The organism is Paenibacillus xylanilyticus (assembly GCF_009664365.1).
In the GTDB taxonomy this organism is placed as follows: domain Bacteria; phylum Bacillota; class Bacilli; order Paenibacillales; family Paenibacillaceae; genus Paenibacillus; species Paenibacillus xylanilyticus_A.
Genome location: NZ_CP044310.1, coordinates 4,210,343 through 4,268,013, shown reverse-complemented (window position 1 = coordinate 4,268,013; position 57,671 = coordinate 4,210,343). Strand labels below are relative to the sequence as shown.

Here is a 57,671-nt window from a genome sequence, read left to right as displayed (position 1 = left end):
GGCCTATAATTTAAGATTCTAACCGTGGGGTGACCGGACTTGGAAATGATCAATGATGAATTTTATATGGGGCTTGCGTTGGATATGGCAGAACGTGCACAGGGGCAAACGGGGATTAACCCTGTCGTCGGATGTGTTGTTGTAAAAGAAGGCCGGGTTGTAGGTCTGGGAAGTCATCTCAAGCGGGGTACGGGCCATGCGGAGGTACACGCGTTGAATATGGCTGGCAGCGATGCTGAGGGCAGTACGGTCTATGTTACGCTGGAGCCTTGCAGCCACTATGGCAAGACGCCGCCATGCAGCGAACGTTTGATTCACGAGAAAGTGAAGCGTGTCGTGGTGTGTTGTGAGGATCCAAATCCGCAGGTATCCGGCAGAGGAATCAGTATGCTGCGTCAACAAGGCATTGAGGTTGAAGTTGGCATTCTGCGTGAGCGCGGAAGACGTCTGAATGAAAAATTCATTAAGTACATTACCACCGGTTTGCCGTTTGTCACCTTAAAAACGGCATCCACGCTGGATGGTAAAATTGCAACCCGCAGTGGAGACAGCAAATGGATCTCCAACGAACCCGCACGGGAAATCGTACATGCACTCCGCCATCGTCATCAGGGCATCATGGTTGGTGTGGATACGGTTATTGCAGACAATCCGGAGCTTACCACCCGCCTTCAAGTGGAAGGGATCAGTCCTGTGCGAATTGTTGTCGATTCGAAGCTGCGTCTCCCGGTTGGAGCCAAGATGGTCAAGGATGGACTCGCACCGACATGGGTACTTACAACCGATGAGGCGAGCCCTGAGGCGGCCGAACGTCTGGAAGCCTACGGTGTAGAAATTATCCGCTGTGGTCCCGGGCCACGTGTGGATCTGCTGAGTGCGCTTAGCAAGCTGGGAGAACGGGAAATCGGCTCCATCCTGCTTGAAGGCGGAGGTACGTTGAATGGTGCCATGCTGGAAGCCAAGTTGGTCGATCGGCTGTTGATGTTTATCGCTCCAAAGATTGTGGGCGGATACGACACACCGGGAAGCTTCCGATTTGAAGGAGTGGAGCGCATGAGTCAGGCCATTCAATTGAATCAGCTGGAAATTGAGCAAGTTGGAGATAATATCAGTATTGGTGGAATCCCTGTCTGGCCTGAATAACGGACCGAATGAGCAAGGCAAGATATAAGCATAAGGAGGCGGCAGCATGTTTACCGGTTTGGTGGAAGAGGTCGGTCAGATTCGGCGTATCGGTCGAAAAGGCGAAGCATTGGTCCTGAATATCGGAGCTTCCGCCATCATGGACGATCTGAAGATTGGTGACAGTGTATCTGTAAACGGAGTATGTCTTACGGCAACGACGCTGGAAAGCGGAGGATTTACCGCAGATGTCATGCCTGAAACCTACCGTCATACTAATCTGAGTCAGCTGCAATCAGGCAGTAAAGTGAACCTGGAACGGGCGATGCAGTCGGGTGGGCGTTTTGGTGGACACATCGTACAAGGACACGTGGATGGTACGGGAGTCATTGGCGGGATCACACGTGATCAGAATGCGGTTGTTTTTGAGATCAAACCTGACGACCACGAACTGTTCAAATATTTGATTCCAAAGGGCTCGGTAACCCTCGATGGCATTAGTCTCACTGTGGTGAAGACAACAGAAGCCTCGTTTACCGTATCCATTATTCCTCATACTATTGGAGAAACGGTGCTTCAGGTGAAAAAGCCGGGGGATACCATCAACATTGAATGTGACATTTTGGGGAAATATGTGGACCACCTGCTCCATTACGGCAAAGGGCATCCCGAAACGGGGGCTGGCAAACCGAAAAGCATCAGTGAAGAGTTTTTGGCCAACCATGGCTTTGCATAAGGAACATAACCATTACAAAGAGAGACTGGAGGGGAACTTATGTCAGATCAATCCATACTAGATCCCATAGAGGAAGCGATATACGATTTGATGCGCGGCAAACCCGTCATTGTTGTGGATGATGAGGATCGGGAGAATGAAGGGGACTTTATCGCGCTGGCAGAGAAGGCTACTCCTGAAGTCATCAACTTCATGATTACCGAGGGCAGAGGCCTGGTCTGTGTTCCCATTACGCAGCAGCGTGCGGATGAGCTCAACCTGAAGCCGATGGTTCAGCAAAATACGGACTTCCATGGAACGGCATTTACAGTTTCCGTGGATCACAAGGATACAACAACAGGCATATCTGCACATGAACGATCCATTACGGTGAAGGGTCTAATTGATCCGGAAGCCAAAAGTAGTGATTTCCGTAAACCGGGGCATATGTTCCCGCTCATTGCCAAAGACGGAGGCGTGCTCCGCCGCGCCGGCCACACGGAAGCTGCTGTTGATCTGGCCATCATGTGCGGTTCCTATCCGGCTGGTGTGATCTGTGAGGTCATCAAAGAAGATGGCACGATGGCGAGACTGCCTGATCTGCAGGAGATTGCCCGCAAGCATGACCTGAAGCTGATTAGTATTCAGGACATGATTCGTTACCGTAATGAGAAGGAACAGCTGGTTCAACGCGAAGTGGCTGTCCGCATGCCTACGGATTTTGGCGAGTTTCAAGCAGTAGCCTATACGAATGCAGTGGACAATAAAGAGCATGTAGCATTGGTAAAAGGTGAAATCGACTCTTCCAAGCCCGTATTGGTTCGTGTTCACTCCGAATGTCTTACAGGCGACGTATTCCACTCTCATCGCTGTGACTGTGGACCACAATTCGATGCAGCACTCAAACAGATTAATGATGAAGGCAACGGCGTTCTGCTGTATATGAGACAGGAAGGCAGAGGCATTGGACTGATTAACAAGCTCAAAGCCTACAAGCTGCAGGAGGAAGGGCTGGACACCGTAGATGCCAACCTGAAACTCGGGTTTGCCGCTGATCTGCGTGATTATGGTATTGGTGCACAGATTCTGAAGGATCTCGGCGTTCGCCAAATTCGTCTGTTAACGAATAATCCCCGCAAAATCAAAGGCCTTGAAGGTTATGGTCTTGAAGTGGTGGAGCGTGTTCCGATCCAGATGGAAGAGAACGAGGATAATACGCTTTATCTGCATACCAAGCAGGCGAAGCTTGGGCATATGTTGAAGTTCGATGATATCGAACAGAACGAAGAGAAAAACTAATCTTTTTGATCATGTAATTTATGGAAAAATAAATGCTCACAATCGGTTAATTACATTACATTATACATTAGAGGAGATGACTTAAATGCCGAACTATTTTGAAGGACATTTGGTATCGGAAGGTTTAAAATATGGAGTGGTTGTAGGACGTTTTAATGAATTTATCACAAGCAAATTGCTCAGCGGAGCACTCGATGCGTTCAAACGTCACGGCGTGCAGGACAGTGAAGTCGACGTAGCCTGGGTTCCAGGAGCTTTCGAAATCCCGCTGATTGCACAAAAAATGGCGGAGAGCGGTAAATATGACGCTGTCATTACACTGGGTACGGTTATCCGTGGCTCAACGACACATTATGATTATGTGTGCAACGAAATGGCAAAAGGAGTGGCAGCCATTAACCTCAAAACGGGCGTGCCTACGATCTTTGGTCTGGTTACAACGGAGAATATTGAACAAGCGATTGAACGTGCTGGTACGAAGGCTGGTAACAAAGGTTGGGATGCTGCCACGGCTGCAATTGAAATGGCGAACTTGACGAAACAGCTAAAATAGTGCTTATTTAATGTAGTGCCCTGCTCTGCGCAGACGAATTCGGGAGATCGGATTCGGCGGCTTAGCGGGGTTTTGTATTTTTCTGGCGGGAGGATTCGTCTAGTGACGGTAGTTACATATAAACTGGAAACTTTTGAAGGGCCTTTGGATCTGCTGCTTCATCTGATCGATAAGGCAGAAATTCATATCCAGGATATTCCCATCAGCGATATTACCGATCAATATATGGCGTATCTGCATTCGATGCAGGAATTGGAGCTGGATATTACGAGTGAGTTTTTGGTAATGGCAGCAACGCTTCTGTCCATCAAGAGCAAACTTTTACTGCCCAAACCACCGGTGATTGAAGACTTTGAGGATTATGATTATATGGAAGAAGAAGATTATGATCCACGTGCGGAGCTGATTGCACGTCTGATAGAATATCGCAAATACAAAGGAATAGCCCGTCATCTACATGAGCGGGAATGGGAACGGAGCCTTATTTTCTCCAAAGAGCCTGAGGACCTCAGGCCGTATATGCCTGTGGAGACCCAATCCAATCCTGTAGAGGGTTTGCATACTTCGGATCTGATTGCCGCTTTTCAGAAGGCACTGCGTAAGGCAGAGAAGCGTACAACGGTTACACGAATTCAGCGTGATGAGATCTCGGTGAAGGATCGTATACGTGATGTCCTTGGAGCTCTGGAGAGTATGGGACCGGGAGGAAGGCTGTTATTTTCCAAACTGCTGGATGATCAGATTTACCGGCATGAAATTGTAGTCACATTTTTGGCTGTACTGGAACTGATGAAGATGAAACAGATTGTCTGTTATCAGGAGCGGATGTTTGAGGATATCGTTATGGAGTGGAGAGGGGAAGCAAGGAATCATGGATTTTCCGAAATTGAAGTCGATTATTGAGGGGCTGCTCTTTTTGTCCGGAGAGGAAGGTCTAAGCATCAAACAAATTGCCGAGATCGTGGATCAGCGGGTGGAGCTGGTATCAGATGCCGTAGAGGAAATGATCGCCGACTTCATGAACCAGGGGCGAGGCGTTCAAATTCTCAAAATTGCGGGAGTGGTCCAGTTGGGAACGCTTCCGGAGCATGCTGCGTATTTTGAAAAGCTGGCATACTCTCCTGCACGGACTTCGTTATCTCAGGCTGCACTTGAAACACTTGCCATTGTGGCGTATCGTCAGCCGATTACACGGATTGAGATCGAAGAGATTCGCGGTGTGAAATCCGAACGGGCCATCCATACACTGGTCAATAAGGATTTGATTGAAGAAGTAGGACGAGCCGAGGCGATTGGACGACCTATATTGTACGGAACAACCAAATCGTTCCTCGACTATTTTGGACTTGCTTCACTTAAAGATCTTCCGGAGCCAGGTTTGTTTGAAGACTCTGAGAATCTGGAAGAAGAGACACAGCTGCTGTTTAACAAGCTGGATGGACAACAGGTGGACTCGGGAAGCACGGATCTCAATGATCTCAATGAGTTTGACCATGAAAATATGGATAACCATGATGAGGTACATGACGAGGATCTGGATTCGTAAGATCGAATGGTTCTAGGAAACAGTAATAAACAGTAAAAAACCGGTGCCTGATAAGGTAGCGGTTTTTTGCATGCCATGAATCCTTAGCAAACGCGGGAATTTCAACTCCTGAATGGAATTTTCAGGTCAGCCGTGAATTATTTCCTATATAGAGTGTCATACTAGACGTGTAAAGAATTGAGGGCTTGGAGGTAAGGCCTGTGTGGATTTGGCTTGGAGGAATCGGCTTGTTCGCCGCACTGCTGCTTGCCGCTGTTCTCATCTCGAATGTTCATGTGCATTTTACGTTCCGTAAACATAAAAGCGATGATTTCGCGCGGATCAACGTCCGCCTCTTCTACGGAATTGTACGTATTAACTATGAAATACCAAGTATCGTCTTTCGTAACATGAAAGAAGGTTTCCTGGTGAAAACCGAACAGCATGTCAATCATACGTACGGAGAAGCAGAAGGGCATGAGCGTATCAACAAACGTAAAGTCAAAAAGTGGGCAAAAGACGTAAAGATCATGATGAGGGCTACGGATGCACTCAAAATCTGGGCAAGGCAGACGCTGAACCGTCTACATATAACCCAGCTGTCCTGGTCGACCCGAATAGGTATCGGAGATGCAGCACACACCGCTATTCTTACGGGCTGGGTATGGAGCATCAAGTCGATTATCATTGGTTTTTTGTCGTATCAGATACAATTTAAACGTCCGCCCATGCTTGAAGTGGTTCCTGTTTGGGAAGATGAGTTGGAGTTTCAAACAGAACTGAACTGCAAAATGAAAATTCGTATTACGGCGGTTATGCTCGCTGGAGTGAGGCTAATGACACGGGTACTAGAAGTGGATGGCGGATGGCGGATGTGGCTGAAAATACTACGGGAACAACGACGCAGACACAAGCAGAAATTGAAGGAGCAACAAGGCTAATTGGGATACGTGCAGCTCGTTACTGTATCTTGGTTGCAATTGGTTCTGAAATCGTGAAAGTGTCTCCATAAATGTTGGGTGCTGTTTCCTTGCTTGTTCTGCTCTGAGACTTACATAGTCTGTTCAGGTTTGGGGATGATATGGTTAGATCAAACCTAGTTCAAATTGAAACTGGAGGGAATTCAAATGTCAGATCATCCAATTCAAGGCTTAATGGAAACCGCAATGGAGAATATCAAGGCCATGGTGGATGTTAATACCATTGTTGGCGATGCGGTAGAAACACCAGACGGCACGGTTATTCTGCCGATCAGTAAAGTCGGTTTTGGATTCGCCGCTGGAGGCAGCGATTTTCATGTGAATGATGGAAAGAGCAAAGAAGGCAGCTCGGTCCCTGGTGCAAAGACTGAAAGTGCTCATTCAGCCAACGTTGCTTCACCATTCGGTGGAGGTAGTGGTGGTGGCGTATCCATTCGCCCGATAGCCTTCCTTGTTGTTGGAAAACAAGGCGTGCACATCGTGCCACTGGACAACTCCACTCATCTGTTTGAGAAACTCATTGATTCTACACCTTATGTTCTTGACAGATTACAGGGGATGTTCCAGCGTAATACCTCTCAAAATGATGACTCTGGCGTACGCGTTACACCGGATCATACCACTTACAGCTAAGCCGCTTTATCTGGATCCCTTATCACAGATCTTTGTGAGAGGGATTTTTGCTGTTTGGAAAGATGGGACATACTTTAGGTTGTCCGAACATAAGTTAGTACAAGATTCCAGTGACCCGGAGGAATGAATTGATGCGAATGTTTAAGAAAGTAATGATTGGTTTGCTTGTACCGCTGCTGCTGCTGCCTTTCATACAGGTGGCTGGAGCTCAAGGAACGATCCCTAGCCCATCAACCCATGCGCAGAGTGCAGCGCTTATTGACGTGACTTCTGGAAGAATCCTGTACAGCAAGGACGGAGATAAGGAACTGCGTATTGCCAGTCTGACCAAAATCATGACAGCCATTGTTGCCATTGAACAAGGGAAACTTGATGACAAAGTAAAAGTATCCTCAACCGCTTTTGCCAAGGAAGGGTCATCCCTTTATCTCAAATTGGGAGAAGAAATGACACTGGAAAACATGTTATACGGTTTAATGCTGAGGTCTGGCAATGATGCCGCTTCTGCTATTGCAGAGCATGTTGGTGGATCAGAAGAAGGCTTCGTCCTGTTAATGAACCAAAAGGCAGAGGAAATTGGACTTAAGCATTCGCATTTTATGAATCCACACGGTCTTGATGCAGATGGACATTATTCCACAGCCAATGACTTGGCCCGTTTAACGGCTTATGCACTGCACAATCCTGTTTTCAAACGAATCGTTGCTACTGAGGACAAATCAGCGCCTAATCCGAATGAGAGTTGGGAGTACTCTTGGCACAACAAAAATAAAATGCTGCGATTGTATGAAGGCGCTGACGGGGTGAAAACCGGATATACCAAAAAGGCGTTTAGGTGCCTGGTTAGCTCCGCAACCCGGAATGGTCAGCAGCTGGCTGCCGTCACGTTAAATGATGTAGATGATTGGAATGATCATGCACGCATGCTTGATTTTGGATTTGAGAATTTCCCTTTGGTGGAGATTGCTCAAAAAGAGCAGCCAGTGGCTAACACGGATGTTATTACGGGACGTGGATTTACTTATCCGCTTGCAGAGAGCGAGAAGTCGGGCGTAACCAAAAAGCTGGTGCTAACGACCAATTCATCAGAGACCAGAAGCGAAAAGAATGAGGAGCAGCTGGATCCGTCCTTCGGCCTCGCTGGGCGCATTGATCTGGAGCTCAAAGGGGAGTTCATTGGTTCAATCCCGGTGTATCGCAAAGGCAGCTATATCCCACCTGAGCCGAAGTCAGAAGAAGCAGCACTTGGCGAGATTGGTGAAGTTTCAACATGGGCAACGGCATGGCGGGCGGTGCTAGGTCACTTGTTATCTCCATAATCATCAGGAAGCATGAGTATGTCATTCATGTGGTACAACACGATGTACTGTGCTTCCAGAGGAGGTTTTAACGTCTTGATTAACGTAATCTGGCTTATGATGATTGTTGTCGGGTTTGGCTTTGCAGCCGCGAAAGGAAATATTGAAGTTGTTACCCAGGCTGCTTTTGATGGGGCGGCAACGGGTGTAACCGTATGTTTTGGATTAATTAGTGTGCTTGTCTTCTGGATGGGGATGATGAAAATGGCAGAAGATGCAGGATTGCTTGGCAAAATAGCCAAACTGCTGGGTCCGGTTGTTGCCTTTTTGTTTCCTGATGTGCCCCGGAATCATCCGGCTATGGGTTATATTTTGTCCAACATGAGCGCTAATCTGCTTGGTCTCGGCAATGCGGCAACGCCAATGGGAATCAAGGCCATGCAGCAGCTGCAGGAGCTGAATCCCGATAAACAAACGGCTTCCCCTGCAATGTGTACATTGCTCGCACTAAATACGGCAAGTATAACCATTATCCCGACCACTCTTATCGCCATTCGTTTGAACTATCATTCAGCCAATGCAACAGAGATTGTAGGCACCACGTTGATGGCAACGATTATCGCCACACTCGCCGCCATTATGGCAGATCGCTGGTATAGGAACAGGACCTTAAACAGACCGCCACGTGTTATAAAGAGCCGTAATTCCAGCATGAAAGGATGAATCCATCATGTTAACCTTCATCAACTGGATTTCCGTCTGGGCCATTCCGGTTATTATCGCGTTCGTTCCCTTATATGCGTTTACTAAAAAAGTTCCGGTATATGAATCCTTTGTTGATGGAGCAAAAGATGGATTTTCCACAGCGATCAGCATTATCCCGCATCTGGTGGGAATGATGGTAGCCATCAGTGTTTTCCGGGCTTCAGGCGCACTGGATTATGTTATCAGTCTGTTCGCTCCGCTTGTATCCTGGATGGGCGTTCCCGGAGAAGTACTGCCACTCGGCATATTACGTCCATTAACCGGGACAGGCTCTCTTGCTTTTACAACGGATCTAATTAAAACATATGGCCCGGATTCCATGATCGGACGTATGGCTTCCACAATCCAAGGGAGCACAGATACAACCTTATATGTACTGACCGTATATTTTGGAGCCGTTGGCATACGAAATGGCCGATATGCTCTCAAAGTTGGGTTGTTTTCTGACTTGGTCGGTTTTATCGCCGCACTGGCTATTTGTTTGATTGTTTTTGGTTAAAATTTATCGACTCTCCTTCCGATATAATAGATATGCTAGAATGGTAGCGGAGGAGGAGAGTGACACATGCATAAAAGGATAAAACAAATGCTCCGCTTAGGTATGTCAAGCATCATTGCTGTTTCTTTGCTTGCTGGACAGACAGGCATGGCGGCTGCTCAGGCGGTCAATACGATTCATTTTACAGGTTACTTTGACAAACAACTGCGTGCACAAATGGCCGTTACTGCAGATTCATTCCCTGTGGTGAACGTCCGTCTGGTCAAACAGGATGAGCCGGATATGGTTTACTATGACGTGGGGACTTCCATACTGATCTCCAAGGATGAAGTTCTGACCAACTACCATGTCGTTCAGGAGTTTGCCGAACTGAAGGATGGCGACGAAGGTACGTTAACCGTAGCGAGTCCAGGTCACTTGGAACGCCCCATCAAAGCAAAGATTATCAAAACAGACCCCGTCACAGATATGGCCTTGCTGAAGCTGGACAAGGACATGGATGCAGAACCGGTTACGTTTGCAAGCGCGAGGGATAACCAGATTGTATATACGATTGGATTTCCGAAAAATCCTGCAGGTGATCTAGTGCTGCTGGACGAAGAGTTTCCTTCAACCTATAATACGATTGCCAAAAGCAGGGTATACAGCAGCCAAGCTTCGGATGTGCCGGGCAAAAAGGGAATTGGCAGTATTGTGAAAGCCATGGCACAAGGCAATTCCGGGGGGCCAGTTCTCGATCAGAATAATCGGGTCATTGGTATGATGACGTTTGTATATGGCGGGAAAACCTATTATATTACGTCGAAAACATTGCAGTCTTTCATCAAAGAAGCCACATCACCTGCCAAGAAACAGATTGCTGTCGCAGGCAAGGTAACCAGTTAACCCTTGTCGTTAACGTCAAGTGAATATACATATTCACAAAAACTAAACATGCTCATCTTCAACGTTCCTGTCACGGTGCAGGAATTGGGAAGATGGGCTTTTTTAATTAAATATGCACGAGATCTTGGCTGAAAAAGGGCATTATCGCCTCCTGTTTACATTTTCCTTGGATTATCCTTGTGATTTCCCGCCTTGATGGGTATCATTAGTGTGAGGTGACATGACAAACATGGAAAGATTACAAAAAATTATCGCACAGGCAGGTATTGCATCGCGCCGCAAGAGCGAGGAACTGATCCTGTCCGGCAAAGTGGAAGTTAACGGGGAGGTCGTAACCGAACTGGGTACAAAAGCGAACCCCGAAGAGGATATGATTACGGTTAATGGAAAACCGATTCGCAGTGAAAAGAAAGTGTACTTGATGTTGAACAAGCCCAAAGGTGTGATCACGAGTGCATCTGACCCGGAAGGACGGAAAATTGTATCCGACTATCTTAAAGGTGTCAAAGAACGTGTATATCCGGTGGGACGACTGGATTACGACACAGAGGGTCTGCTCATTTTGACCAATGATGGTGAGTTCGCTCACTTGCTGACGCACCCTAAACACCATGTACCCAAAACGTACCTGGCAACGGTTAAAGGCGTTCCGCATGGTACTGCCCTGGAGAAATTAAAGACAGGCATTATGCTGGATGACGGGATGACGGCTCCGGCAGAGGTGGAGTACAAGGATGTGGACACAGCTAACAATGAAGCTGTCATTTCCATTACCATCTACGAAGGTCGTAACCGCCAGGTAAGACGTATGTTCGAGGCGATTAACCATCCGGTAACGCGCTTGAAACGGATCTCCTTTGGTGGCATTTTGCTGCAAAACCTGAAACGGGGACTGACGCGTAATTTGACCAAAGAGGAAGTCAATAACCTGATTACCCTCGCAAAATCGGAACCCGCCAAAAAAATGAAAAAAAGGTAATCTGAGGACACATAATTTTCATAAAACCGCCGCAGTTTTGTGACGAAATTCGCTATAATTGTTCATAGGATGTTCACAGTTGGGAGAGACAATGAACAATTACGAATCAGTCACTGCAAAGGGGAGCAGCACATGGGGAAATCAAGAAGAACGGTGCAAATCGTCATTTTGTTATTGATCCTGGTGTTGGGCGGATATGCGATCACCACATCGGTATCCGGCTCGAATGGCAAGCCGAAAGAAGGGGACAAGGCTCCTTCTTTTGAATTGCTGGGCCTGGATGGTCAAGTGCATACGTCTGAAGAATATGAAGGTAAGGCCATGGTGATCAATTTTTGGGGCACTTGGTGTGAGCCCTGTGTGAAAGAGATGCCAGCGCTTCAAGCTCAAGCAGACAAGTGGAAAGATCAGGGTGTTCAATTTATCGGCATTAATGCTGGAGAAGATCAGATGACCGTGGATAATTTTGTTCGTCAGGTGGGCGTCAATTTTCCGATTATGCTCGACCGGGACAAAACTTCGATTCGGGATTTCGGAATCTCGCCGATGCCTACAACCTTTTTCGTATCAAATACAGGCAAAATCTCTACCATTCATATCGGTCAACTTGATTTGGATACGCTTGACGCTCAAATTTCACAACTGGCGAAGCAGCCCTGACAGGAGGTCTAGTCGTGTTCCAGAATACCAAATGTGAATGTGGACATCAGAACCCGGTCGGTACCGTACTCTGTGAAGCATGCGGTAAACCGCTGCTCGAAGCTGAGGCTAAATCGAAAGAAGTTCTGGAAATGCGCTATGATGGCAGGGCCCGTCGTTCGCAGCGCAGCAACCCGAATATCATTGATCGTGTGTGGAACTTTTTTTCATCCGTGAAGATTGCAGTCTATCTGATTGTATTTACCCTTGTAGGGTCCATGTTGGGAACCATCTACCCTCAAGAGAGTACGTTTCTCAACATTGATCCATCTGTGTATTACAAAGAAACCTATGGACAGTTGGGCCATATCTATTACCTGCTGGGTCTGTCCCATACATACGAATCCTGGTGGTTCATCCTATTGCTTGTTATGATCGGGGCTTCACTCGTCATATGCAGTTTAGATCGGGTGCTTCCGCTCTATAAGGCACTCAACAAGCAAAAAATCCGTAAACACATGCAGTTTCTAACGAGGCAGCGTCTGGTATACCAAGGTCCCATTGAAGAGGGGGCAGAAGAATGGATTACGAAAGCGGTTACGCCGCTTAAAAAGAAAGGATATCGAGTGCATACAGAGGGAGGTGCGCTGCTGGCCGAGAAGCAACGATTCGCCCGGTGGGGACCCTATGTCATTCACATCGGTTTAATTATTTTTCTTCTGGCTGTGTTGGCCCGTGGCCTTCCCGGACTGAATCTGGACGAGCATGTTGCCTTTCCGGAAGGCGAGATCAAGAAAATCCCTAATACCTCTATGTACTTGAAAAATGAACAGTTCAATGTTGAATTTTACAGTGAAGAGGAAGTTCCAGAGCAGTTTCGCAATTTGAATAAAATTGTTCCAAAACTGTTCGAAACCAAAGTTGTGCTCTATGAATGCACCGCTGATTGCTCGGATCTATCCAAGAAGCCTCAATTAAATGAGGTTGCCCGGCATGATGTAAGGGTGAATCATCCATTAAACTATCATGGATTGAAAGCGTATCAGTTCGATTACGACCTTACGCCTACGATTCGCTCGGTAACTCCTGATTTGGTCGATGCCAAAACGGGGGAGAAGTACGGTTCATTCCAGATTGACATGATCGATACAGAGCGATCCTTCGAGGTAGGTCCATACTCACTTACCGTAAAAGACAAGTTTATGGATTTTGGACTTGATGAAAACGGTCAGCCCAAATCCTTATCGCCTTCACCTAATGCACCAGCCTTTTTATTTGTAATCAAAGGACCGAAGCTGCCTGAGGAAGGCATTCAATATCTTTATTTCGCAAAACAGGTGGATAAACAGCGTTTTAGGCAGGATTCAATAAACCAGCAGCTGATAGGGGGAGAAATTCCTCTGCAGCTTGAAGTGGACAGCATGGATAAGGTTGATATCATCCAATCCGTAAGTTATCTGAATATACGTGTAGATAAGGCAATGCCATTTGTCTGGGTTGGAGCCGGAATTGTGATGTTAGGATTGGTCATGGGCTTCTACTGGCATCACCGTCGTATCTGGATCCGAATTGATGATGGTCAGCTCACGCTGGGAGGACACACCAACAAAAACTGGTTTGGCTTCAGGCGTGAAGTATCAGCCGTGTTAAAGCAGATGAATCTTGAAGTGGATGAGAAGTCGTTGGATAACGGGGGGAACCAAGGATGAGTTTATTGGATTTCAGCAGCGACGCATTTATTGTATCTTTTTTTCTCTATTGTGCTGCATTTTTGTTATACGCTATTGCTGTTATGGGCAAGAAGTGGAGTAATCGAGATCCTCAGGCTCATGTAGCCAGATGGGGGAAAAGAGCATTTATCGCTTCGATCGTTGCACTCGCGGCGCACTTCGTTTTCTTTTTTACGCGCTGGGCTGGAGCAGGCCACATCCCTGTCAGTAACATGTATGAATTCATGACTTTTTTATCCATGATGATCATGGTCGCATTTATTGTGGTATATGCCATCTATCGAAAATCATTGCTTGGACTGTTTGCATTACCACTTACCATTATTATTATGGCATATGCCGCCGTATTCCCACAGGAAGTACAGCCTTTAATCCCCGCATTGCAATCGATTTGGCTTAAAATTCATGTAACGCTTGCTGCCCTGGGTGAAGCCTTCTTCGCGGTTGGATTCGCAGCAGGCTTCATGTATTTGCTCCGTACCGTTGATTTCAGCGGGAAAGACAAATCGTCCAGACGTCAGCGGGGCTGGGTGGAGTTTACCTTCGTTACGATTGTCGTTGTAATCGGGTTTATTGGAACCATATTTGCCTTTCGTGCGACGGGGTACGAGGCGGTTTTTGTCCAGAAAACGGCCAGCATTGACACAGAGGTACAGGAAGATAGTACAATAGAGAAAGTGATTTATCGCATGCCTCCAATTTTTGCACCTTATCAGAGTGAAGTGGAGAGTATGACACCGTTTCTTGGGATGAAGGAACCTCTACTTGAGACGCCATCCTGGATGAACGGAGTTAACGCCGGACGCAAATTGAATACGGTAGTCTGGTCATTGATTGTAGGTTTGATTCTCTACGGAATTATACGATTAATCGTAAGAAGACCGCTTGGACAGGCACTACAACCTATGCTGGACGGCATTGATGCTGATGATTTGGATGAAATCAGTTATCGTGCGATCGCCATCGGTTTTCCGATATTTACTTTAGGGGCATTAATTTTTGCCATGATTTGGGCTCAGATTGCCTGGAGCCGTTTCTGGGGCTGGGATCCCAAAGAAGTGTGGGCATTGATTACATGGCTTTATTATAGTGTGTACCTGCATTTGCGTTTATCCAAAGGGTGGCAGGGCCGAAAATCTGCCTGGCTTGCCGTGCTCGGATTCCTGGTTGTCATGTTTACGCTGGTAGGTGTGAACTTGATCATTGCTGGACTGCACTCTTATGCAGGAGCCGACTAGGATAGGCAGTTAAGCTAAAGTATTGGTGAAAAATCCATGAAACCATGCATTGCCCCTGCATTAAAAGTGGGCATTCAAATATTGTTCGCCAGATCGAACATAATAGAAGTGATTGGAGTTATTGCAAAGGGGCTGGAGTGGAATGGCAGAACATGAGAACCGGATACTGGTCGTGGACGATGAGGAACGGATCCGCAGACTTTTGAAAATGTATCTTGAAAAAGAAGGATATGAAATTGATGAAGCGGAAGACGGCGAGACAGCATTACGAAAAGCAACAGCTGGAGATTATGGCCTGATTTTGCTCGATGTGATGCTGCCTGGCATGGACGGTGTCGAAGTGTGCACTCGTCTTCGTCAGGTGAAATCGACTCCGGTATTGATGCTTACTGCAAAAGGTGAAGAGATTAATCGTGTTCAAGGATTTGAAGTAGGCGCAGATGACTATGTGGTGAAGCCTTTCAGCCCTCGTGAAGTGATTTATCGGGTAAAGGCAATCCTCCGTCGTTCTTCAGCAACTGCATATCTGTCCAAAGAAAGTAATTCAAGCAACAATATCGTATTCCCTCATCTGGTTATTGAGCATGACGCTCATCGGGTAACCGCTGGTGGGGAAGAGATAAGTCTTACACCAAAAGAATATGAGTTATTACATTACCTGGCGACCTCTCCGGACAAAGTGTTCTCCAGAGAGGAATTGCTCAAGGATGTTTGGAATTACGAGTTTTTCGGTGATCTCCGCACCGTGGATACACACGTCAAGCGTCTTCGTGAAAAGCTGAACAAGGTGTCGCCTGAATCGGCGGCTATGATTACGACAGTTTGGGGTGTGGGTTATAAACTGGAAGTACCGAAATAGTTTCAATTTCTGGAGATCACTGGTCGGGAAATTATGGATTACGATTATATGTCTCGTGGGCTGTGTGCTCATCGCGCTGGGTCTTTTTTTGCTGCCGTATATCGATACAAACTTTGCGGAGTCGGAGTCCAGAGACATCAAACGCCTGTTCACGTATGTCTGTATCATCGGGTTCAGTTTGACGACATTCTTCGCCCTCTTTCTGTTCACGAAGATCACGCAGCCGATGCAGCAGCTGATTCAGGCAGCCAATGCAATTCGCAAAGGAAATTACGGGACTAGGCTCTCTCTCGTGACTAGCGACGAGATTGGTGAACTGGCTAACACATTTAATCACATGGCTGCTCAACTGGAGGACAACATTCGGAACCTGAACCATGAGAAGGAGCATTTGGCAAGTGTGCTTCGTAGCATGACGGATGCCGTTGTTACTTTTGATGGTGAAGGTAAGGTTATTCTGACGAATCCTCCAGGGGAGAAGATCATGCAGGCTTGGTGTGACCTGGATTGGGCACAGGACGAAGAGGGGCAGGAAGTAAACAATGGGGATGTGTATTCCCGGGATGTTCCTGAACCGCTGATTCCTTTGTTCAAACTGGTTATGGAGCATGGCGGGGATCAGAGCTCGAATGTGCATGTTCAGCAGGGCGTGTGGTCTGTTCAGATGACACCTCTATATGCAGATAGTGTTGTTCGAGGTGCGGTTGCCGTTCTGCGTGATGTGACAGAAGAGGTTCGTTTGGAGAAAATGCGTCGTGATTTCGTCGCCAACGTGTCTCATGAAATACGAACGCCGTTATCCATGATGCAAGGTTACAGTGAAGCTCTCCTGGATGGCATGGCAGCTTCCCCCGAGGAAAGCGAAGAATTGATTCAGGTCATTCATGATGAGTCACTGCGTATGGGTAGACTTGTCAAGGATCTGCTTGATCTGGCCCGGATGGAAGCGGGGCATACCGATATGGTGATGAAGGAAGTCGATTTGGTTGAACTTCTGGAACGGGTGTACCGGAAATTCTCCGTACGCTCCAAAGAACAGGATATCCGGCTTCATTTTGAATGTAGTCAGTCTAGCATTATGCTTCAGCAGGCTGATGAGGATCGTCTCGAACAGGTATTTACCAATCTGCTTGATAATGCATTTCGTCATACACCACCCGACAAAAATGTCATTATTGCGGCCACATTGGCTGGAGATCATCGAACGTCTATGGCTAAAGTGTCGATTAAGGATGAGGGTGCGGGTATTCCTACCTCGGATCTGCCATTTATCTTTGAAAGATTCTACAAAGCGGATAAGGCTAGGGTTCGTGGAGAAAGTGTGGGTACTGGACTGGGTCTGGCGATCGTTAAAAATATCGTTGATGCACATCATGGTATCATTCATGTGAACAGTACGCTTGGCGAAGGTACAGAGTTTATATTACAATTTCCGGTGAATTCCCCGAAATAGCCGGATTTCATACGAAAATTGTGGAAACACCCTCCTGAGGAGGGTGTTTTTTTGTTGAAGTGTACCGTTTAATCTTGTTCAACGTGGAACATATAAAAGTTGATAAATTAACGAAACAATTATATTGTCCAAGATAATTTTCCCTCCAACGTGACATAAGCTTGAAAAACAAGGTAGTCAAAGGAGGATTGGATAACGCATGTCCGATAGGCGTAAACGGGTAAATATCAAAGCTTTTTTGGAAGGTAGATCGTTCAGGGCGGGATCGCCCTTCATTCCCATAACAACAAGTGAGCAGGAGCAATTTGAAACGTTACTTCAATCTTTGGCAATCACAATTCCCGCTGCAGTTAGTCAGCCTACAGCTGCTAATATCCTTGCGCTGCAGTCAGGATTAAGGAATGTACTTACTTTTGTTAACGAGTCAGGTTTTCGTGCTGGCGTAAAAGCCGAGCTCCAAGCGGTATTGGAATTAACCATTGCAGCTTCGGAGGTCGTACCTGTTGCGTTAATCAATTTGTCTGGCAACTTGCAGAATCTGCTTGATGATCTGTTGAGTGTGACTTTGTTGCTTGAGGTGCCCCCGCCAGAGAAAGATAAGCTTGTAGGATTGATTCGGAATACGTCTATAGCACTTAGCCGTGCAACCATAGGAATTAGTTCGTCCGGGATAACCGGACCTGCTGGTCCACCAGGGGTGCCCGGAGTACCCGGAGTACCCGGTGTGCCTGGAGTACAGGGGCCGGCAGGGCCTCCTGGAGAGGCGGGCTTAGCGGGTCCAGCAGGCCCGGTAGGTCCAGCAGGTCCCGTAGGTCCGATTGGTCCCGCTGGACCACAAGGTGTGCAGGGTCCAGCAGGACCAACTGGAGTAGGGTTTAATAATGTAACGACGTATGATCCAGCACAAGGGCCAAGTTATTCTCAAGGCCAAGTCGTCAGTTATGATGGGAATTTATATGCAGCTAATGTAAATAGTCCAACGGGTATCCCGGGAAGTTCGCCAGATTTTACATTATTGTTATCGGGTGGAACAACTGGTGCTACGGGAGCAACAGGTGCAGGTTTAACAGGCATTGTTCCTTTTGATCCAGCGCTTGCTCCGTCGTATGCTTCCGGGCAAATTGTAACCTATGCAGGTGGAACATATATTACGAATGTGGCATCTCCAACGGGAACACCAGGAACTTCAGGGGATTACACATTACTTGCGAGTGCAGGAATAACTGGCACGACTGGAGCAACAGGCGTAGGCCTCGAAGGATCGGTGCCATTTGATCCCGCTGCAGCTCCGACATATCCATCGGGTCAGGTGGTTACGTTCAACGGTAGCACTTATATTACCAATGTGGCATCTCCGACAGGAACGCCAAATACATCTCCAGATTATACATTGCTTGCGGGGTCAGGGCCTACTGGTTTAACAGGACCTACGGGAGCAACAGGAACAGGTTTAACTGGAATTTTGCCATTTGATCCGACCGTTGCGCCGACATATCCAGCCGGTCAGATCGTTACTTTCAACGGAAGTACGTATATTGCTACTGTTGCATACCCAACGGGAACACCAGGGACATCTCCGGACTACACGTTGTTAGCAGGAGCAGGGGCCACTGGTGTAACTGGAGCAACCGGCGTAAGCATAACAGGAAGTACTGGAAATCCCGGAGCTACAGGTGCAACAGGATCGACAGGAGTAGGACTAAGCGGCATTTTGCCATTTGATCCAGCCGTTGCACCGACATATCCAGCAGGGCAAGTGGTCACGTTCAACGGAAGTACGTATATCGCTACTGTTGCATCCCCAACGGGAACACCAGGGACATCTCCGGACTACACGTTGTTGGCGGGAGTAGGGGCCACTGGTGTAACTGGAGCAACCGGCGTAAGCATAACAGGAAGCACAGGAAATCCCGGAGCTACAGGTGCAACAGGATCGACAGGAGTAGGACTAAGCGGCATTTTGCCATTTGATCCAGCCGTTGCACCGACATATCCAGCAGGGCAAGTGGTCACGTTCAACGGAAGTACGTATATTGCTACTGTTGCATCCCCAACGGGAACACCGGGAAGCTCTCCGGATTACACATTACTGGCGGGAGCAGGGGCTACTGGCGTTACTGGTTTGACTGGGGTCACCGGTGTTACCGGAGACACAGGTATAACTGGGGCAACAGGGATTACGGGTATCACGGGTGCGACAGGTGTTGGCTTGAGCGGCGTGGTACCATTTGACCCAGCTTTGGCTCCAACGTACCCAGCGGGCCAGGTAGTTACGTTCAATGGCAGTACGTATATTGCGAATGTGGCATCCCCAACCGGAACACCAGGCACATCTGCAGACTACACGTTGTTAGCCGGTGCAGGAGCAACTGGAGTGACGGGTGTTACAGGTGAAACTGGAGCAACAGGTATCACGGGAATAACAGGCGCAACGGGTATCGGTTTGAACGGCGTGGTAGCATTCGATCCAGCTGTGGCTCCAACGTACCCAGCGGGCCAGGTAGTTACGTTTAACGGCAGCACGTATATTGCCAATGTGACAGCCCCAACCGGAACACCAGGCACATCTGCAGACTACACGTTGTTGGCTGGTATAGGAGCTACCGGGGTGACCGGAGTTACAGGGGCTACCGGACTTACAGGCATCACAGGTACTACAGGTGAGACAGGGGCGACAGGAATTACAGGTATCACGGGTGCGACAGGTATCGGTTTGAGCGGCGTGGTAGCATTTGATCCAGCTGTGGCTCCAACGTATCCAGCAGGTCAAGTGGTAACGTTTAACGGTGGTACGTATATTACCAATGTTTCTGGACCAACTGGGACACCGGGGACATCCCCAGACTATACGTTGTTGGCAGGCGCAGGAGCAACTGGAGTGACAGGTGTTACAGGTGAGACAGGAATTACAGGTATCACTGGTGCGACAGGTATCGGTTTGAGCGGCGTGGTAGCATTTGATCCAGCTGTGGCTCCAACGTACCCAGCGGGCCAGGTAGTCACGTTTAACGGCAGCACGTATATTGCCAATGTTGCAGCCCCAACCGGAACACCGGGGACATCTGCAGACTACACGTTGTTAGCCGGTGCAGGAGCTACCGGGGTTACTGGAATAACTGGAGTGACTGGAGTTACGGGAGGTACAGGTGAGACTGGAGCAACAGGCCTCACGGGGATAACGGGTGCAACAGGAGTAGGTTTGAGTGGGGTGGTACCTTTCGATCCAGCTGTGGCACCAACATACCCAGCGGGTCAAGTGGTTACGTTCAACGGAAGCACGTATATTGCCAATGTTTCTGGACCGACCGGGACACCAGGCACATCTCCAGACTACACGTTGTTGGCTAGTGCAGGAGTTACCGGGGTTACTGGAGTGACTGGCGTTACGGGAGGTACTGGTGAAACTGGAGTAACCGGAGCAACAGGAATCACGGGGATAACCGGGGCGACCGGAGTTACAGGCATCACAGGTTTTACGGGTGAAACTGGTTCGACAGGAGCAACAGGTATCACGGGTGCGACGGGTATCGGTTTGAGTGGAGTGGTACCTTTCGATCCAGCTGTGGCTCCAACGTATCCGGCAGGTCAAGTGGTTACATTCAACGGCAGTACGTATATTGCCAATGTTTCTGGACCGACCGGGACACCAGGAACCTCCCCAGATTACACATTACTGGCAGGTTTAGGAGCAACGGGTGTTACCGGAGCAACAGGAGTCTCAGGTGCAACTGGTGAAACCGGAGCCACAGGGCTCACTGGAGCGACTGGAGTTACAGGGGAAACCGGACTTACAGGTGTCACAGGTATTACAGGTGAAACTGGAGCGACAGGAGCAACAGGTATCACGGGTGCGACAGGTATCGGTTTGAGCGGAGTGGTACCATTTGATCCAGCCGTGGCTCCAACATATCCAGCAGGTCAGGTAGTTACGTTTAACGGCAGTACGTATATTGCGAATGTTGCAGGACCGACCGGGACACCAGGAACCTCCGCGGATTACACATTACTAGCAGGTGCAGGGGCAACGGGGGTTACCGGATCAACTGGAGTAACGGGTGGTACAGGTGAAACTGGAGTAACCGGAATAACCGGCGCGACTGGCGTTACAGGGGCTACTGGACTTACAGGCATCACAGGTTTAACAGGTGAAACTGGTGCGACTGGTGTAACAGGAGCTACTGGCTTAGGTATAACCGGAAGTACCGGAGCGGCAGGGATAACTGGTGCAACAGGAGAAACCGGTATAACAGGAGCTACTGGAGTAGGCATAACGGGAAGTACCGGGGCAACAGGGGCTACTGGTGCAGGTGCCACTGGAAGTACCGGAGCGACAGGTATAACTGGTGCAACAGGAGAAACCGGTATAACAGGAGCTACTGGAATAGGTATTACGGGAAGTACTGGGGCAACAGGGGCTACTGGTGTAGGTGTAACCGGAAGTACCGGAGCGACAGGGATACCTGGAGCAACAGGAGAAACCGGTATAACAGGAGCTACTGGAATAGGCATTACGGGAAGTACTGGGGCAACAGGGGCTACCGGTGTAGGTGTAACTGGAAGTACCGGAGCGACAGGAACAACTGGAGTAACGGGTGCAACGGGACTTACAGGTGCAACTGGAGAGACAGGTGCGACAGGTATCGGTACCACTGGGGCAACAGGTGCCACAGGAACTTCAGTTACAGCAGCATCTTCTTATGCAGAGAATACAAATGGTACAATACTTGTTATCTTGGGCGGGACGGCTGTACCTCTGCCTAATAATCAAAACATTGGTACCGGAATTACCGTAAATGGAACTAATGATACGTTTACTCTCGCTTCGGCAGGACGTTATTATATTAGTTACAAAATCAATCTTACTGCAGCGCTCGCTGTCCAATCTCGGATACTGCTGAACGGTGCTGTGGTTCCACCAAGTGTAATCTCGCCCGTACTTTCACTTAGTCAGTTAGGAACAGACTTTATTATTACCGTCACAGCTGGATCGACCATTCAACTGCAATTGTTTGGTTTGGTTGCAACAGCAGTATTATCACCTCCAGGTGCCACACTTAACATTATTCGATTAAGCTAAGTACAACAAAAGAGACGAACCCTTCTGGGTTCGTCTCTTTTGACTATCTATGCACGATGTGGCATCTATTCAAGAACAATTTCAACAGCTGTATTAAGCTCAGGCAGACCTGTAAGCTGGACAAGGACATCTTTTGGAACTGCTTTATCCACGGTCAGAATCATGATGGCAGCACCGCCGATAATTTTCCGTCCCACTTGCATGGATGCGATGTTGACATCATTTTGACCAAGCAGTGTACCTACCCGTCCGATGATACCTGGCTTATCGTTATGGGAGATCAAAATTTGGTGACTTTCTGGAGCGATATCAACCGGGAATTTGTCCAGGCGTACGATCCGTTCTCCGTAACCTGCAAGGAGCGTTCCGGCTACACGGCGTTCCTCCGCTTCCTGTGTCGTTACCAACGTAACTGTAATGAGGTTAGTAAACCCTTTAGTTGCAGATGTTTGGCTTACAACTACATTCAGATCACGAGTTTTGGCCAGATGCATGGAGTTAACGATATTTGCTTCTCCGCCCAGATGTCTGGCGAGAATACCCTTAACAATGTAACGCGTGAGTGGCGACGTATCCACTTCTGAAAGGTCCCCTGCATAGTCAATTCGAATCTCTTGCACGGCATTTTGTGTAATTTGGGCTGCAAAGCTACCCAGGGTTTCACCCAGCTTAAAATACGGCTGGAGTTTATTCATCACGGTTGGTGCAACGGCTGGCATGTTCACAGCATTTTTGAACGGTTCATTCCGCAAAATATGAAGTACCTGCTCCGATACATCAATCGCAACATTTTCTTGTGCTTCCACGGTGGAAGCTCCAAGGTGTGGCGTAACGATGATACTTGGGTGGTTCAGGAATGGATGATCCTGTGCTGGTGGCTCGCTTTCAAATACGTCAAATGCAGCACCTGCAACAATACCTTCATCAATTGCTTCCACAAGGGCCATTTCATCAATGACTCCGCCACGAGCACAGTTGATAATGCGCATACCTTTTTTCATGATTTCAAATTGTGCACGGGAGATCATGTGCCGAGTTTCAGGTGTCAATGGAGTGTGTACGGTCATAAAGTCAGCATTGCGAATGATGTCATCCACGCTAGCCAGTTTAACTTGCAGTTTCTCAGCACGTTCTTGAGTCAGAAATGGGTCATAAGCCAGAATATCCATACCAAAGGCTTTGGCGCGTTTCGCTACCTCACTGCCGATTCGTCCCATTCCGAGTACACCCAGAGTTTTATTTCTGAGTTCCACACCCAGGAAGGTCTTGCGATCCCATGTACCTTGAATGGTTTTGGCGTATGCCTGTGGGATGTGACGTGCCAATGCCATCATCATGGCAAATGTATGCTCACATGTCGTGATGGTATTACCATCCGGCGCATTAATAACGATGATACCGCGTTGAGTGGCAGCCTCCAGGTCAATGTTATCCACCCCAACCCCTGCACGGCCAATGACCTTGAGATTGGTTCCAGCGGCCATAATACGATCTGTAACACGAGTTTGGCTACGAACGAGAAGGGCATCATAATTACCAATAATGGCTACAAGCTCATCTTCACTAAGACCGGTATTTTTCTCAACTACAACATCATTTGCATCCACCAGTTGCTGAATACCCAGATCACTGATTGGGTCCGATACTAACACTTTGTACATGGTTTCTTCCTCCTTAGTATGTGTATCTATATCGTCAAGGACTTACCTCTGCAATGAGGTGTTCCTTAAAACCGGGTTCATCCTTCCGCCCAACAACGCGGTGTCGCAGCAGAGGGGAGGGGTGTAATAATAGGGTGGACCCACGTATATTCCTAAAAATAAATCAAAAAACTCTCAATCCACATACTGCTTGCGCAATAAGGGACGAGAGTTGTCGTGGTACCACCCTAATTCACTGCCGCTTCGCAACGACAGTCTTCACGGTCAATAAAGACCGAAGAGGATAACGGCTCTAAACCGATTGCACCTACTCCAATTTCAATGCAATAACTCAGGAACGCTCAAGATCCATTGCCTGCCACCGATTTGCACCATCCATCGGCTCTCTGTAAGAACAAAGCAACATCTTTTTTCCATCATCGTGTTTAACGTGACTAATTTTTTCATAATGTATCATGGCTAACATGACCATGTCAATAGGCATAAATGTTTTAATGCAGATGACTGGGATTAGGTTCATTTATCAGCGGTTTAATATGAAAGATACCTAATTCATATAACTGAAATTCGTAAAAAATTCAAGATTCAAAAAATCAAATCAGACGTTACGATGACAGTGAAATTCGGGTAACAATGGTTAGGGAACCGGGACTTGAGGCAGGCCTTGAACCAATTTGGATTTTTGGCTATCATTTAGTATACTATCCGATTGGGCAGCCAAGTAGGTTATCCATCAAATATCTAGTAAGAGGACAGACGCAGGCAATGAAAAAATCAAAATTTTCCAAGTTCAAGATTCAGAGGGCTGAACCGCAGCAGCTTACCGAGCGCTTGCTTCTGATCAATCTATACTTTACACAAGGTTTAACTCTGATCATTGGAGTTGTGTGGATTTTATTGCAGAAGCGCAATTTGTTCGACGTGCTTGCTTGGCCTGAAAGTGTTCATTTTATTTGGTGGGGGCTTGGTCTTGCAGGCATTATGCTCGTCATGGATTTGGTCCTGTCTTATGTCATTCCTCAGGAGAGCATGGATGACGGAGGAATCAATGATATGCTGTTCAGGTCACGCCCCATCTGGCATATCGTATGTATAGCAGCTATTGTCGCTATTTGTGAAGAATTATTGTTTCGCGGAGCCATACAGCATGCCATTGGCCCTTACTGGACTAGCATATTGTTCGCAGTAATTCATATTCGATATCTTCGCCACTGGATTCCTACAGGTTGGGTATTTGTTTCTAGCTATGGATTGGGTTGGATTTATTTGCAATCCGGCACATTGTGGGCGCCGATATTATGTCACTTTATTATTGATTTGGTGTCCGGATTAGCGATACGTTTTCGGAGGGGATCATGAACCAGCAATTAAGCAGAATGAAGACATATGGCAGTCAGCGCCACCGCCACTCGGACAAAACAGAGAAGACCGAGCGGACTACGGCACCTCAAGTCAACTTGGTTGCTGAGCCGGCTGCTGCACTGGAGGGGGCGGGGGCTTCATTGTCCACCGTATCCGTACCAAGATCACAACGCAAGTCGTATGCATCAGCACTGGAAAGCCCAGTGCTCCCCAGCCGGGCTCCGGCACGTTCCAAATCTTCGCAAAAAGCGACCGATGAAACAGTCACGGAAGCAGGTTCACTTCCTACCCGGACTGAGCTTCATCCTTCTCGCCGATTGCGGTTAAGTAAACGGTTTGTCAATTCGCTCATCATAATTTTTGTTTTACTCACGATCAGCCTGGTCTGGTGGGGCATAAAAGGGGCTCCGCCACTAAACACATTTCTTCCTTGGCCTTGGTAACGATGGTCTGGTTCGCATCTGTGTTGATGGTGGTTTTCATATTGATCGTGCATATGTGGCGTGAAGCGCACCTTCACCGGGTCGTGGAGGATGATGTTGAAATAAACGCCTTACCCCATTCGTTCGATGGAAGCGTCATTTTGTATATATCTGACCTCCATAAGAGGAGATTGAGGGAGGAGCACATTAAACCACTATTGGGCCAGGTAGACTGGGTTCTGATAGGTGGAGATGTGGCGGAAAAGGGAATTTCATGGTCCATCGTCAGACGCAATATGCAACTGCTGACCAATATCGCACCTGCATATGCGGTTTATGGAAACCATGACAAACATGCAGGGACGGCTCAGTTGGCACGGATTTTTGAGGAAACCGGGGTTCGGCTTCTGCAGGATCAGGTTGTGTTTCTTCAAAAGAGGGATTCCAGTATTAAGCTGGCTGGAGCGGATTATCGGTCTCGTGAACTTAGCAATCACCTAACGGAGAAGGACAGAAATGATTGCTTGATTGTATTAATTCACGATCCGCTTCAGGCGAAGAGTGTTCATGATTATGCTGATCTTATCTTAAGTGGGCATACACACGGGGGACAGCTCGTGGTCCCGTTTCTTGGACCGATTTTCCTTAACCAAGCTTACCGTAATGTGTCGAACGGATGGTACACCTTGAAACGGATGAACGGTGATCCAGATGGCAAAATGCTCGTCAGCAGAGGTTATGGAACGAATCATTTGCCGCTCAGGTTATGCTGTCCAGCTGAGATGCACAAGATTACTTTAAAATCGATAAAAACAAAATAAAACAGCCTTGATCTATATGGATCAGGGCTGTTTATCTATATTTTCATCTGGCTTCGAGCTCTATCAAACGAGGGTCAACAAAAGAATAGCCCTTGTTCTCCAGCTTCGTTAACAAATCATCTAGGGCTTCTACCGTCCAAGGAAGTTCGTGCATCAATATATTGCTTCCGGGGTTTAATTGATCAAGCACATTCTGAACGACTTTATCGGGTTTATTCTGAGTGCTCTTGTCCCAGTCCAGTGAACCGTTGGACCAAGTCATGTATAACATGCCATGTTGTTTAACGGTTTCCTTCAAAGCGTCATTACCAGAACCAAAGGGAGGACGGAAGAATTCAGGCTCCACACCAATGGTTTCTTTGACGATGTGTTGAACATCCGTTACCTGCTTGGCAGCTTCTGCAGCGGACATTTTTTTGAGATCCTCGTGATCCCAAGCATGGTTACCAATAATCTGCTCACGTTCGTAGATAAGCTTTAGCAATTCCGGATGACTCTTGACACGATATCCATTAACGAAAAATATAGCTTTGGCATTATGCTTGTCAAGTGTATCAATTAATCCATTAATCATTTCTGCTTCCTTAGGGCCGTCATCGAATGTCAGAAGAACGACCTTCTTCTCTCTGTTTTCATCATTGGGTTTGATGTAATAATTTTCATTCATATGATACGTCTTTTCAATTTGTTGTTCTTTTTTTTCCTCAGTTGTTTCTTGATCTGTTTCTAGTTCTTGTGTTTGCGCTAGGCTGTCTTTAGTCGAAGGTTGGTCATCTTCCAATGCGTTTGAAGTGTTGCTTCCTTCGCTTGGTCCAGTGGAGACCGTTTCATTTTCAGAAGCGGTGTTTTCGGTAGCAGGTGTTTCTTGCTCCCCACATGCTGACAACAGGAGACATGCGGCAATAAGGATTGCGGCAGTCGTTTTAAACATAATTTCAACTCACTTTCCTGTATTTATGCGGAATGAGATGTCGTTCTTCCGCAAACACTAGTTGTGATCTTAACATAAGAGGAGGTTGGTGTAATGAAGGCGTCATCCTTTTTTTGGGGGATTGTAGTTGGTGTTGCTGCCAGTTCATATCTGTCCAAGGGCAAAATTCCCATGTTGTCTTCACTCTCATCCGGCAACATGATGGGTCAAGCCAAGCACAAGATGATGGAAATGACTTTTCCAGGCATGGATGGATTCAGCCCTAAGAATAATGAGCATGGTGAATCCCACAAAAGTGCATTGAAAAAGACAGCAAGAGCCATTACCCCGCAGGAAAAAGAAGAAAACATGAACATGCTCAAAGATTTTATTCGCACCAATCCGGATGTTAAACGTGAAGTTGAGCAAATTTTGACTCAAACGAACACAACAGTACCTGGTTTATAAACCAAAACTACTGGATAGAATCAACCACAGTCTTGTTTGATGTGGATTGATTCTTTTTTTGTCGATTTTACTTCGTGCATTTGCAGGTATAAAATGATAACATAACTACATAGATTTATTTTCAGCACATATTGTTTTGTGCTTCATAATCTGTTATAAGACTTGCTTATAAAGGGGAGATCCTGTATGAAAATAGAACGATTAAGTCACGATAAGATACGGATTTTCCTGACCTTTGACGATCTGAGCGAGCGCGGAATACAAAAAGAAGATATGTGGCAGGAAATACCTAAAGTTCATGAACTGTTCACTGAAATGATGGATCAGGCATATTCCGAACTTGGGTTCGATGCTACAGGTCCGCTTGCTGTCGAAGTATTCGCACTTCCCGCTCAAGGAATGGTGGTCATTGTTACGCGTGGGAAATATGATCCGCAACAATATGGTTCCGGTCATGAGGATGATCTGCCTGAAGAAGTATACGAGATGGAAGTTACACTGGAGCAGAGCGATTCCATTGTATATGCCTTTAAGGATTTTGAAATCTTGATTGAGGCTGCACATATGCTGCGCGAACATGTTACCAATGCGGGAAGACTCTATTCCTATAAAGATAAGTGGTTCCTGCATCTGGAACCGGACGAAGTCGATAGCACCAAACATGCTGCTCTAATCGCACTGCTTGCTGAATTTGGTGAGGGTTCTTCGGTTACGCCAGCGGTAATGGAAGAATACGGTAAAGTGATTATGCCTGAACAGGCCATTGAAGTGATCTGCACCCATTTCAAACGTCAGGATTAAATTCAATTGCAAACGCGTCTTAGTCAGAGGAGGGAATTTCGGTGCTTTTGTTTTCGGTTTTAGCGGCAGCAGTAGCTCCGGGTCTCGCCTTGTTAACATATTTTTATCTGAAAGACCGTTATGATTCCGAGCCACTTCATATGGTACTGAGAGTATTCGTCATGGGTATTTTGATGGTGTTGCCTGTGATGATCATTCAGCGAGGTATGATGCTGTGGCTCGGAGATAACCCTTACGTTGAGTCTATTCTCATTTCCGGCGGGGTTGAGGAATTCGTTAAATGGTTTGTGTTATACCACATCATTTATAATCACACGGAGTTTGATGAGCCATATGACGGTATTCTTTACGCTGTTGCTGTTTCGCTTGGTTTTGCAACGGTGGAGAATGTATTGTATGCCTTTGCGGGGAATGCCTCCGTCTCAGCCATGTTTCTCCGTGCATTACTTCCTGTGTCAGGACACGCCATGTTTGCGGTAATTATGGGATATTACATGGGGCGGGCCAAGTTTACGGATGGCAAGAAAAAACGTTGGTTCCTGATGCTATCGCTGTTGCTTCCTTTTTTCTGGCATGCACTATACGATGTCATCATGAACACAATGGTAAACTACTGGCTGTGGTTCATAGCACCGTTAATGGCGGGATTGTGGTATGGAGCCATGGGCAAAATTACACGGGCGAATAACCGCTCTCCTTTTCGATTTGTGAAACGGGAGGAAGAGGTTAAATTATAGAAATACGGACACACTGGTGGACATGGAGCGCGTACTGCGCCTGATGCCCCGGTGTGTTTTTTTTGTTTTCGACCTAAAGAATCCCCGGGGAATGAACAACAGAAACGGGGACAGCGTAATGAGGATAAAAATAAAAATCAGATGCAAACAGTGCGGAGAGCGGTTTACGCTGCGCGGCAAAAAAGAAAGAGGGCGAATTGAGACCGGATTCAAGCAGTGTCTGTGTGATAATCGGGATCAATTTGAGATTGAGGAAGATGGCGGTACGTCTTGGATTCAAATGAATTAAACAGCTCGTAAAGAGTCAAACATTGTGCCGACTGGAAAACCGATGCATAAGAGGACTTTCTTCGATCCACAATATAGATAGTGGTTCAGATGAAAGGAGACTCTACCGATGTATAAACGTTTAAGTTCAGTCATGTTTCCGATATTTGCAGTACTGCTGATCGGTGCCCTTGTGTGGGGATACCAGGAGAACCAGGAGAAAAATGCGATCTTGATCAAAGCGGAGAATCAGTATCAGCGTGCGTTTCATGATTTGTCTTTCCATATGGACAAGCTGCACTCTGAAATCGGTAATACACTGGCGGTGAATTCCACTTCCCAAGGCATGCACCGTAAAGGTCTGATGAATGTGTGGCGGCTTACCAGCGAGGCGCAAAATGAGATTAACCAACTGCCTCTAACCATGCTGCCTTTTAACGAGACGGAGGAATTTCTTTCTCGTATCTCAAACTTTGCTTATCAGGCATCCATGCGTGATTTAACCAATGAACCACTAAGTGAGAAGGAAGTGGGCAACCTGAAAAGGCTGTACCAGAATTCCTCCGAGATCACTAAAAACCTACAGGAAGTCCAGCAAAAAGTACTTTCGGACCGCTTGCGCTGGATGGATGCTGAGACGGCTATGGCGACAGAAGAAGAAACGATGGATAACACCATTGTCGATGGATTTCGCACAGTGAACAAAAAAGTACAGGAGTATCCTGAACTGGATTGGGGCCCTTCGGTATCCAGCATTTATGCAAAGCGTTCAGTCAAAAAGCTGGATGGTATTCCGGTGTCTAAAGAACAAATTCAAAGTAAAGCTGCGAAATTTTCAAATGCGGACAGCAGCAAGATCCAGATTCAGGAGAATGGTAAAGGTACGGACTGGGAGTCCTATACCGCTACAATCAATCAAGGCAAAGAAAGCAAGCTGATGATGGATTTTACCCGCAATGGGGGCATGCTGATTTCCTACAGCGATACTAGACCGATTGGCGCGAAAAAGGTCTCACGTTCAGATGCCATGGCCAAAGCGGATCAATTTCTCGTCAATAAGGGCTACAAAGATATGAAAGCAGTAAACTACGATGAGTATGGTAATTTAGCAAATTTAACGTATGTGCGCAAACAAGGGGATACCCTGCTTTATCCGGAGAAAATGTCCGTACGCGTCGGTCTGGACACAGGAGACGTTACTGGCTTCCAGGCAAGCGATTATGTCTATGAGCATCAGAAACAACGGCAAATACCAAAAGCGGCTCTTACCGAAGCACAGGCTCGCAAAAAGCTTAATCCTGAATTTAAGGAGACCTATGCACGTAAGTCATTAATTAAGAATGATTACAGCAAGGAAGTATTATGTTATGAATTCGGTGGACGCATCAACGGGACGAAATACCGAATTTATATCAACGCGAATACAGGAGTCGAAGAAGCAGTTGAAGAAATTAAACCTGTGAATGCGACTTCCTAGAATTTAAACGGAAAACGAAACTCAAGAATTTTACCAAACAGACCACTTCGTGGTCTGTTTTTTGTTATCCGCTATGAGAAAGGTCATGGTATAATAGTCCTTGTACATACGATGATGAATAGTAAGGTGGCGGTGAAGAGCTTGTATCCGAAAATTAATGAAATTTTACACATCCAAATTGCCTCAGCAGATGAAAAAGAAGAGAGCAAGGAATACAAATCCCGTATAGCAGACATGGATGATCACAGTTTTTTGATTGAAGTACCGATGCAGCAAGGTAGCAGTCGTTTGAAAAGATTGTATTTCGGCGAAGAACTGTCCATCTCTTATATTACCGAAGATGGCGTCAGACATTATTTCAATACGTACGTAACCGGATTTGAAGAAGATGTGGTAAGGCTTGTGCGTATACGCAAACCGCTGCCTGATGATATCTCGAAAATACAACGACGCAGCTTCCTGCGTGTTCATGCGAATCTTGAACTAGCCATTCAAGCAGAAGATCTGACTCGTGCGGTAGGATTGACCGAGGATATAGGTGGCGGGGGATTGTCCATATACGGAGAACCCAACTTCCCGATAGCGGAGGGGCAAAAGTTGAACTGCTGGCTGCTCGTTCCTTATCGGAATTCAACGATTGAGCATGTGGCTTTCGAAGCTGAAGTGGTTCGCATTAAAACCCTCGAGTCGGGAAGACAGCTCTGCATGTTGAAATTTACACAGATCACAGACTCGGAGCGGCAAAAAATCATTAAGTTTTGCTTTGAACGGCAGCTGGATTATCGTACGAAGTAAGAGCAGGTTTTTTGAATAAAAAGGAAATATGGCGGGAAACGTAAGGGGAAAAACGGAGGTGCTTGGGTATGAATCACCGACGTACATCCCGAAGATATGAGCGTCTGTATTACGTGTTCTCCAAACGAATGGAAAGAAGACTTTTTCAGCTTATTGCCGTTTTATTTTTGTTGTTGGTGGTATACCAAATGCTGCTTCAGGTTCCATATTTCAAACAAAATGTGACCCGGATAGACCGAATGGAGGGGACACCAATTCATATGGAACTTTCAACGAAAAGGGAACATCAGTGAATTGGCTGTTTTTGCATCCATGTGTATAGTGTGGTATAATTTTCACGATGCAGGCAATGCCTGTTTTTTTATTGAGGCTTATCGTTTGAGGAGGAATGCCCCGTTGGCAAGCCAGAACACATCAGAGAACGGGAAGATGAACGTTGCAATTGACGGACCTGCCGGTGCCGGGAAAAGTACCGTGGCCCGATTGGTTGCAGAGGCGCTCGGTTATATTTACGTCGATACTGGCGCAATGTACCGTGCGGTTACCCTACACATGATTCGGAAAGGGATTTCTCCGGATAATGTATCAGAGGTACTTCAAGAAGCCCACAAACTGGTCATTGATTTACAGCCGGACCCGGGCGGACAGAAAGTGTTCTGTAACGGGGAAGATGTAACCTTGGAAATCCGCTCCCGTGAAGTTACGGGGATCGTGTCCCGATATGCGCAAATCGAGGGGCTGCGTTCGCAATTAGTGGATACTCAGCGGCAAATGGCTTTGCGCAAGGGCGTCGTCATGGATGGACGCGATATCGGAACGACAGTATTGCCCGATGCGGAAGTGAAAATCTTCATGACTGCCAGTGTGGAAGAGCGCGCACTTCGCCGCTTCAAAGAACTGGACCCCTCTGAAGGACTGACGTTGAAGCAATTAGAGCGAGACATAGCCACACGTGACAAATTGGATGAAGAGCGGGAAATATCCCCACTTCGCTGTGCCGAGGACGCAACGGTTCTTGATACAACCAAGATGAGTATTCATGAAGTGGTTGACAAAATCGTATCTTATTGCACAATGGTCAGAGGAGAGGTTGGTCTATGATTTACACATTTTGCAGCACAGTACTGCGGATCATTTACACCATTCTTTTCCGCCTGGAAGCAGTTGGACGGGAGAATATCCCCCAAGAGGGCGGCGTACTTTTATGTTCCAATCATATCAGTAACTTTGATCCTCCAACGGTAGGTATTAAAATTCGCCGGCAGGTACGTTTCATGGCCAAAAGTGAATTGTTTGATGTTCCGGTACTTGGGAAGATCATTAAGGCTGTGGGCGCGTTTCCCGTTAAGCGTGGAGGCGTTAGCAAGGAATCCATCAAAACTTCACTAAACATTTTGCGCAATGGTGAAGTGCTCGGCATTTTCCCATCCGGGAGTCGGCACAACGATGGAGGCATCGGCAAAAAAGGTGCAGCGAGCTTTGCTCTTCGGAGTGGTGCTACCGTTATCCCTACTGCTATTATCGGCAACTACAAGCTGTTTCGTAAGATGAAAGTGGTGTATGGAGCACCGGTGAATTTGGACGAGTTTAAGGAAGATCCTTCTGGTGATGCACTAGAAAGAGCAACTGAAAAGATTATGTCCAAAATTAATGAGATGGTGAAAACAGGTGTACCGAGCAAATAATTTGCTCTTCACCGAAAGTCTGAATGCATTATTTCCATATTTTTGAGGGAAACTAATCCGAGCCATTCAGCGTTGAAAGTGTTTTGAACTCTGCTACAGGCAGGTTTGAATATAATGGGGTTTTTGAATTGAGGAGGGTATTTGACATGTCGGAAGAAATGAAAAATCAAGAAGCAACCCAAGATGAGTTGGATCAATTCGTTTCCTTGAAAAAAGGAGATACTGTAAAAGGAACCATCGTCAAATTGGAAGATAACCAAGCCTATGTGAGCATTGGATATAAATATGACGGTGTAATTCCAATTCGCGAACTGTCCTCATTGCATGTTGACAGCGCGTCTGATGCAGTAGAAGTTGGACAAGAAGTTGAAGCTAAAGTACTTAGCATCGACGACGAGAAAGAAAAACTCGTTCTGTCCAAACGTGCAATCGACAGCGAAAACGCTTGGGATCAATTGCAAAAGCACTTTGAAGACCAAGATGTATTCGAAGTTGTTGTAGCTGACGTAGTAAAAGGCGGTCTGGTAGCAGACGTGGGCGTACGCGGATTTATTCCTGCTTCCATGGTTGAGCGCCATTTCGTAGAAGACTTCAGCGACTACAAAGGACGCACACTGCGCGTTAAAGTGAAAGAGATCGATCGTGAGAACAACAAAGTGATCCTTTCCCAAAAAGACGTTCTGGAGCAAGAATTCGAAGCTAACAAAGCTGAGGTTATGGCTGGTCTGCAAGAAGGACAAGTTATCGAAGGTACAGTACAACGTTTGACTCAATTCGGAGCATTCGTTGATGTAGGCGGAGTTGACGGTCTGGTTCACGTTTCCGAGCTCGCTTGGACGCATGTGGACAAACCATCCGATGTCCTTTCCGAAGGCGATAAAGTCAGCGTTAAAGTGCTGAAAGTTGACCCTGAAAAAGGCAAAATCAGCCTGAGCATGAAAGCTGTTCAACCAGGACCATGGGAAACAGCTGGCGAGAAATTCAACACTAGCGATATCGTAACAGGTGTTGTTAAACGTCTGGTTGATTTCGGAGCATTTGTTGAAATCGCTCCAGGTGTTGAGGGACTTGTACACATTTCACAAATTTCCCACAAACACATCGGTACTCCACACGAAGTATTGAAAGAAGGTCAGGAAGTTCAAGTTAAGATTCTCGACATGAACCCTGCTGAGCAACGTGTAAGCCTGAGCATCAAAGAAACAGAAGAAGCTCCTGCCCAAGCGCCAAAAGCGGAAAGACCTGCTAGAAACAACGCTCCGCGTGAAGAAATCAACAACCCGAACGTTTCCTTGAGCAACCAAGGTATGAGCATCACACTCGGCGAACGTTTCGGTGACAAACTCAGCAAATTCAAATAAGTTATTCATGCATGGTTCTAAGTTATACTGCATATTTTGCTGAACAATAAAAGCAAGATCGGCGAGCCCCAGCGGGTTCGCCGATTGTTGTTATTGTGAGCATTCTTGGCATGAAAGGTTAGCCAAGACATGTGTTTTTTGCTATGATGAGTAACGTAAGTATGGACAGGAGGAGTGGAATGTATGGCAAGACCCGTTGTGGCAATTGTCGGGCGACCGAACGTGGGTAAATCCACTATTTTTAATCGGATTATCGGCGACAGACTGGCCATTGTGGAAGACAAGCCGGGTATTACCCGTGACCGGATCTACGGAATCGGTGAATGGAACGGTAAACCATTCAGTATTATCGATACAGGTGGTATCGAAATCGACGGCGAGGATGTCATTCTTAAATCAATTCGGATGCAGGCAGAGCTCGCCATTGAAGAAGCGGATGTTATTGTATTCATGTGTGATGCAAAAGCAGGGATTACGCAATCTGACGAAGAAGTCGCAGAGATGTTGTACCGCTCAGGCAAGCCCATTGTTGTAGCCGTTAACAAAGTGGATAATATTGGGCGCAGTGAGCTCATTTACGAGTTTTATGGATTTGGATTTGGAGATCCCATCGGTGTATCCGGAAGTCATGGTACGGGTATTGGTGATTTGCTGGATGCGATTGTTGAAAAATTGCCTGAGCTTGAAGAAGAAACATACGATGAAGACGTCATCCGTGTTGCTCTAATCGGACGTCCAAACGTGGGTAAATCTTCATTGGTGAATGCCATCTTGGGTGAGGAACGCGTCATCGTAAGTGATGTAGCCGGTACGACGCGCGATGCCATCGATACCCCGTTCGAAAAGGATGGGCAGCGTTATGTGCTGATTGATACAGCAGGTATGCGTAAACGTGGTAAAGTGTATGAAACTACTGAGAAATACAGTGTTATGCGTGCTATGCGTGCCATTGAACGTGCTGATGTCGTTTTGATCGTTATTAACGGCGAGGAAGGCATCATTGAACAGGACAAGCACATTGCAGGTTATGCATTTGAAGCCGGTAAAGCTTCCCTGTTCGTTGTGAATAAATGGGACGTGGTGGATAAAACCGATAAAACGATGAATGAGTTTGAGAAAAAAATTCGGGATCACTTCCTGTTTATGACTTATGCTCCCGTAGTCTTTTTGTCAGCCAAAACAAAACAACGCTTACAAAAATTGCTTCCTGTGGTAACTCGTGTAGCTCAGCAGCATGCTATGCGTGTTCAGACGCATTTGCTTAATGATGTTGTATCTGACGCCGTGGCTATTAATCCACCGCCTACTGACAAAGGACGCAGAATGCGGATTAACTACGTGACACAGGTTGCCGTCAAACCGCCGACCATGGTTATTTTTGTAAACGATCCGGAATTGATGCACTTCTCTTATGAGCGTTACCTGGAGAATAAAATCCGCGGAGCGTTTGATTTTGAAGGTACGCCAATTCGCATATTTACTCGGAGGAAGTCCGACGAAGGTTAGGGGAGAAGTTTGTGATTTTACCAATCGCAGCGATTGTACTGAGCTATCTGCTCGGTTCAATCAGCTTTAGTGTCCTCCTTGCAAAGGCAATACGGGGGATCGACATTCGTCAGCATGGCAGCGGAAACGCAGGCGCTACCAATACATTGCGGATCTTGGGTAAAGGACCGGCTATTCTTGTGCTGCTGTTGGATGTACTTAAAGGTATTGCGGCTGTATGGATTGGAGTTTGGTTCAGTGACGGCTCCGAGTGGATTCCTGCAATTTGCGGTGTTGCAGCGATTGCAGGACATAACTGGCCGCTCTACTTCCGATTCCGTGGGGGAAAAGGAATTGCAACAGCAATTGGCGTACTCGCCACTCTTGCATTCGTTCCTGCAGTTTCTGCCGGAATTTTTGCAATCCTGTCCATCGTTTTGACACGTTATGTTTCGCTCGGTTCTCTAATTTTTGTAGCATTAACACCAATCTTCATCCTAGTGTTCCCGGGATATTCCATGAATCTGTTTTGGGGAAGTCTGATTATTTGTCTGTTTGCATTTTGGAGACATCGCACCAACATTGCGAAGCTTGCCAGAGGACAGGAAAATAAATTAGGAGCTAATAAACCTGGGGGTGGAAAACGCGTTGTCTAAAAAAGTTGCCGTCCTGGTCGCAGGCAGTTGGGGGACCGCTCTCGCAAGTGTGCTGGCCGCCAATGGGCTGGAAGTGACGATGTGGACACGTGGTGAAGAGCAGGCCGCCGAAATTAACAACCAGCATCGGAACAGTCGTTTTCTACCTGGTGCAGAGTTATCACCTCGCATTCAGGCAACGACTAACATGGGGGATGCCGTTCAAGGGGCTTCGGCCGTTTTGATTGTTGCGCCTTCCTCAGCCATGCGTTCGGTAGTCAACCAACTCAAGGCGTATTATACGCCAGACATGTTAATAATTCATGCAACCAAGGGATTTGAAACGGAAAGCCTCAAACGGATGTCGACGGTGATCTCCGAGGAACTTGAATGTGAAGAAGGGAATATCGTTGTACTTTCGGGTCCGAGTCATGCGGAGGAAGTGGTCAAGCGCTGTCCTACAACGGTGGTTGTGGCTTCACTGGACAAGGCCGCAGCAGATGCTGCTCAGGCATTATTCATGAATGCCTATTTCCGTGTGTATACGAATCGGGATATGCTTGGTGTGGAGCTGGCAGGTGCCTTCAAAAATATTATCGCACTTGGTGCAGGGATGTCGGACGGCCTGAACTTCGGAGATAATGCAAAAGCCGCTCTATTGACTCGTGGCTTGGCAGAGATCACCCGGATTGGCGTGGAGATGGGAGCAAACCCGCTTACGTTTGCGGGCCTCGCAGGAATCGGTGATTTGGTCGTTACCGCGACAAGTCAACATAGCCGGAACTGGCGGGCCGGTTCCATGCTGGGACAAGGACAAAAGCTGGAGGATGTGCTGAATTCCATGGGAATGGTCGTAGAAGGAATTCGTACGACAAAAGCAGCCTATTTTATCTCCCAGAAATACGGGGTGCAAATGCCGATTGCGGATCAACTCTACCATGTTCTCTTTCAGGATCGTGAGCCGCGTGATGCGGTTGAGGCACTTATGGGCCGAGACCCAAAGACCGAAATGGAAGTTATGAAACTGGAAACATGGGAACAGTGGCACTCCTGAATCTCCATTGCTTTACTCACCAGAAATTAAGAAGCTCATTCACCTTTTCATCGGTACACTCATACTATACACATGAGTATTGCCGGAGGAGGGGAGACGAATGGGTAACAACATTTCTAAGGATGCACTAAAAGCGATCAATAAAAAAACGGGCAAAACAATTACAGAAGGTGCTGTCAAGAAATTGGCGAGCACAGTAAAACCGTCCACCATGCAAAATGAAGCTCAGTTGCGCCAATTGATTAAACAAGTATCCGCCATGGCGAAAGTTCCGGTATCTGAGGATACGGTTCAGGATATTGTAAGTGCGGTCAAAAAAAGTGGACTGAATCCAAACAGCATGGAATCATTAATGAAAATGATGATGAAAAAATAATAGATCGTTTTTGCTTCTATAACGTGGGCAAGCAAGACAAAAAGATGAGTCAGCTAAGGCTGGCTTTCTTTTTGTCTTTTTTTTGGAAAAGTCCTCTGAATTTCATGTTATAATAATTTCAATTGTCACCGTGTCAGTGATGAATAACGGATTGAAGGGGAGACTGCTGGATTATGAGCGCAATGGACAAGATGTGGCTGTCATTGGTTGCAATTCTGATTATGGGATTGTCTGTATTCCTGATAACCTTCGCGAGAGCCAAAACCAAGGGCTTCGTGCGAGGGATTCTGTCATTAATCGCGTTTCTGATTATGCTTATTGGTTTTTTCGGCGGAATTGCATCGCTTACTTGATCTTATTCTTGCGTGCAGCTTAACATCCGCATAAGTACACCATAGAACTGACACAATGAAAACGGATGAAGGGAAGGTGAGCCGGTTGGGACCACATGGAACAGAGGGCCTTACAGAGCGCTATCCGGAATTGCACGCTGCGTTGCTGGAAACGGCAAAAACCTGGAATACAGTACCTTATACTTGGCTTCTTGGGGGAAGCTGTGGACTCCTGCTGCAGCAGGTCGAGTTGCAGCAGGCTCCCAGAGATATTGACGTGTACGCCGATCTGGCTGCTGCACGTGGGCTGCATCATGCTGCCCCAGGAATTGCCCTGGATGAACCGGTGATCGATCGAACAGGGCCATATGCTTCATTGCTAAGTCATTATCAAGTCGGAGAGTGTGCGCTTGAACTCGTAGGTGGCTTTGAAGTATGGTCCAGGCAGAGCTGGTACCGGATTGAGATTGAACAACTGCTGATTCATCATGCGCCTCAGGCTCAAATAGGTTCTTACACGTTAAGATTGATGCCCCTCGCTCATGAGCTGCTTTTTAATCTGCTGAGAGGTCGAGCTGACCGATATGAGGCTATTGCCGAAGCAATCCGGAAGGATCCACAGCTTCATCAGCCCTTACTGGCTTCATTGGGCAAGCATAATGTGTGGACAAGCCGATTCTCCGCTGAGGTAGAAGCGTTGGTTGGTTTTACATGGACTTCATAGGTGGGGAGGCAAGAGGATGGAGCACACGATTACATTTTTACCGCAAAATAAGAGCATTCGCCTAAAAGCGGGAGTGAACCTGCTGAGTGCCGCACGCCGTGCAGGAGTGAAGATTCCAACCCGTTGCGATGGAAAAGCCGCTTGTCTAATGTGCAAGGTCAAAGTAGATGGTGATCAGCTGCAGGCGCTGCACCCTCCTACAGATGCTGAACAACGGAAACTGGGTTCCCTGCTGGAAGCAGGAACTCGTCTTGCTTGTCAGGCAAAGGTGAGGGGATCGGTGTCTGTTCATGTTCCGGAGGATCCGCTCAAAGCGGCAATCCGTAAGCAGTTGGAACGCCAGCAGCAGGAGAATGACGACTGGTTCTGAAACTAACCTGAATGGAGCTCAATTGGGAATGGGTTTTCCCGTTGGACTCTTCAGATTCAAGGAGGATGCGGATGAACGAAAACAAAGATAGACTCTTCATTAGTTCGGGGCGGAGGTACGGGATTCAGGGAGTCCGCTGCCTTCTCTTCATTTTAATGGTTGCTGCATTAAGTGGCTGCATGTATCCGTCCCAGGGTAACGATGACCCCAAGATAGCATACAGGGAGAGTGTGAACCGGATACAGAGTGCTGTAGAGGCATTTCAGAAGGATCAGGGGATTCTGCCCATGATTAATGCGGATATGGATACACCAAAATATGAAAAATTCAGAGTGGATCTGTCGAAGCTGAAACAGCAAGGTTATCTGGACGAGATCCCGGGTACTGCTTTTGAAAGTGGTGGGAGCGCTTACTTCATTATTCAAAATGAAGAGACAGCACCCACTGTAAAAGTAATGGACTTGCAGACGGTACAGAAGGTCAATGATGTACAGCGCATGGTTAACCAGTATAAATCAGTACATAACGGCAAACTGCCCGCCGGGGAGGAATTGTACACCGGCCTGTATGCTGTAGATATGAAACAAGCCGCTCAGGCGGGTGCTACAGAGGTTACACTGAACAGTGTATATTCGGGTCAGGAGTTACCATTTATCATGGACGGTGAAGGTAAGGTGTACGTAGATTATGCCTTCGATATCATGCAGGCGGTAGAAAAATCGGATCGTTCTCCTGTAGAGGAGGATGATGTGCGCGAGTATTTGCTGGAGCACTCCTATTTCGTTCCTGTAAAATCGGTCAGTTATACGTGGCAGAATAATGCCCCAGTGGCACAAGACAAACCATAGATGAAATGCACCAAAAAAGAGATACTTCTCATCAAGGAGTATCTCTTTTTATTGTTGCGTTATGTTCTCAGGAGCTTCAAATAACCGGATTAGGTAATACCTCAGACCTCAACGTTGTAGTTCAACTCAAGTTCATCGCCTGGCAATCCACGAATGCCCCAGTGAGCACGTGGTGTCTCGAAAATGGTGATCTCCAAATCCTGGACAGACAACAGGAGTTTTTCATGTATTTGTTTATATAATTGCTGGATTAAATCTTTTTTTGTTTCCATAGATCTTCCTTCGAACATGCTGATTTCAACAATAGTGTATGCTTCTGATCGATCTGGCGGGTATTGAAAGTCCTCTGCATCCATGGGGAAGTAACGTTGAAATTTTTTGTTCTCTGGCAGTCCCAGCACATCCATCAGAACGGAATGAATCACGGTAGAAAGCTGTACTTTCATTGGATTTAACTGCTCACGAATACCGAATACTTTAATCTGTGCCATGCTCATCTCACCTTTCTCATCTCGTTTTCAATCGAACTCAGCTCGGCTCTAAAACGATGTTGCCTTCACAGTATACCTCTAACTCCAAGTGTCCGGTACCCCAAATAGAAATGAATGAAACCAGCATAATTGCGACCTGGTGTTCATAAAGTAGATTGAAATAATGACGCGCAGTCCGAGAGCGGAGCAACTTCCCGGCGCTGAAGACCTGAGAAAAAACAAAAAAACGCGTCATATTGCTGCATACGGATACATAAGATGATACTAGTCCAATTGCATGTACGAGTTAACGCCGCTTTCGCCGGTTTCATCAGAATGCAACGTTCGGCGGCGGACGACTTCCGGGCACTCACAAAGGCGGCTCTACCGTTGCAGGGATTTCAGTCTTCTGATTGAAAAAACGAAGCGGATGCTCTTTAGCATTTTTCCTTCGGAGTAATTTAGGGAGGGGATTTCATTGGAGAAAGTGGACATTTTTAAGGACATAGCTGAGCGGACCGGAGGGGATATCTATCTCGGGGTTGTCGGCGCAGTCCGGACGGGGAAATCAACATTTATTAAACGATTCATGGAAACGATCGTACTGCCAAACATCGCAAGCGAGGCCGATCGTGCCCGTGCAGTGGATGAACTTCCACAGAGTGCAGCAGGCAAAACGATTATGACCACCGAGCCAAAATTCGTACCGAATAACGCAGTCCAGATCAAAGTGGCTGAAGGGCTCGATGTTAATGTACGTTTGGTGGATTGTGTTGGGTACGCTGTGGAGGGTGCGAAGGGCTATGAGGATGAAAATGGTCCACGCATGATCTCCACGCCGTGGTTCGAAGAGCCGATCCCGTTCCAGGAAGCAGCGGAGATTGGCACGCGCAAAGTCATTCAGGAGCATTCCACATTGGGTGTGGTGGTTACGACAGACGGCACCATTGCCGAGATCGCCCGTAGTTCCTACGTGGAATCCGAAGAACGAGTCATTGCCGAACTGAAAGAGGTTGGCAAACCGTTCGTGCTGATCATCAACTCTACCCGTCCTCGCAGTGAAGAAGCTCTTCAATTGCGAAGCGAATTGGCAGCTAAATATGATATTCCGGTAATGACATTAAGCGCAGCCACGATGACGGAAGATGATGTGACAGGCGTGCTGCGTGAAGTCCTGTATGAGTTCCCTGTTCATGAGGTGAATGTGAATCTGCCGAGCTGGGTTATGGTCCTCAATGAAACCCACTGGCTGCGTAACAACTACGAAAATTCCGTACGCGACACGGTGAAGGACATTCGTAGACTGCGTGACGTAGACCGGGTTGTGTCCCAGTTCATGGAGTATGAGTTCATCGACCGCGCAGGACTCAGCGGCATGAACATGGGTCAGGGTGTGGCCGAAATTGATCTGTACGCTCCTGATGAGTTATACGATCAGATCCTCGTGGAAGTGGTCGGCATTGAAATCAGAGGCAAGGATCATCTGCTGCAGCTGATGCAGGAATTCTCTCATGCCAAGCGGGAATATGATCGCTTCGCTGAAGCCTTGGAGATGGTCAAAACGACCGGATACGGCATTGCGGCGCCTTCGCTTGCTGAGATGGCACTGGATGAACCAGAGCTCATTCGCCAAGGCACCAAATTCGGTGTGCGTTTGAAAGCAACTGCACCTTCCATTCACATGATCCGGGTCGATGTCGAGTCCGAGTTCGCACCGATTATCGGTACGGAGAAGCAAAGTGAGGAACTGGTGAGGTACCTGATGCAAGACTTCGAGAACGACCCAATCAAGGTGTGGGATTCAGACATGTTTGGTCGTTCGCTGCATTCCATCGTGCGCGAAGGGATTCAGGGCAAGATCGCCATGATGCCGGACAATGCAAGGTACAAATTGCAGGAGACATTGGGACGTATCATCAACGAAGGTTCAGGCGGCTTGATTGCCATCATTCTGTAAGACAAAAGACCACAAGGCTATCCTTGTGGTCTTTTTGCTGTATGATTTAATTTTCTTATACATGGTACTACTGGATGTAAAATACATGCTTCGCGAAAAACTTAGCGAATTTTAGCTTTAAATTGTTAAAACCCATTTACATACTAGGGATTAGCCGTTATATTAATATTCAACTATTGTGATCAAGGTCACTGAGAGTGCACGAATAGGGGGAGATAGAGATGAAAAAGAAAGATACGAAATGGGTATGGTTAAGTGTTCTGCTTGTATTTACATTGGCACTGTCCGCTTGCGGGATCAAAAAAGAACCGGCAGCAGCTCCAGCTTCCGGAGCATCAGAGGACAAGCCCAAGACGGAGGCGGTGACGGGTCCGCTAAGTGGTAAACGAATTGCCTTAATCATGGAATTTAACACGGGAACATTCTCACAGCAGTATGTTCAAGGCGTAAAAGAGGAAATTGAGAAATTCGGCGGTGAGCTAACTACTTTTGTCGCTGATAATGATAAAGCCAAGATGGTTTCATTGCTGGACAGCGCAATTAACCAGAAGTTCGATGCAATCTTGACGGATCACGGGGACTCGCTTCTGGAACCGGGCGTGAAAAAAGCAGTAGAACAAAACATTCCGGTAGTAGTCTTCGACGCTGCTATCCAAGTACCAGGGGCAACTGTACTGTCTCAGGACGACCAGAAGATGGCTGAACTTACACTGGAACAAATGAAAAAGGATATTAACGGCCAGGGGAATATCGTGAAAGTATGGGTGGCTGGATTCGCTCCTATGGAACGTCGCCAGATTGCCTACGGCGAATTCATGAAGGAAAATACAGACATCAAGGAGATTGCCACATTTGGCTCCGCTCAAAACCCGGCTCTGGATACGCAAGCCAAGATGGAAGCGATTCTGAAACAATATCCGAAAGGCGAAATCACAGCCGTGTGGGCTGCGTGGGATGAGTTTGCCAAAGGCGCTGCACGTGCAATCCAGCAAGCGGGTCGTGACGAAATTAAAGTTTACGGTATCGATATGAGTGATGAGGATTTGCAAATGATTCAGGATCCGAAAAATCCTTGGGTTGCTTCTGCAGCAGTAGACCCGACAGATATTGGACGTGTTCAGGTACGTTACGCTTATCAGAAATTGAACGGCGATGAGACTGAAGATCAGGTGGTCCTTAATCCGGTTTATGTTCAACGCGAAGCGCTTCCTGAGAACCAAATCTCTACTTCCGAATTGTCCCAATATGTTGAGGGTTGGGGAGGAAGTACACAGGGCATCAAGGATTGGATGGCGGAATACGGAATCACTGCTAAATAAAGCAGCGTTAGAAGGCGCGCCGCAAGGTGCGCTTTTTTCGCAGGCAGATCTGTAAAACAAAAGAATCGTAGGATAGCATGACTCCCTGAGGAGGGATTGGAGGTCTACATCATGACAACTGCACCGATTTTGCTTCAAATGGAACATATTCATAAGCAGTTTGCAGGCGTTCCTGCGCTGAAAGACGTTGATTTCTCTGTAAAAGGTGGAGAGATTCATGCCTTGCTTGGCGCCAATGGAGCAGGAAAAAGTACCTTGATGAAAATTCTGTCGGGTGCCTACCAACTGGATCAGGGCCAGATTCGTTTAAATGATCAGCATTTACGTCTAAATTCACCGGGGGACGCTAAGGCAAACGGGATTCATTGTGTCTATCAGGAGGTCGATGCTGCACTGGTACCGCAGCTGACGGCTGCTGAGAACATAATGCTGGACCAGCTGGCTTCTCCGGTTGGTGGATGGTGGAAAAGCCCGCGTAAGCTGCAGCAGCGTGCTCTTGAGGCACTCAAAGAATTGGGAGCAGACATTGCCGTTCAGAAAAAGGTAGCAGACCTTACACTTGCAGAGAAACAGATGATTCTGCTGGCACGTATCCTGATTCAGGATGCCAAGGTCATTATATTTGATGAACCGACGGCTCCGCTGAGCCAGGAAGAAACCGATGCCTTTTTCCGAATTGTTCATCTGTTAAAAGAACGGGGAGTAGCTTGCATTTTTATAACCCACCGGCTTGCTGAGGTGACTGGACATTGTGATCGAGTGACCGTCATGAGAGACGGGCAGCATGTATTTACGGGTGAGGCGCGTGGACTAACTGTCAATGATCTGGTCACACAAATGCTGGGCAAGCCATTCGAAGAGGAATTTCCGAAGACGGAAGCACCTATAGGCGAAGTAATCTTTGAAGCACGTGGACTGCACCGGGGGATCAAGGTCAAGGGGGTTGATTTGTCTGTACGCCGTGGTGAGGTGCTGGCTGTTGTCGGTCTGGTCGGTGCGGGCAAAACGGAATGCTCCCGTCTTCTGATTGGAGCAGATCAGCTGGAAAAAGGGGATATTCGTTTAAACGATAAACCGCTTCGGTTCGCTCAGCCCGCGGATTCTGCAGCTTCAGGCATCGTTTCCGTACCCGAGGAACGTCGCAAGCAGGGGATTCTCATTCAGGAAAATGTGGAACGGAATCTGAGCCTGCCCTTGCTCGGGCGTCTTAGTACATTCGGATTCGTGAGTCGCAAGAAGGAGCGGGAGAACGCGGAATCACTGGTTCAACAGCTTGGCATTAAAACATCTTCGGTACGTCAGGAAGTGAAGTATCTGAGCGGAGGTAACCAGCAGAAGGTAGCTATTGGCAAATGGCTGAATGCGGACGCTGATGTCTTTATATTTGATGAACCTACCAAGGGTGTGGATATTGGAGCCAAAAGTGACATCTTCCGTATCATTAACGAGCTGGCTTTGGCAGGCAAGGCAGTTATCTATTTCACATGTGAGCTGGACGAGGGGCTTGGTATAGGAGACCGCATTGCAGTGATGTGTGAAGGGAAAATCGTAAAAGAATTCAAGCGTGGCGAGACTAACCAAGAACAGCTGCTATACTATGCAAGCGGTGGACAAGAGGTGCAGGTATGAAGGACAAATCTATGAATTTTGCGTTCCGTTATGGGGCGATTATTGTTATTATCGGAGTTATTGCTTTTTTTGGCATCAAATTGCCTTACTTTTTTACCTACAGTAATCTGACGGACATTCTGGGATCGATATCGATCGTGACCTTTGTTGCTATCGGTGTAACGTTATCTCTCATTGTGGATGGTTTCGATCTCTCGGTGGGGGCTACCGTTTCATTGACGACCGTTGTAACCGCATCATTAATGATCTGGTATCAGCAGCCGCTCGCCGTTGTTATTATTGTTCCGCTCGTGATCGGTGCAGTCATTGGTCTCCTGAATGCTTTGTTGATTGTAAAACTGCGCATTCCTGATCTGCTCGCCACGCTGGCGACCATGTACATTATCGGAGGTATTCACAAAACGTACGCGCAAGGGTACACGATTTATAATCACATGCAATTTCCTGATGGCAGCAAGGCAGCCGGAGAGATGGATCCTACGTTCTTGCTGATTGGTCAGGGGAAATGGCTCGGCATGCCTATATCGGTTATCTTGCTTCTCATTGCAGTCATTGGTGTTCATATCTTTTTGACGTATACGAAATACGGACGCCAGATGTACGTTACTGGAGGCAATGAAGAGGCGGCGCGTTTGTCCGGAATTAAGGTAAAAAAGGTGCGGACCCTTGCTTATGTGGCTGCTGGCGTGTTTGCTGCAATCGGGGGCATTATCTACGCCTCCAAAGTCGGATCAGGACAGATTGACGCAGGTTCTCCGTTGTTAATGGAATCCGTGGCAGCTGTGTTTGTAGGGTTCTCTGTCTTCGGAGCGGGTAAACCAAATGTTATCGGAACCTTCATTGGTTCGGTCCTGATTGGGGTACTGGTGAACGGTTTAACCATGATGAATGTTCAGTATTTTACTCATGACATTGTAAAAGGTGGCGTGCTCGTGCTTGCCCTGGCAGTGACATTTTACGTGCTAAACCGCAACCGCACTTGAAATTGTGGGCTGTCTGTATTAGTATAAAATTTGTTCCGCGTCTGAAACGCGCTTGGTTTCAGGCGGCATTCTGCCGGAAATGACTGTTGACCGCAGGCGGAGAATTGTGTTCATCACGCTCAAGATGTACGTAGATTTTTTGCGTATGAACGTATATTTCGCTTTAAAACGGAAACACAGTATAACATTCAGGACATTGATTCAGGAGGTGAAAACAAATGAACAAATCAGACTTGATTACACACGTGTCCGAAGCGACTGAATTGTCCAAAAAGGATGTAACGAAAGCGGTTGATGCCGTATTCGAAGCAATCTCTGAGGCTCTTCAAAGCGGAGACAAAGTACAATTGGTTGGTTTTGGGAACTTCGAAGTTCGCGAGCGTTCTGCACGCAAAGGACGTAACCCGCAAACAGGTGAAGAAATCGAAATTCCTGCGAGCAAAATTCCTGCATTCAAACCAGGTAAAGCGCTCAAAGACGGAATTAAATAAGATTTCTACATATTCCATATGTCAAAGAAAGGACCGTGACTCGTTCACGGCCTTTTCTTTTGTCTTCTAATGATGTGCCTCGCTGTTTTTTGCGTCCTCAGGGTCGTCCGGTTGCTTGCTGTAAGCGATCAATATCAGATCTTCTCCTGCTGATTCCGAAAGGTGCTGTTCAATGTCCTGTAGCTGATGAATGTGCTCGTCTGTCAGGGTTGCAGGGGTGTACTTCATGCAGAGGCTCCTTTCTATGGAATGTATCCTCTAGTATGACCCGGTTCCCATAGATTATTGCAGCTTTACAAGCAAAACTCAGTTGACAAATGAATCAATCTTAATCATCATTAACGCTATTGAACAATTAGGAGAGGGGACGTTACGTAATGGACCATCCAACCGGCAGTGATTACATTGTCATTAAGGCAGAGGAAAACGGAGTTCAGGTGATCGGTTTGACGCGAGGACAGGATACGCGTTTTCATCATACCGAGAAGCTGGACAAGGGTGAAGTCATGATTGCCCAATTTACGAATCATACTTCCGCGATCAAAATCCGCGGCAAGGCTACCATGATTACAAAGCATGGCCAAATAGAATCAGAATAAAAGACGAGTTAAGCGTTTGTTGCATCAGAGCTAAGCGTTGTTTTACGGAAATCTCCTGCCTGTTCACGAAGTGGATTGGGGTAGAGCCAATACTTTGGGTATGAACGAAAAATTGCAGGCATAGCCTGCTTTTTTTCATTGTACAATGAGGTATGAGCCTTTACCGGACAGACTACACTAACATGTAAAGGCAGGGAGGCATTTATGAAACCGCGGATGATCGTGACGGCTTCGCTGCTGGCAACAGTTGCAGCAGTTTTCCTGTTGGTTGCTGTGCAAACCTTACATATGCGAACATTGGGCGGAGAGCGGGTACAACCGGTATCTGCAGCTGAGCAAAAGCTGGAACTGTCTGACGAGAATTTGGTGGACGTGCTGAGCTCCATGCATTTGACTACACCGATTGCAAAAGTGGAGTGGAAGCAGTCCATTTTGAAACTGGATCTGAAGGTGACAGGTACCGGGACAAGTTACACCGAAATTTATGACAATATGGCAACGGTGGCCGAGCTTGGATTTCACGGTCTTGATAACGTAGAACAAATATTGCTTCGTGTCATGGCAGAAGATGAGTGGCTGCACAAAAGGCATCTGCTGCTCGCTGCTGATATACGAAGAAATGAGTGGCCAACAGATGCAATTGAAGCACTTCGAAATTGGAAAAGCCCCGTCCTATCCGGTGAAATAAAAGAATGGTTTCACATCATGGAGACCGATCTGTGGAAGAAGCAATTCGAATTGTTGAACGAAGGGTAATAGAATAGCAGGATTCAGTGCGTGTCTGTTCAACATATGCTATAATATATAAGATTGTAGTGCAGAAATGGTTTAACAATGCAAAGGCTCGGAGGCTGAGAATGAATTCATATCGCGTACCCCAACTAGCAAAAAAATATACGGATTACGACATGATTCGACAACATACGGAAATACCACCGTTTCCGGATAGCCGGGCTCTTCTGCTGCAGGCGTTTGTGGGCCGTACAGATGAAAAGGAGCATGATGAGCTCTATGCTCTGGCTACCTCGCTCGTTCAGCTGGCCATGGATACGCATGATCGAATCGATACGATCTCCGGGGATCGGAAAGAGCAGGAGATGCGCTCACGCCAGTTGAACGTTCTTGCTGGTGATTACTTGAGCAGTCGCTTTTATCAGCTGCTTGCCCATGCGGGTCGCATTGAGATGATCGGCAAGCTCAGCGGTGCCGTATCTGAAGTCAACGTACGCAAGATGACGCTGTATGATCGGATGAAAAAGCTTCTCGTTTCGGCTGAAGAATACTTGCATGAAACGGTACAGCTGAAGATGCAGCTGTTTCTTTCTTTTGCGGACATGATTGGATCAAAGGATCAGAAGTTATGGGAGAGTCTTCTTGCTGAATTCAGCTTGTGCGAGACTGTTGTGGAAGAGCTGCAGCGAATGAATGACGCGAAGAAATTCACTCATAGCTATGCGTTCTGGCATATATACAAGCAAGGTACAGCCGATGAGCGGAACCTGATTGGCCAGCCGGAGCCAGATATGCGGGCATGTGGGGCTATGGCAGTCAAGTATCAAATTGATGGGCTCCTGCTGGACAGGCTTCGCGTAAGTACAAACCGCATAAAGCTTTTGCTGCAGGAAGAACAAGACCAGCGGGGATTAGCTGAGCTGCATGCCATCTTGGAAACCTATTTGGGTTATCTGGAGCCTTCACACGCAGCAGTAAGGGAAGATTGAGGGGGAGACAAATGGGGAGCGCAGAGTCGAAACCGAAAGAAGAGTTTGTCCATTCGGTGTTTCAGAGTATAGCCGGAAAATATGATGTCATGAATGACATTCTGAGTTTCCGCAGGCACAAAGCCTGGCGCAAATTCACAATGAAAAAAATGAACATGTCCAAAGGGGATACAGGTTTAGATCTGTGCTGCGGTACCTGTGACTGGACGCTGGCGATGGCCGAGGCAAGTGAAACAGGTCACATGCATGGACTGGACTTTAGCAGCAACATGCTTGAAGTGGGACAGAACAAGGTCAATGCCGTAAACAGACAAAAGCAGATTACGCTTGTTCAGGGGAATGCCATGTCACTTCCTTTTGAAGATAATTCATTTGATTATGTTACCATTGGATTTGGCCTTCGTAATGTTCCTGATCTGAGACAGGTTTTGTCGGAGATGAAACGTGTAGTGAAACCAGGCGGCATGGTTGTGTGTCTGGAATTGTCCAAGCCGACCTGGCAGCCGTTTAAAGGTATTTATTATTTTTATTTTGAACAAGTACTGCCGAGGCTTGCCAAATTGTTCGCCAAACGTTATGAGCAGTATAAATGGCTGCCTGATTCATTGGCATTATTTCCGGGAAGGAAGGAACTGGCTACCATTTTCGAAGAAACCGGATTGAAGCAAGTGCAGGCCTATCCTCTGACCGGAGGCATCGCGGCATTGCATATTGGAACCAAGGAGAATCAGCATGTTTAGGAAAATTCGCATCTTTTTAGAAATGATCAAGATTGAACATACGCTTTTTGCTTTACCTTTTGCATTCATGGGTGCCATTCTTGGGTCTATGGTCGTGAACGGAACGTTCCCAACCTGGATGCAGATTATGTGGGTACTGCTGGCCATGGTTGGTGCACGTAGTGCGGCATTTGGACTCAACCGGATGATTGACCAAGCGATCGACGGCAAAAATCCGCGGACGGCTATGCGTGCCATCCCAGCGGGCCTGCTCAAAAATGGCGAGGTTGTTATCTTTATTATTGTCTCGTTTATCCTGTTATTCTGGGCTTCATCCAATCTTAATGTGTTATCCATGCAATTACTTCCGATCGCAGTGTTTATGCTGGTATTGTATTCATACACCAAACGATTCACATGGCTCTGCCATGTTGTTCTCGGAATGACTATTGGCCTTGCTCCACTAGGAGGCTGGGTTGCTGTTACGGGGTCCATGGATTGGACAGCCATTGTGCTGTACGTTACGATTGTGTTCTGGACCGCGGGCTTCGATATTATTTATGCATGTCAGGACCTGGAGTTCGACCAGGAAGAGGGGCTTCATTCCATTCCATCCCGTTTCGGACTTATCAAATCGTTGAATATTGCCAAGTTCTTTCACATTATTACAGCCATCGGATTTTTGGCGCTTCTGTTGATGACGGATCTAAGCTGGTGGTATGGTGCAGGTATGCTGATTACATATGGTATTCTTTTCTATGAGCACTATATTGTATCGCCTAACGATATGAGTCGTGTACAGACGGCTTTCTTTACCATGAATAGTGTTTTGAGTCTGGTCGTATTTACCTTTACTTTGATAGACCTGGCGGTGAAATAAACATGTATCAGCTGGACAATAAACGACTTGTTGTCGGAATTACCGGAGCCAGCGGAAGTATTTATGGCATAAGACTTATTGAAACGCTGCTCAGCCTGGATTTCACTGTCCATCTGGTGATATCTAATGCCGGCTGGCGGGTTTTAAAAGAAGAAATGGATTGGGATGTCACGAATCGTGAAGGTGTGCTGGAAGACAAATTCGGCAACCTCGGCGGTTCGCTGGTCTATCATCCCGTTAGTGATATAGGGGCTTCGATTGCAAGCGGATCTTACCTGGCTGATGGCATGATTATCATGCCATGCTCCATGGGCACACTTTCCTCCATCGCACAGGGGTCGTCAGATAATCTGATGTCTCGCGCTGCGGATGTCATGATGAAGGAGGCAAGGCCGCTAATTCTAGTGCCACGGGAGACTCCGCTGCATGCGATCCATCTGGAAAATATGCTCAAGCTCTCTCGTTTGGGTGTTCGAATGATTCCGGCGATGCCGGCTTTTTATCACAAACCTCAGACGATGGAAGAGTTGATTTTGTTTTTGGTTGGTAAAGTGCTGGATAGTTTGCGCATTCAGCATCAACTGTTCGCAAGATGGGGAGAACCGGATCAAAGGGGCTAGCCGTTTTTTCTATAACGGTTTGAACTTCATATGCAGGTTTATGACCTGCTAGCCCCGGTATCCCGGGGTATTGGTGAGCGCTGATGGTAGAGTTTCGGTGAAACCACAGCCTTGACCCATGCTCCGGCAACTTCTGGATTTGTTTCAGAACAAGTCGAAGAGTTTAATTCCCGGATGTCAGCCATGACATTCGAAGAAGTAAGTACGACTTAGTAGAACACAAGCAGGAACGGCAAGCCCTGGTTTTTCGTTATGCCTGCAGGCCCGACTTGCTGGAGGGGAAGGTAAGCATGGATTTTTGGACTGATAATACGCTGACACGGGTGAACGAATGAAACTATTGGATATTTTCGGGTTGTTAAAAAAAGACATGGATTACATTGAAAAAGAATTGTATCGCAGTGTGCAGGGAGATCAGAAACTGCTAAGTGAAACCTCACTACATCTGCTCAAAGCCGGCGGGAAGCGTTTGCGCCCGGTATTTGTACTGCTCGGCGGTAAATATGGTACATATGACATTGAACGCCTGAAGTTGATTGCGGTACCGCTGGAATTGATTCATTCTGCTTCACTGGTACATGACGATGTTATTGATAATGCGGAGACACGGAGAGGCAAACCTACGGTGAAGTCCAAATGGGATAACCGTATTGCGATGTACACCGGGGATTATATCTATGGAAAAGCACTTCAGATGACAGCTGGCCTGTCCGATCCGGACATCCATCGTATTCTGGCGAAGGCCATGGTGCAGATGTCTATCGGTGAGATGGAGCAGATTCGTGACTTTTTCAATACAGGACAGAGTGTTCGCAATTACCTGCTGCGGATCCGTCGCAAAACAGCGCTGCTGATTGCAGTCAGCTGCCAGCTTGGAGCTCTGGCTACACGTGCACCAAAACATGTTTCTTCGCTCCTGTATACTTACGGATATAATGTGGGCATGGCCTTCCAGATTCAGGATGATGTACTTGATCTGGTGGGAACAGAGAAACAACTGGGTAAGCCTCCAGGTAGTGATATGAAACAGGGGAATATTACGCTGCCTGTCCTGTACGCTCTGCAGGAACGTGATCTTCGTGAGCCGCTGCTTAACGAGATTTCGCGTGTTCAGCGTGAAGATGGACGGGCAAGTGCCTCGGATGCCATTGGAATGATTCGCCAAAGTCAAGGAATCGCTAAAGCTGAAGCACTGGCTGACCGATATATGAAGAAAGCGCTCGATGCTCTGGATCAGCTGCCTAATATCAAGACAAGCAAAAATTTGCGCGATATTGCACATTTTGTTGTCAAGCGGACTCATTAACGTGCAGTGATATGATCATGCCGCTTCGTACTCGGGTTTACTCCAAAGACATAGATGTGAGATTCCTCATTGGGAGGAATTGGACATGTATGTTACAATCAAAGTGATTGCGTCTACATAATGAACTAACTTTGAACCGTGAGTGAGGAGTGAGCGTATGGATCGTACATTTTTGATGGTGAAGCCGGATGGTGTGCAGCGTGGTTTGATTGGGCGTATCGTTAGCCGTCTGGAAGACAAGGGGTTTAAAATGGTGGCTGGGAAACTGGTTCAGATGACAGAGGAACAGGCCAAGCGCCATTATGCGGAACATGAAGGAAAGCCGTTTTTTGATGATCTGGTGCAGTTTATCACATCCGGGCCTGTATTTGCCATGGTCTGGGAAGGTGATGACATTGTGGCACTTGCGCGGATTGTTATCGGCAAAACCAATGTAAAGGAAGCGGCTCCCGGTACGATCCGCGGAGACTTTGCGAGCCACACACCGCATAACCTGATTCATGGAGCTGATTCGCCGGAGTCTGCCTCTCGTGAAGCAGCAAACTTCTTTACTTCAGATGAGTTGGTGACGTACGACAAGAGCATCGCAGCCTGGTTGTAATTTATTAGCCAGAAGGGTGATACGATGCTGGAGCAGGAACAACTAGACCCGGATTATGCCGGTTTTATTCGGAAAATCAAAGAGAGCACAGGCATTGATCTTGCTCAATACAAGGAAGGCCAGATGAAAAGACGGCTGACCACACTTCGAAACAAAAACGGGTTTCATACATTTTCTAATTTTTTTGATGCCATGCAGAAGGATAAGTCGTTATTTTACGAATTTCTTGATCGGATGACGATTAACGTTTCGGAATTTTGGCGAAATCCTAACCGCTGGGAAGTGCTCCGTGACGAGATCCTTCCTGAGTTGATTGGTCCGAAGCGCCGTGTAAAGGTATGGAGTGCTGCTTGCTCAACTGGCGAAGAGCCCTATACACTTGCAATGATTTTGGATACGATGGGAATTCTTAAGGACAGTTCCATTACGGCGAGTGATCTGGACGAAGGCGCACTGGCCAAAGCCAAGGAAGGGCGTTATATGGAGCGTTCGCTCAAGGATGTCCCCAAAGAGACAGCCAGTCGCTATTTTAAACAGGACGGGTTGGTTTACCGGATCGATGACAAGCTCAAAAGCTCAATCAAGTTTATGAAGCAGAATCTGCTGCTGGACCCTTTTGATGATGGGTATGATCTGATTGTGTGCCGGAATGTGATGATCTATTTTACCGAGGAAGCCAAAAATCTGTTGTATCATAAATTTGCAGCAAGTTTACGGCCAGGCGGCATTCTATTCGTAGGCAGCACAGAACAGATTTTCTCCCCTGGACAATACGGTCTGGAGACAGCGGAGACGTTCTTCTATCGTAAAAAATAAATAAAGTTAACGGATTGGCTGACCGTCTGGATTACACACGAACATGTGTCCAGACGGTTATTTGTATTTCCGTGTAAAGAAGAGCGTAATTTCAGCTGCGAATTGTGTCAGCACAAGCTGACCAAAATTTCGTTTTTGGGCAGGAAACGACGGGCTTTCTTGTCAAAGCGGGTAAGCTATACTATAATGAGCAAAGAAATTATGGGATTTTAGCAATGTGCAGTTTAACAGTTTAAAGGGGGAACGTATTATGAGTTTACGTTATTTAACCGCAGGGGAAACGCACGGACCCCAATTGACAGCGATTATCGAAGGATTGCCAAGCAATCTGAATATTAATTTTGAGGAACTGAACTTCCAGCTCCACCGTAGACAAAAAGGATATGGCCGTGGACGCCGGATGCAGATTGAGAAAGATCAGGCCAATTTTGTAGGTGGCATTCGTCACGGATATACAACTGGAGCTCCGGTAGCTCTGGTCGTTCAGAATAATGACTGGAAACACTGGCAGAACATTATGAATATTGAGCCTATTGAAGGCAGTGATGAAGAGAAACGCCGCGTTCATCGTCCTCGTCCTGGACATGCGGACCTGAACGGCGGACTCAAATATAATCTGAAAGATCTGCGCAACGTTCTAGAGCGCTCCAGTGCACGTGAAACAACGGTACGTGTAGCTTGTGGAGCGATCGCTCGTCAGTTCCTGGCCGAGTTTGGCATTAAGGTAGCGGGGCGTGTACTGCGTATCGGAGAGATCGAGGCACCTTACCAAGACCTGCCTATCGATGAGCTGATTGAAGTAACCGAAGCTTCCTCGGTTCGAGTTACGGATGCAGAGACAGAGAAGAAGATGGAAGCCTACATTGATCAAATCAAGCAGGAAGGCGACTCCATCGGAGGAATCGTGGAATGCATTGTTGAAGGTGTTCCTATCGGTCTCGGAAGCCATGTACAGTATGATCGCAAACTGGATGCACGGATTGCTCAAGGTGTCATGTCCATTAATGCCTTTAAAGGTGTGGAAATCGGTATCGGATTCGAAGCAGGAACGATTCGCGGCTCCCAGGTACATGATGAAATTCTTCACACCGAGGAACGTGGTTACCACCGGGCAACCAATCGTTTGGGTGGATTTGAAGGCGGTATGACCAACGGAATGCCGGTCGTGGTTCGTGGGGTTATGAAACCTATCCCGACACTCTACAAACCACTTCAAAGCGTTGATATTGATACCAAAGAAGCCTTCACTGCCCAAGTTGAACGTTCAGATGCTTGTGCCGTTCCGGCAGCAAGCGTAGTCATGGAACATGTGGTGGCATGGGAGATTGCCAAGGCATTCCTTGAGAAGTTCGGTGGGGATTCCATGGAGGAAATTCGCGCCAACTACAACAACTATAACGCTCAATTGGAGAGCTACTAATATGCGTCAGCTGACAGTTCAGTTGGAGGAACGCTCATATCCCATTCTAATTGGCAGTGGTCTGCTAGCTGAGGCGCCTCGATTTTTTGAACAATATGGATTGACTAAAAAAAGTCCGCTGCTCATTATTACCGATGAGAATGTGGCTCCCAAGTATTTGGCTGGTCTTGAACAGACCCTCCGGGCGGCTGACTATACAGTCGTTTCGGCAGTGGTTCCTTCGGGAGAGACATCCAAATCCCTATCGGTTTATCAAGACATGATGACAGCTGCCATTGAGGGTAAACTGGATCGCAGTTCCGCCATTATTGCGTTGGGCGGAGGCGTTGTGGGAGATCTCGCTGGATTCGTGGCGGCTACATATATGCGTGGAATCAAGTTTGTACAAGTACCGACAACAATCCTCGCACATGACAGCAGTGTTGGTGGCAAAGTAGCCGTTAACCATCCGCTGGCCAAAAATATGATTGGTGCATTCCATCAGCCTGAGCTTGTGCTCTATGATGTGGATACACTTCAATCCTTGCCGCCGCGTGATGTTTCAGCCGGACTATCGGAAATGCTGAAGCACGGACTGATTCGCGACGAAGCGTTTGCACATTGGTGTGAAGAGCATGCCGAAGCGCTGCTCGCGCTTGACCCGGAAGCACTCGGATACGGTCTGGAACGCGGATGCGGCATCAAGGCTGAAATTGTGTCTCGTGATGAGCGGGAAAACGGAGAGCGTGCACTTTTGAATTTGGGCCATACCATTGGTCATGCAATTGAAGCGATAGCTGGATACGGGGAGTTTTTGCATGGAGAAGCCATCTCTATCGGGATGGCCGGATCGGCTTTGCTGGGCGAGAAGCTTGGTGCACCTGCAGGTCTATATGACGATACAGTGCGGATGCTTCGTTCCCTGCGATTACCGGTCACCATGCCGAAACATCTGGATACGGATGCGTTGATGGATGCCATGATGCATGACAAGAAATTCCGTGAAGGACATATGGTGTTTATTATTCCGGATCGGATTGGAGCAGCGCGAATTGTGAAAGACGTGCCCGTATCGGCAGTTCGTGATGTCATTGAATTGCTTAAGAAGGGAGCAGAATAACGATGGTAACACGTGGAATTCGCGGGGCTACAACAGTCACGCAAAATAACGAAGAACTGATTTTGAAGGAAACGGCAGTATTGCTGCAGGAGATTGTGGACCGCAACGATATTAAGCCGGAAGATATCTGCAGCGTCTGGATTACGATGACAGGTGATTTGGATGCTGCCTTTCCAGCGAAGGCCATTCGTCAACTGGACG

General features: G+C 47.2%; 61 protein-coding genes and 1 other annotated feature (1 of these 62 cut by a window edge). Of the genes, 57 read left to right on the top strand and 4 right to left on the bottom strand.

Annotated elements, in window-relative coordinates:
• Positions 1-39 precede the first annotated feature (39 nt).
• From ribD to F4V51_RS29395, 19 genes are all read left to right on the top strand, one after another.
• On the top strand, positions 40-1,143 hold the full coding sequence (gene ribD / locus F4V51_RS18865; protein WP_167301702.1) for a bifunctional diaminohydroxyphosphoribosylaminopyrimidine deaminase/5-amino-6-(5-phosphoribosylamino)uracil reductase RibD: 1,104 nt from the start codon (positions 40-42) through the stop codon (positions 1,141-1,143).
• Between the two features lie 46 nt (positions 1,144-1,189).
• Positions 1,190-1,858 (top strand): riboflavin synthase, encoded by a 669-nt coding sequence (ribE, locus tag F4V51_RS18860; RefSeq protein ID WP_095290513.1) that lies wholly within the window; start codon positions 1,190-1,192, stop codon positions 1,856-1,858.
• Positions 1,859-1,897: 39 nt separating this feature from the next.
• Positions 1,898-3,136, top strand: a complete 1,239-nt coding sequence (locus F4V51_RS18855) for a bifunctional 3,4-dihydroxy-2-butanone-4-phosphate synthase/GTP cyclohydrolase II (RefSeq protein ID WP_095359245.1) — start codon at positions 1,898-1,900, stop codon at positions 3,134-3,136.
• An 85-nt stretch (positions 3,137-3,221) separates the two neighbouring features.
• On the top strand, positions 3,222-3,689 hold the full coding sequence (ribE, locus tag F4V51_RS18850) for a 6,7-dimethyl-8-ribityllumazine synthase (RefSeq protein ID WP_153979218.1): 468 nt from the start codon (positions 3,222-3,224) through the stop codon (positions 3,687-3,689).
• Positions 3,690-3,791: 102 nt separating this feature from the next.
• Positions 3,792-4,592 (top strand): segregation and condensation protein A, encoded by an 801-nt coding sequence (locus F4V51_RS18845; RefSeq protein ID WP_153979217.1) that lies wholly within the window; start codon positions 3,792-3,794, stop codon positions 4,590-4,592.
• Complete coding sequence (scpB, locus tag F4V51_RS18840; protein WP_153979216.1) at positions 4,561-5,235, top strand: SMC-Scp complex subunit ScpB; 675 nt, start codon at positions 4,561-4,563, stop codon at positions 5,233-5,235. The genes F4V51_RS18845 and scpB overlap by 32 nt, the downstream gene beginning before the upstream one ends.
• Positions 5,236-5,435: 200 nt before the next feature.
• Positions 5,436-6,155: a DUF2953 domain-containing protein gene (locus F4V51_RS18835; RefSeq protein ID WP_153979215.1), complete on the top strand. Its 720-nt coding sequence runs from the start codon at positions 5,436-5,438 to the stop codon at positions 6,153-6,155.
• 186 nt (positions 6,156-6,341) lie between these two features.
• A complete protein-coding gene (gene ytfJ, locus F4V51_RS18830) occupies positions 6,342-6,827 on the top strand; it encodes a GerW family sporulation protein (protein ID WP_153979214.1) in 486 nt (161 codons plus the stop codon).
• Between the two features lie 131 nt (positions 6,828-6,958).
• The gene (locus F4V51_RS18825) at positions 6,959-8,146 is read left to right on the top strand and encodes a D-alanyl-D-alanine carboxypeptidase family protein (RefSeq protein WP_153979213.1); all 1,188 of its coding nucleotides are present in this window, start codon (positions 6,959-6,961) and stop codon (positions 8,144-8,146) included.
• Between the two features lie 96 nt (positions 8,147-8,242).
• Complete coding sequence (locus tag F4V51_RS18820; protein WP_397331555.1) at positions 8,243-8,848, top strand: nucleoside recognition domain-containing protein; 606 nt, start codon at positions 8,243-8,245, stop codon at positions 8,846-8,848.
• 7 nt (positions 8,849-8,855) lie between these two features.
• Positions 8,856-9,389 (top strand): spore maturation protein, encoded by a 534-nt coding sequence (locus F4V51_RS18815; protein WP_095290528.1) that lies wholly within the window; start codon positions 8,856-8,858, stop codon positions 9,387-9,389.
• A 66-nt stretch (positions 9,390-9,455) separates the two neighbouring features.
• On the top strand, positions 9,456-10,274 hold the full coding sequence (locus F4V51_RS18810; protein WP_153979211.1) for a S1 family peptidase: 819 nt from the start codon (positions 9,456-9,458) through the stop codon (positions 10,272-10,274).
• Positions 10,275-10,503: 229 nt separating this feature from the next.
• Complete coding sequence (locus F4V51_RS18805; protein ID WP_095290531.1) at positions 10,504-11,253, top strand: pseudouridine synthase; 750 nt, start codon at positions 10,504-10,506, stop codon at positions 11,251-11,253.
• 132 nt (positions 11,254-11,385) lie between these two features.
• A complete protein-coding gene (locus tag F4V51_RS18800; protein ID WP_095290532.1) occupies positions 11,386-11,913 on the top strand; it encodes a redoxin domain-containing protein in 528 nt (175 codons plus the stop codon).
• Between the two features lie 14 nt (positions 11,914-11,927).
• Positions 11,928-13,601, top strand: a complete 1,674-nt coding sequence (gene resB / locus F4V51_RS18795) for a cytochrome c biogenesis protein ResB (protein ID WP_153979210.1) — start codon at positions 11,928-11,930, stop codon at positions 13,599-13,601.
• Entirely contained in the window at positions 13,598-14,860 is a 1,263-nt protein-coding gene (gene ccsA, locus F4V51_RS18790; protein WP_153979209.1) for a cytochrome c biogenesis protein CcsA, read from the top strand. The genes resB and ccsA overlap by 4 nt, the downstream gene beginning before the upstream one ends.
• 142 nt (positions 14,861-15,002) lie before the next feature.
• Positions 15,003-15,719: a response regulator transcription factor gene (locus F4V51_RS18785; RefSeq protein ID WP_017687664.1), complete on the top strand. Its 717-nt coding sequence runs from the start codon at positions 15,003-15,005 to the stop codon at positions 15,717-15,719.
• A gap of 55 nt (positions 15,720-15,774) precedes the next feature.
• Positions 15,775-17,172, top strand: a complete 1,398-nt coding sequence (locus F4V51_RS18780) for an ATP-binding protein (protein ID WP_201281159.1) — start codon at positions 15,775-15,777, stop codon at positions 17,170-17,172.
• Positions 17,173-17,371: 199 nt separating this feature from the next.
• Positions 17,372-22,249, top strand: a complete 4,878-nt coding sequence (locus tag F4V51_RS29395; RefSeq protein WP_153979208.1) for a BclA C-terminal domain-containing protein — start codon at positions 17,372-17,374, stop codon at positions 22,247-22,249.
• 65 nt (positions 22,250-22,314) lie between these two features.
• Here F4V51_RS29395 and serA read toward each other — a convergent pair whose 3' ends face one another.
• Positions 22,315-23,910: a phosphoglycerate dehydrogenase gene (serA, locus tag F4V51_RS18770; RefSeq protein WP_153979207.1), complete on the bottom strand. Its 1,596-nt coding sequence runs from the start codon at positions 23,908-23,910 to the stop codon at positions 22,315-22,317.
• A 197-nt stretch (positions 23,911-24,107) separates the two neighbouring features.
• Positions 24,108-24,339 (bottom strand) — a binding site (T-box leader).
• Positions 24,340-24,675: 336 nt separating this feature from the next.
• On the opposite strand from serA, the gene F4V51_RS18765 reads away from it, so the two are divergent.
• Genes F4V51_RS18765 through F4V51_RS18755 form a run of 3 tightly spaced genes read left to right on the top strand, consistent with a single transcriptional unit; the run spans position 24,676 to position 26,515 of the window.
• Positions 24,676-25,269: a type II CAAX endopeptidase family protein gene (locus F4V51_RS18765; RefSeq protein WP_153979206.1), complete on the top strand. Its 594-nt coding sequence runs from the start codon at positions 24,676-24,678 to the stop codon at positions 25,267-25,269.
• Entirely contained in the window at positions 25,266-25,715 is a 450-nt protein-coding gene (locus F4V51_RS18760; RefSeq protein ID WP_153979205.1) for a hypothetical protein, read from the top strand. Before F4V51_RS18765 ends, F4V51_RS18760 begins: the two co-directional genes overlap by 4 nt.
• Before the next feature lie 47 nt (positions 25,716-25,762).
• Positions 25,763-26,515 carry a metallophosphoesterase gene (locus F4V51_RS18755; RefSeq protein WP_236146821.1) on the top strand — a complete coding sequence of 251 codons (753 nt, stop codon included), beginning with the start codon at positions 25,763-25,765 and terminating at the stop codon, positions 26,513-26,515.
• A gap of 43 nt (positions 26,516-26,558) precedes the next feature.
• Here the strand turns inward: F4V51_RS18755 and F4V51_RS18750 are convergent, their stop codons facing one another.
• The gene (locus F4V51_RS18750) at positions 26,559-27,446 is read right to left on the bottom strand and encodes a polysaccharide deacetylase family protein (RefSeq protein WP_153979203.1); all 888 of its coding nucleotides are present in this window, start codon (positions 27,444-27,446) and stop codon (positions 26,559-26,561) included.
• A 93-nt stretch (positions 27,447-27,539) separates the two neighbouring features.
• Here F4V51_RS18750 and F4V51_RS18745 point away from each other — a divergent pair, with 93 nt between their 5' ends.
• From F4V51_RS18745 to F4V51_RS18665, 18 genes are all read left to right on the top strand, one after another.
• Positions 27,540-27,893 (top strand): hypothetical protein, encoded by a 354-nt coding sequence (locus F4V51_RS18745; RefSeq protein ID WP_095292919.1) that lies wholly within the window; start codon positions 27,540-27,542, stop codon positions 27,891-27,893.
• A 186-nt stretch (positions 27,894-28,079) separates the two neighbouring features.
• The gene (locus F4V51_RS18740) at positions 28,080-28,694 is read left to right on the top strand and encodes a genetic competence negative regulator (protein ID WP_153979202.1); all 615 of its coding nucleotides are present in this window, start codon (positions 28,080-28,082) and stop codon (positions 28,692-28,694) included.
• A gap of 41 nt (positions 28,695-28,735) precedes the next feature.
• A complete protein-coding gene (gene prsW, locus F4V51_RS18735) occupies positions 28,736-29,431 on the top strand; it encodes a glutamic-type intramembrane protease PrsW (protein WP_095361943.1) in 696 nt (231 codons plus the stop codon).
• A gap of 118 nt (positions 29,432-29,549) precedes the next feature.
• Positions 29,550-29,720, top strand: coding sequence for a hypothetical protein (locus F4V51_RS28865; protein WP_164764345.1), 171 nt, complete (start codon positions 29,550-29,552; stop codon positions 29,718-29,720).
• A gap of 108 nt (positions 29,721-29,828) precedes the next feature.
• Complete coding sequence (gene ypeB, locus F4V51_RS18730; RefSeq protein ID WP_153979201.1) at positions 29,829-31,175, top strand: germination protein YpeB; 1,347 nt, start codon at positions 29,829-29,831, stop codon at positions 31,173-31,175.
• Between the two features lie 141 nt (positions 31,176-31,316).
• Complete coding sequence (locus F4V51_RS18725; protein ID WP_095292911.1) at positions 31,317-31,970, top strand: flagellar brake protein; 654 nt, start codon at positions 31,317-31,319, stop codon at positions 31,968-31,970.
• Between the two features lie 68 nt (positions 31,971-32,038).
• Positions 32,039-32,263 (top strand): hypothetical protein, encoded by a 225-nt coding sequence (locus tag F4V51_RS18720; protein WP_153979200.1) that lies wholly within the window; start codon positions 32,039-32,041, stop codon positions 32,261-32,263.
• A 103-nt stretch (positions 32,264-32,366) separates the two neighbouring features.
• On the top strand, positions 32,367-33,071 hold the full coding sequence (gene cmk / locus F4V51_RS18715; protein WP_153979199.1) for a (d)CMP kinase: 705 nt from the start codon (positions 32,367-32,369) through the stop codon (positions 33,069-33,071).
• On the top strand, positions 33,068-33,655 hold the full coding sequence (locus tag F4V51_RS18710; RefSeq protein ID WP_127540251.1) for a lysophospholipid acyltransferase family protein: 588 nt from the start codon (positions 33,068-33,070) through the stop codon (positions 33,653-33,655). The genes cmk and F4V51_RS18710 overlap by 4 nt, the downstream gene beginning before the upstream one ends.
• Positions 33,656-33,801: 146 nt before the next feature.
• Positions 33,802-35,016, top strand: a complete 1,215-nt coding sequence (rpsA, locus tag F4V51_RS18705) for a 30S ribosomal protein S1 (RefSeq protein ID WP_095292903.1) — start codon at positions 33,802-33,804, stop codon at positions 35,014-35,016.
• A 183-nt stretch (positions 35,017-35,199) separates the two neighbouring features.
• Positions 35,200-36,522, top strand: a complete 1,323-nt coding sequence (gene der, locus F4V51_RS18700) for a ribosome biogenesis GTPase Der (RefSeq protein WP_153979198.1) — start codon at positions 35,200-35,202, stop codon at positions 36,520-36,522.
• A gap of 11 nt (positions 36,523-36,533) precedes the next feature.
• Positions 36,534-37,157 (top strand): glycerol-3-phosphate 1-O-acyltransferase PlsY, encoded by a 624-nt coding sequence (plsY, locus tag F4V51_RS18695; RefSeq protein WP_153979197.1) that lies wholly within the window; start codon positions 36,534-36,536, stop codon positions 37,155-37,157.
• Complete coding sequence (locus tag F4V51_RS18690) at positions 37,150-38,190, top strand: NAD(P)H-dependent glycerol-3-phosphate dehydrogenase (protein ID WP_153979196.1); 1,041 nt, start codon at positions 37,150-37,152, stop codon at positions 38,188-38,190. Before plsY ends, F4V51_RS18690 begins: the two co-directional genes overlap by 8 nt.
• 100 nt (positions 38,191-38,290) lie before the next feature.
• Positions 38,291-38,566 carry a stage VI sporulation protein F gene (locus F4V51_RS18685; RefSeq protein WP_056696692.1) on the top strand — a complete coding sequence of 92 codons (276 nt, stop codon included), beginning with the start codon at positions 38,291-38,293 and terminating at the stop codon, positions 38,564-38,566.
• 173 nt (positions 38,567-38,739) lie between these two features.
• Positions 38,740-38,919 (top strand): DUF2768 family protein, encoded by a 180-nt coding sequence (locus tag F4V51_RS18680; RefSeq protein ID WP_095292896.1) that lies wholly within the window; start codon positions 38,740-38,742, stop codon positions 38,917-38,919.
• Positions 38,920-38,995: 76 nt separating this feature from the next.
• Complete coding sequence (locus F4V51_RS18675; RefSeq protein WP_236146592.1) at positions 38,996-39,622, top strand: hypothetical protein; 627 nt, start codon at positions 38,996-38,998, stop codon at positions 39,620-39,622.
• Between the two features lie 16 nt (positions 39,623-39,638).
• Positions 39,639-39,992: a 2Fe-2S iron-sulfur cluster-binding protein gene (locus F4V51_RS18670; RefSeq protein ID WP_153979195.1), complete on the top strand. Its 354-nt coding sequence runs from the start codon at positions 39,639-39,641 to the stop codon at positions 39,990-39,992.
• A gap of 71 nt (positions 39,993-40,063) precedes the next feature.
• Positions 40,064-40,840, top strand: coding sequence for a DUF3939 domain-containing protein (locus F4V51_RS18665; RefSeq protein WP_236146591.1), 777 nt, complete (start codon positions 40,064-40,066; stop codon positions 40,838-40,840).
• 101 nt (positions 40,841-40,941) lie between these two features.
• Here the strand turns inward: F4V51_RS18665 and F4V51_RS18660 are convergent, their stop codons facing one another.
• A complete protein-coding gene (locus tag F4V51_RS18660) occupies positions 40,942-41,331 on the bottom strand; it encodes a tautomerase family protein (protein ID WP_153979194.1) in 390 nt (129 codons plus the stop codon).
• Positions 41,332-41,788: 457 nt separating this feature from the next.
• Here F4V51_RS18660 and spoIVA point away from each other — a divergent pair, with 457 nt between their 5' ends.
• From spoIVA to F4V51_RS18635, 5 genes are all read left to right on the top strand, one after another.
• A complete protein-coding gene (gene spoIVA / locus F4V51_RS18655) occupies positions 41,789-43,267 on the top strand; it encodes a stage IV sporulation protein A (protein ID WP_127540262.1) in 1,479 nt (492 codons plus the stop codon).
• Positions 43,268-43,488: 221 nt separating this feature from the next.
• A complete protein-coding gene (locus tag F4V51_RS18650) occupies positions 43,489-44,586 on the top strand; it encodes a sugar ABC transporter substrate-binding protein (RefSeq protein ID WP_153979193.1) in 1,098 nt (365 codons plus the stop codon).
• Positions 44,587-44,697: 111 nt separating this feature from the next.
• The gene (locus tag F4V51_RS18645) at positions 44,698-46,215 is read left to right on the top strand and encodes a sugar ABC transporter ATP-binding protein (protein WP_153979192.1); all 1,518 of its coding nucleotides are present in this window, start codon (positions 44,698-44,700) and stop codon (positions 46,213-46,215) included.
• Entirely contained in the window at positions 46,212-47,198 is a 987-nt protein-coding gene (locus F4V51_RS18640) for an ABC transporter permease (protein WP_153979191.1), read from the top strand. The genes F4V51_RS18645 and F4V51_RS18640 overlap by 4 nt, the downstream gene beginning before the upstream one ends.
• Before the next feature lie 218 nt (positions 47,199-47,416).
• Positions 47,417-47,689 (top strand): HU family DNA-binding protein, encoded by a 273-nt coding sequence (locus tag F4V51_RS18635; RefSeq protein WP_024630670.1) that lies wholly within the window; start codon positions 47,417-47,419, stop codon positions 47,687-47,689.
• Between the two features lie 66 nt (positions 47,690-47,755).
• Here F4V51_RS18635 and F4V51_RS18630 read toward each other — a convergent pair whose 3' ends face one another.
• Positions 47,756-47,917 (bottom strand): hypothetical protein, encoded by a 162-nt coding sequence (locus F4V51_RS18630; protein WP_153979190.1) that lies wholly within the window; start codon positions 47,915-47,917, stop codon positions 47,756-47,758.
• A gap of 149 nt (positions 47,918-48,066) precedes the next feature.
• Between F4V51_RS18630 and mtrB the strand changes: the two genes are divergently transcribed.
• The 12 genes from mtrB to aroH form a co-directional block, all read left to right on the top strand.
• The gene (mtrB, locus tag F4V51_RS18625) at positions 48,067-48,288 is read left to right on the top strand and encodes a trp RNA-binding attenuation protein MtrB (RefSeq protein WP_095292880.1); all 222 of its coding nucleotides are present in this window, start codon (positions 48,067-48,069) and stop codon (positions 48,286-48,288) included.
• 204 nt (positions 48,289-48,492) lie between these two features.
• Positions 48,493-49,044, top strand: a complete 552-nt coding sequence (locus tag F4V51_RS18620) for a hypothetical protein (protein ID WP_153979189.1) — start codon at positions 48,493-48,495, stop codon at positions 49,042-49,044.
• A gap of 101 nt (positions 49,045-49,145) precedes the next feature.
• Positions 49,146-50,009 (top strand): heptaprenyl diphosphate synthase component 1, encoded by an 864-nt coding sequence (locus F4V51_RS18615; protein ID WP_153979188.1) that lies wholly within the window; start codon positions 49,146-49,148, stop codon positions 50,007-50,009.
• An 11-nt stretch (positions 50,010-50,020) separates the two neighbouring features.
• Entirely contained in the window at positions 50,021-50,749 is a 729-nt protein-coding gene (locus F4V51_RS18610) for a demethylmenaquinone methyltransferase (RefSeq protein WP_095292874.1), read from the top strand.
• Positions 50,742-51,608: a UbiA-like polyprenyltransferase gene (locus tag F4V51_RS18605; RefSeq protein WP_095292872.1), complete on the top strand. Its 867-nt coding sequence runs from the start codon at positions 50,742-50,744 to the stop codon at positions 51,606-51,608. The genes F4V51_RS18610 and F4V51_RS18605 overlap by 8 nt, the downstream gene beginning before the upstream one ends.
• 2 nt (positions 51,609-51,610) lie before the next feature.
• Positions 51,611-52,228, top strand: a complete 618-nt coding sequence (locus tag F4V51_RS18600; protein WP_153979187.1) for a UbiX family flavin prenyltransferase — start codon at positions 51,611-51,613, stop codon at positions 52,226-52,228.
• Positions 52,229-52,559: 331 nt separating this feature from the next.
• On the top strand, positions 52,560-53,534 hold the full coding sequence (locus tag F4V51_RS18595) for a polyprenyl synthetase family protein (protein WP_095292868.1): 975 nt from the start codon (positions 52,560-52,562) through the stop codon (positions 53,532-53,534).
• Positions 53,535-53,691: 157 nt separating this feature from the next.
• A complete protein-coding gene (gene ndk / locus F4V51_RS18590) occupies positions 53,692-54,135 on the top strand; it encodes a nucleoside-diphosphate kinase (protein WP_153979186.1) in 444 nt (147 codons plus the stop codon).
• Positions 54,136-54,159: 24 nt separating this feature from the next.
• Positions 54,160-54,951 carry a CheR family methyltransferase gene (locus tag F4V51_RS18585; protein WP_153979185.1) on the top strand — a complete coding sequence of 264 codons (792 nt, stop codon included), beginning with the start codon at positions 54,160-54,162 and terminating at the stop codon, positions 54,949-54,951.
• Positions 54,952-55,201: 250 nt separating this feature from the next.
• Positions 55,202-56,371 carry a chorismate synthase gene (gene aroC / locus F4V51_RS18580; protein ID WP_153979184.1) on the top strand — a complete coding sequence of 390 codons (1,170 nt, stop codon included), beginning with the start codon at positions 55,202-55,204 and terminating at the stop codon, positions 56,369-56,371.
• 1 nt (position 56,372) lies between these two features.
• The gene (aroB, locus tag F4V51_RS18575; RefSeq protein ID WP_153979183.1) at positions 56,373-57,470 is read left to right on the top strand and encodes a 3-dehydroquinate synthase; all 1,098 of its coding nucleotides are present in this window, start codon (positions 56,373-56,375) and stop codon (positions 57,468-57,470) included.
• Between the two features lie 2 nt (positions 57,471-57,472).
• A protein-coding gene (gene aroH, locus F4V51_RS18570) for a chorismate mutase (protein WP_110759002.1) crosses the window boundary here: on the top strand, positions 57,473-57,671 show its 5' portion. The gene runs 179 nt beyond the window's last position; the window shows 199 of its 378 coding nt (coding positions 1-199); its start codon is at positions 57,473-57,475; the stop codon falls past the right edge of the window.

Excerpts from the sequence above, each read along its gene's own strand:
- ribE (WP_095290513.1), top strand. The coding sequence starts at position 1,190 with ATGTTTACCGGTTTGGTGGAAGAGGTCGGTCAGATTCGGCGTATCGGT.
- F4V51_RS18855 (WP_095359245.1), top strand. The coding sequence starts at position 1,898 with ATGTCAGATCAATCCATACTAGATCCCATAGAGGAAGCGATATACGAT.
- ribE (WP_153979218.1), top strand. The coding sequence starts at position 3,222 with ATGCCGAACTATTTTGAAGGACATTTGGTATCGGAAGGTTTAAAATAT.
- scpB (WP_153979216.1), top strand. The coding sequence starts at position 4,561 with ATGGATTTTCCGAAATTGAAGTCGATTATTGAGGGGCTGCTCTTTTTG.
- ytfJ (WP_153979214.1), top strand. The coding sequence starts at position 6,342 with ATGTCAGATCATCCAATTCAAGGCTTAATGGAAACCGCAATGGAGAAT.
- F4V51_RS18825 (WP_153979213.1), top strand. The coding sequence starts at position 6,959 with ATGCGAATGTTTAAGAAAGTAATGATTGGTTTGCTTGTACCGCTGCTG.
- F4V51_RS18820 (WP_397331555.1), top strand. The coding sequence starts at position 8,243 with ATGATGATTGTTGTCGGGTTTGGCTTTGCAGCCGCGAAAGGAAATATT.
- F4V51_RS18815 (WP_095290528.1), top strand. The coding sequence starts at position 8,856 with ATGTTAACCTTCATCAACTGGATTTCCGTCTGGGCCATTCCGGTTATT.
- F4V51_RS18810 (WP_153979211.1), top strand. The coding sequence starts at position 9,456 with ATGCATAAAAGGATAAAACAAATGCTCCGCTTAGGTATGTCAAGCATC.
- F4V51_RS18805 (WP_095290531.1), top strand. The coding sequence starts at position 10,504 with ATGGAAAGATTACAAAAAATTATCGCACAGGCAGGTATTGCATCGCGC.
- F4V51_RS18800 (WP_095290532.1), top strand. The coding sequence starts at position 11,386 with ATGGGGAAATCAAGAAGAACGGTGCAAATCGTCATTTTGTTATTGATC.
- ccsA (WP_153979209.1), top strand. The coding sequence starts at position 13,598 with ATGAGTTTATTGGATTTCAGCAGCGACGCATTTATTGTATCTTTTTTT.
- F4V51_RS18785 (WP_017687664.1), top strand. The coding sequence starts at position 15,003 with ATGGCAGAACATGAGAACCGGATACTGGTCGTGGACGATGAGGAACGG.
- F4V51_RS29395 (WP_153979208.1), top strand. The coding sequence starts at position 17,372 with ATGTCCGATAGGCGTAAACGGGTAAATATCAAAGCTTTTTTGGAAGGT.
- serA (WP_153979207.1), bottom strand. The coding sequence starts at position 23,910 with ATGTACAAAGTGTTAGTATCGGACCCAATCAGTGATCTGGGTATTCAG.
- F4V51_RS18765 (WP_153979206.1), top strand. The coding sequence starts at position 24,676 with ATGAAAAAATCAAAATTTTCCAAGTTCAAGATTCAGAGGGCTGAACCG.
- F4V51_RS18760 (WP_153979205.1), top strand. The coding sequence starts at position 25,266 with ATGAACCAGCAATTAAGCAGAATGAAGACATATGGCAGTCAGCGCCAC.
- F4V51_RS18750 (WP_153979203.1), bottom strand. The coding sequence starts at position 27,446 with ATGTTTAAAACGACTGCCGCAATCCTTATTGCCGCATGTCTCCTGTTG.
- F4V51_RS18745 (WP_095292919.1), top strand. The coding sequence starts at position 27,540 with ATGAAGGCGTCATCCTTTTTTTGGGGGATTGTAGTTGGTGTTGCTGCC.
- F4V51_RS18740 (WP_153979202.1), top strand. The coding sequence starts at position 28,080 with ATGAAAATAGAACGATTAAGTCACGATAAGATACGGATTTTCCTGACC.
- F4V51_RS28865 (WP_164764345.1), top strand. The coding sequence starts at position 29,550 with ATGAGGATAAAAATAAAAATCAGATGCAAACAGTGCGGAGAGCGGTTT.
- ypeB (WP_153979201.1), top strand. The coding sequence starts at position 29,829 with ATGTATAAACGTTTAAGTTCAGTCATGTTTCCGATATTTGCAGTACTG.
- F4V51_RS18720 (WP_153979200.1), top strand. The coding sequence starts at position 32,039 with ATGAATCACCGACGTACATCCCGAAGATATGAGCGTCTGTATTACGTG.
- F4V51_RS18710 (WP_127540251.1), top strand. The coding sequence starts at position 33,068 with ATGATTTACACATTTTGCAGCACAGTACTGCGGATCATTTACACCATT.
- rpsA (WP_095292903.1), top strand. The coding sequence starts at position 33,802 with ATGTCGGAAGAAATGAAAAATCAAGAAGCAACCCAAGATGAGTTGGAT.
- der (WP_153979198.1), top strand. The coding sequence starts at position 35,200 with ATGGCAAGACCCGTTGTGGCAATTGTCGGGCGACCGAACGTGGGTAAA.
- F4V51_RS18685 (WP_056696692.1), top strand. The coding sequence starts at position 38,291 with ATGGGTAACAACATTTCTAAGGATGCACTAAAAGCGATCAATAAAAAA.
- F4V51_RS18680 (WP_095292896.1), top strand. The coding sequence starts at position 38,740 with ATGAGCGCAATGGACAAGATGTGGCTGTCATTGGTTGCAATTCTGATT.
- F4V51_RS18670 (WP_153979195.1), top strand. The coding sequence starts at position 39,639 with ATGGAGCACACGATTACATTTTTACCGCAAAATAAGAGCATTCGCCTA.
- F4V51_RS18665 (WP_236146591.1), top strand. The coding sequence starts at position 40,064 with ATGAACGAAAACAAAGATAGACTCTTCATTAGTTCGGGGCGGAGGTAC.
- F4V51_RS18660 (WP_153979194.1), bottom strand. The coding sequence starts at position 41,331 with ATGGCACAGATTAAAGTATTCGGTATTCGTGAGCAGTTAAATCCAATG.
- F4V51_RS18650 (WP_153979193.1), top strand. The coding sequence starts at position 43,489 with ATGAAAAAGAAAGATACGAAATGGGTATGGTTAAGTGTTCTGCTTGTA.
- F4V51_RS18645 (WP_153979192.1), top strand. The coding sequence starts at position 44,698 with ATGACAACTGCACCGATTTTGCTTCAAATGGAACATATTCATAAGCAG.
- F4V51_RS18640 (WP_153979191.1), top strand. The coding sequence starts at position 46,212 with ATGAAGGACAAATCTATGAATTTTGCGTTCCGTTATGGGGCGATTATT.
- F4V51_RS18635 (WP_024630670.1), top strand. The coding sequence starts at position 47,417 with ATGAACAAATCAGACTTGATTACACACGTGTCCGAAGCGACTGAATTG.
- F4V51_RS18630 (WP_153979190.1), bottom strand. The coding sequence starts at position 47,917 with ATGAAGTACACCCCTGCAACCCTGACAGACGAGCACATTCATCAGCTA.
- mtrB (WP_095292880.1), top strand. The coding sequence starts at position 48,067 with ATGGACCATCCAACCGGCAGTGATTACATTGTCATTAAGGCAGAGGAA.
- F4V51_RS18620 (WP_153979189.1), top strand. The coding sequence starts at position 48,493 with ATGAAACCGCGGATGATCGTGACGGCTTCGCTGCTGGCAACAGTTGCA.
- F4V51_RS18615 (WP_153979188.1), top strand. The coding sequence starts at position 49,146 with ATGAATTCATATCGCGTACCCCAACTAGCAAAAAAATATACGGATTAC.
- F4V51_RS18610 (WP_095292874.1), top strand. The coding sequence starts at position 50,021 with ATGGGGAGCGCAGAGTCGAAACCGAAAGAAGAGTTTGTCCATTCGGTG.
- F4V51_RS18605 (WP_095292872.1), top strand. The coding sequence starts at position 50,742 with ATGTTTAGGAAAATTCGCATCTTTTTAGAAATGATCAAGATTGAACAT.
- F4V51_RS18600 (WP_153979187.1), top strand. The coding sequence starts at position 51,611 with ATGTATCAGCTGGACAATAAACGACTTGTTGTCGGAATTACCGGAGCC.
- F4V51_RS18595 (WP_095292868.1), top strand. The coding sequence starts at position 52,560 with ATGAAACTATTGGATATTTTCGGGTTGTTAAAAAAAGACATGGATTAC.
- ndk (WP_153979186.1), top strand. The coding sequence starts at position 53,692 with ATGGATCGTACATTTTTGATGGTGAAGCCGGATGGTGTGCAGCGTGGT.
- F4V51_RS18585 (WP_153979185.1), top strand. The coding sequence starts at position 54,160 with ATGCTGGAGCAGGAACAACTAGACCCGGATTATGCCGGTTTTATTCGG.
- aroC (WP_153979184.1), top strand. The coding sequence starts at position 55,202 with ATGAGTTTACGTTATTTAACCGCAGGGGAAACGCACGGACCCCAATTG.
- aroB (WP_153979183.1), top strand. The coding sequence starts at position 56,373 with ATGCGTCAGCTGACAGTTCAGTTGGAGGAACGCTCATATCCCATTCTA.